Annotated in this window: 43 protein-coding genes, 1 tRNA gene and 1 pseudogene (1 of these 45 running past the window's edge); 7 read left to right on the top strand and 38 right to left on the bottom strand. The window is 37.9% G+C overall.

What is annotated here, in order from left to right; all coding sequences use genetic code 11:
- Positions 1 to 143: 143 nt before the first annotated feature.
- From IV87_RS03380 to IV87_RS03355, 6 genes are all read right to left on the bottom strand, one after another.
- On the bottom strand, positions 144 to 1,844 hold the full coding sequence (locus IV87_RS03380) for an adenine deaminase C-terminal domain-containing protein (protein ID WP_057805501.1): 1,701 nt from the start codon (positions 1,842 to 1,844) through the stop codon (positions 144 to 146).
- A gap of 36 nt (positions 1,845 to 1,880) precedes the next feature.
- A complete protein-coding gene (locus IV87_RS03375; RefSeq protein WP_236698961.1) occupies positions 1,881 to 2,900 on the bottom strand; it encodes an extracellular solute-binding protein in 1,020 nt (339 codons plus the stop codon).
- 44 nt (positions 2,901 to 2,944) lie between these two features.
- Entirely contained in the window at positions 2,945 to 3,979 is a 1,035-nt protein-coding gene (locus IV87_RS03370; RefSeq protein WP_057805499.1) for an ABC transporter ATP-binding protein, read from the bottom strand.
- A 1-nt stretch (position 3,980) separates the two neighbouring features.
- Entirely contained in the window at positions 3,981 to 4,778 is a 798-nt protein-coding gene (locus IV87_RS03365) for an ABC transporter permease (RefSeq protein WP_057805498.1), read from the bottom strand.
- Positions 4,771 to 5,607, bottom strand: a complete 837-nt coding sequence (locus IV87_RS03360; RefSeq protein WP_307724337.1) for an ABC transporter permease — start codon at positions 5,605 to 5,607, stop codon at positions 4,771 to 4,773. Before IV87_RS03360 ends, IV87_RS03365 begins: the two co-directional genes overlap by 8 nt.
- 157 nt (positions 5,608 to 5,764) lie before the next feature.
- Positions 5,765 to 6,889: an NADH-dependent flavin oxidoreductase gene (locus IV87_RS03355; RefSeq protein ID WP_057805497.1), complete on the bottom strand. Its 1,125-nt coding sequence runs from the start codon at positions 6,887 to 6,889 to the stop codon at positions 5,765 to 5,767.
- Positions 6,890 to 7,207: 318 nt separating this feature from the next.
- Between IV87_RS03355 and IV87_RS03350 the strand changes: the two genes are divergently transcribed.
- Positions 7,208 to 8,605, top strand: coding sequence for a DHA2 family efflux MFS transporter permease subunit (locus IV87_RS03350; RefSeq protein ID WP_074693808.1), 1,398 nt, complete (start codon positions 7,208 to 7,210; stop codon positions 8,603 to 8,605).
- Between the two features lie 682 nt (positions 8,606 to 9,287).
- On the opposite strand, the gene pyrE is transcribed toward IV87_RS03350, so the two are convergent.
- The 7 genes from pyrE to IV87_RS03315 are packed head-to-tail and all read right to left on the bottom strand — an operon-like array spanning position 9,288 to position 18,042.
- Positions 9,288 to 9,896 (bottom strand): orotate phosphoribosyltransferase, encoded by a 609-nt coding sequence (pyrE, locus tag IV87_RS03345; protein ID WP_057805495.1) that lies wholly within the window; start codon positions 9,894 to 9,896, stop codon positions 9,288 to 9,290.
- Between the two features lies 1 nt (position 9,897).
- Complete coding sequence (pyrF, locus tag IV87_RS03340; protein WP_057805494.1) at positions 9,898 to 10,620, bottom strand: orotidine-5'-phosphate decarboxylase; 723 nt, start codon at positions 10,618 to 10,620, stop codon at positions 9,898 to 9,900.
- On the bottom strand, positions 10,613 to 11,536 hold the full coding sequence (locus IV87_RS03335; RefSeq protein WP_057805493.1) for a dihydroorotate dehydrogenase: 924 nt from the start codon (positions 11,534 to 11,536) through the stop codon (positions 10,613 to 10,615). Before IV87_RS03335 ends, pyrF begins: the two co-directional genes overlap by 8 nt.
- Positions 11,537 to 11,554: 18 nt before the next feature.
- Complete coding sequence (gene carB, locus IV87_RS03330; protein WP_057805492.1) at positions 11,555 to 14,734, bottom strand: carbamoyl-phosphate synthase large subunit; 3,180 nt, start codon at positions 14,732 to 14,734, stop codon at positions 11,555 to 11,557.
- Complete coding sequence (locus IV87_RS03325) at positions 14,727 to 15,827, bottom strand: carbamoyl phosphate synthase small subunit (protein ID WP_057805491.1); 1,101 nt, start codon at positions 15,825 to 15,827, stop codon at positions 14,727 to 14,729. Before IV87_RS03325 ends, carB begins: the two co-directional genes overlap by 8 nt.
- Positions 15,820 to 17,103 (bottom strand): dihydroorotase, encoded by a 1,284-nt coding sequence (locus tag IV87_RS03320; RefSeq protein WP_057805490.1) that lies wholly within the window; start codon positions 17,101 to 17,103, stop codon positions 15,820 to 15,822. The genes IV87_RS03325 and IV87_RS03320 overlap by 8 nt, the downstream gene beginning before the upstream one ends.
- Positions 17,104 to 17,118: 15 nt before the next feature.
- A complete protein-coding gene (locus IV87_RS03315; protein WP_057805489.1) occupies positions 17,119 to 18,042 on the bottom strand; it encodes an aspartate carbamoyltransferase catalytic subunit in 924 nt (307 codons plus the stop codon).
- A gap of 583 nt (positions 18,043 to 18,625) precedes the next feature.
- On the opposite strand from IV87_RS03315, the gene IV87_RS03310 reads away from it, so the two are divergent.
- Positions 18,626 to 19,177: a YiiX/YebB-like N1pC/P60 family cysteine hydrolase gene (locus IV87_RS03310; RefSeq protein ID WP_057805488.1), complete on the top strand. Its 552-nt coding sequence runs from the start codon at positions 18,626 to 18,628 to the stop codon at positions 19,175 to 19,177.
- 94 nt (positions 19,178 to 19,271) lie between these two features.
- Here IV87_RS03310 and IV87_RS03305 read toward each other — a convergent pair whose 3' ends face one another.
- Positions 19,272 to 20,123, bottom strand: a complete 852-nt coding sequence (locus tag IV87_RS03305; protein WP_057805487.1) for a hypothetical protein — start codon at positions 20,121 to 20,123, stop codon at positions 19,272 to 19,274.
- 135 nt (positions 20,124 to 20,258) lie between these two features.
- A complete protein-coding gene (locus IV87_RS03300) occupies positions 20,259 to 20,672 on the bottom strand; it encodes a MarR family winged helix-turn-helix transcriptional regulator (RefSeq protein ID WP_057805486.1) in 414 nt (137 codons plus the stop codon).
- A 75-nt stretch (positions 20,673 to 20,747) separates the two neighbouring features.
- Here IV87_RS03300 and IV87_RS03295 point away from each other — a divergent pair, with 75 nt between their 5' ends.
- Together IV87_RS03295 and IV87_RS03290 are read left to right on the top strand one after the other, a co-directional pair.
- On the top strand, positions 20,748 to 21,188 hold the full coding sequence (locus tag IV87_RS03295) for a GNAT family N-acetyltransferase (RefSeq protein ID WP_057805485.1): 441 nt from the start codon (positions 20,748 to 20,750) through the stop codon (positions 21,186 to 21,188).
- A gap of 138 nt (positions 21,189 to 21,326) precedes the next feature.
- Positions 21,327 to 21,548, top strand: coding sequence for a hypothetical protein (locus IV87_RS03290; RefSeq protein ID WP_057805484.1), 222 nt, complete (start codon positions 21,327 to 21,329; stop codon positions 21,546 to 21,548).
- A 319-nt stretch (positions 21,549 to 21,867) separates the two neighbouring features.
- Here the strand turns inward: IV87_RS03290 and IV87_RS03285 are convergent, their stop codons facing one another.
- The 7 genes from IV87_RS03285 to IV87_RS03255 form a co-directional block, all read right to left on the bottom strand.
- Positions 21,868 to 22,071 (bottom strand): hypothetical protein, encoded by a 204-nt coding sequence (locus IV87_RS03285; RefSeq protein WP_057805483.1) that lies wholly within the window; start codon positions 22,069 to 22,071, stop codon positions 21,868 to 21,870.
- A gap of 107 nt (positions 22,072 to 22,178) precedes the next feature.
- The gene (locus IV87_RS03280) at positions 22,179 to 23,081 is read right to left on the bottom strand and encodes an alpha/beta hydrolase (protein WP_057805482.1); all 903 of its coding nucleotides are present in this window, start codon (positions 23,079 to 23,081) and stop codon (positions 22,179 to 22,181) included.
- Positions 23,082 to 23,223: 142 nt separating this feature from the next.
- Positions 23,224 to 23,553, bottom strand: a complete 330-nt coding sequence (locus IV87_RS03275; RefSeq protein ID WP_057805481.1) for a hypothetical protein — start codon at positions 23,551 to 23,553, stop codon at positions 23,224 to 23,226.
- 178 nt (positions 23,554 to 23,731) lie between these two features.
- Positions 23,732 to 25,372 (bottom strand): peptide ABC transporter substrate-binding protein, encoded by a 1,641-nt coding sequence (locus IV87_RS03270; RefSeq protein WP_057805480.1) that lies wholly within the window; start codon positions 25,370 to 25,372, stop codon positions 23,732 to 23,734.
- A gap of 319 nt (positions 25,373 to 25,691) precedes the next feature.
- Entirely contained in the window at positions 25,692 to 26,795 is a 1,104-nt protein-coding gene (menC, locus tag IV87_RS03265; protein WP_057805479.1) for an o-succinylbenzoate synthase, read from the bottom strand.
- A 2-nt stretch (positions 26,796 to 26,797) separates the two neighbouring features.
- Complete coding sequence (locus IV87_RS03260) at positions 26,798 to 28,057, bottom strand: MFS transporter (protein WP_057805478.1); 1,260 nt, start codon at positions 28,055 to 28,057, stop codon at positions 26,798 to 26,800.
- A gap of 14 nt (positions 28,058 to 28,071) precedes the next feature.
- Positions 28,072 to 29,421 carry a M20/M25/M40 family metallo-hydrolase gene (locus IV87_RS03255; RefSeq protein WP_057805477.1) on the bottom strand — a complete coding sequence of 450 codons (1,350 nt, stop codon included), beginning with the start codon at positions 29,419 to 29,421 and terminating at the stop codon, positions 28,072 to 28,074.
- Between the two features lie 149 nt (positions 29,422 to 29,570).
- On the opposite strand from IV87_RS03255, the gene IV87_RS03250 reads away from it, so the two are divergent.
- On the top strand, positions 29,571 to 30,434 hold the full coding sequence (locus tag IV87_RS03250; RefSeq protein WP_057805476.1) for a LysR family transcriptional regulator: 864 nt from the start codon (positions 29,571 to 29,573) through the stop codon (positions 30,432 to 30,434).
- 510 nt (positions 30,435 to 30,944) lie between these two features.
- Here IV87_RS03250 and IV87_RS03245 read toward each other — a convergent pair.
- The 9 genes from IV87_RS03245 to IV87_RS03205 all read right to left on the bottom strand — a co-directional run bounded on the left by IV87_RS03245 (position 30,945) and on the right by IV87_RS03205 (position 41,877).
- Positions 30,945 to 31,157, bottom strand: a complete 213-nt coding sequence (locus IV87_RS03245; protein WP_162259948.1) for an NAD(P)H-binding protein — start codon at positions 31,155 to 31,157, stop codon at positions 30,945 to 30,947.
- Between the two features lie 632 nt (positions 31,158 to 31,789).
- On the bottom strand, positions 31,790 to 33,355 hold the full coding sequence (locus IV87_RS03240; protein ID WP_057805474.1) for a glycosyltransferase: 1,566 nt from the start codon (positions 33,353 to 33,355) through the stop codon (positions 31,790 to 31,792).
- A 19-nt stretch (positions 33,356 to 33,374) separates the two neighbouring features.
- Positions 33,375 to 34,064: a class A sortase gene (locus IV87_RS03235; RefSeq protein WP_057805473.1), complete on the bottom strand. Its 690-nt coding sequence runs from the start codon at positions 34,062 to 34,064 to the stop codon at positions 33,375 to 33,377.
- Positions 34,057 to 34,653: a DUF5067 domain-containing protein gene (locus IV87_RS03230; protein WP_057805472.1), complete on the bottom strand. Its 597-nt coding sequence runs from the start codon at positions 34,651 to 34,653 to the stop codon at positions 34,057 to 34,059. Before IV87_RS03230 ends, IV87_RS03235 begins: the two co-directional genes overlap by 8 nt.
- 146 nt (positions 34,654 to 34,799) lie before the next feature.
- A complete protein-coding gene (locus IV87_RS03225) occupies positions 34,800 to 35,222 on the bottom strand; it encodes a hypothetical protein (RefSeq protein WP_057805471.1) in 423 nt (140 codons plus the stop codon).
- Positions 35,209 to 36,258, bottom strand: coding sequence for a WxLIP family cell surface protein (locus tag IV87_RS03220; protein WP_082623506.1), 1,050 nt, complete (start codon positions 36,256 to 36,258; stop codon positions 35,209 to 35,211). The genes IV87_RS03225 and IV87_RS03220 overlap by 14 nt, the downstream gene beginning before the upstream one ends.
- A 58-nt stretch (positions 36,259 to 36,316) precedes the next feature.
- Positions 36,317 to 37,099, bottom strand: a complete 783-nt coding sequence (locus tag IV87_RS03215) for a WxL domain-containing protein (protein WP_057805469.1) — start codon at positions 37,097 to 37,099, stop codon at positions 36,317 to 36,319.
- A gap of 119 nt (positions 37,100 to 37,218) precedes the next feature.
- Complete coding sequence (locus tag IV87_RS03210) at positions 37,219 to 40,953, bottom strand: WxL domain-containing protein (RefSeq protein WP_057805468.1); 3,735 nt, start codon at positions 40,951 to 40,953, stop codon at positions 37,219 to 37,221.
- A gap of 30 nt (positions 40,954 to 40,983) precedes the next feature.
- Positions 40,984 to 41,877 carry a peptidylprolyl isomerase gene (locus IV87_RS03205; RefSeq protein ID WP_057805467.1) on the bottom strand — a complete coding sequence of 298 codons (894 nt, stop codon included), beginning with the start codon at positions 41,875 to 41,877 and terminating at the stop codon, positions 40,984 to 40,986.
- Between the two features lie 988 nt (positions 41,878 to 42,865).
- On the opposite strand from IV87_RS03205, the pseudogene IV87_RS03200 reads away from it, so the two are divergent.
- Positions 42,866 to 44,179 (top strand): annotated as a pseudogene (locus IV87_RS03200) (IS1380 family transposase).
- Positions 44,180 to 44,609: 430 nt separating this feature from the next.
- Here IV87_RS03200 and yjeM read toward each other — a convergent pair.
- The gene (yjeM, locus tag IV87_RS03195; RefSeq protein ID WP_258390180.1) at positions 44,610 to 46,136 is read right to left on the bottom strand and encodes a glutamate/gamma-aminobutyrate family transporter YjeM; all 1,527 of its coding nucleotides are present in this window, start codon (positions 46,134 to 46,136) and stop codon (positions 44,610 to 44,612) included.
- A gap of 271 nt (positions 46,137 to 46,407) precedes the next feature.
- Between yjeM and IV87_RS03190 the strand changes: the two genes are divergently transcribed.
- The gene (locus IV87_RS03190; RefSeq protein WP_057805466.1) at positions 46,408 to 46,959 is read left to right on the top strand and encodes a hypothetical protein; all 552 of its coding nucleotides are present in this window, start codon (positions 46,408 to 46,410) and stop codon (positions 46,957 to 46,959) included.
- 79 nt (positions 46,960 to 47,038) lie between these two features.
- Here the strand turns inward: IV87_RS03190 and IV87_RS03185 are convergent, their stop codons facing one another.
- The 6 genes from IV87_RS03185 to IV87_RS03160 form a co-directional block, all read right to left on the bottom strand.
- Positions 47,039 to 48,085, bottom strand: a complete 1,047-nt coding sequence (locus IV87_RS03185; protein WP_057805465.1) for a DUF6287 domain-containing protein — start codon at positions 48,083 to 48,085, stop codon at positions 47,039 to 47,041.
- 188 nt (positions 48,086 to 48,273) lie between these two features.
- A tRNA-Arg gene (locus tag IV87_RS03180) sits at positions 48,274 to 48,345 on the bottom strand.
- An 80-nt stretch (positions 48,346 to 48,425) separates the two neighbouring features.
- Positions 48,426 to 49,244 (bottom strand): Cof-type HAD-IIB family hydrolase, encoded by an 819-nt coding sequence (locus IV87_RS03175; protein ID WP_057805464.1) that lies wholly within the window; start codon positions 49,242 to 49,244, stop codon positions 48,426 to 48,428.
- Positions 49,245 to 49,282: 38 nt separating this feature from the next.
- Positions 49,283 to 49,606: a hypothetical protein gene (locus IV87_RS03170; protein WP_057805463.1), complete on the bottom strand. Its 324-nt coding sequence runs from the start codon at positions 49,604 to 49,606 to the stop codon at positions 49,283 to 49,285.
- A 707-nt stretch (positions 49,607 to 50,313) separates the two neighbouring features.
- Positions 50,314 to 52,209, bottom strand: coding sequence for an ABC transporter ATP-binding protein (locus tag IV87_RS03165; protein WP_057805462.1), 1,896 nt, complete (start codon positions 52,207 to 52,209; stop codon positions 50,314 to 50,316).
- A protein-coding gene (locus IV87_RS03160; RefSeq protein WP_057805461.1) for an ABC transporter ATP-binding protein crosses the window boundary here: on the bottom strand, positions 52,196 to 52,741 show its 3' portion. Its footprint extends 1,191 nt past the window's final position; only the last 546 of its 1,737 coding nucleotides appear in the window; the start codon falls outside the window, past its right edge; the stop codon is at positions 52,196 to 52,198. Before IV87_RS03160 ends, IV87_RS03165 begins: the two co-directional genes overlap by 14 nt.

Raw genomic sequence — 52,741 nt, 5'->3', positions numbered from 1 at the left:
ACTACTGAGCCCATTTGCTTCCAGACTAGGTGAGCCACAAAACGAGCTTACTTTTTTCAGGTTAAGTCGTTTAACAGTATTTATTGAAGTAATTTTGATACTTTCAACCTTTAGTAAATAACTAAACTATTTGCAATTTTTACTTATTCCAAATTTGGGAACAGTGCTACTGGCCTTTGACTTTTCACATCAAACATTCCACGGTCTGATATTTTTAACTCTGGTGAAACTAATAGCGACAAGGTAGAAAATGACATAATTTCATTAGTATTATGATACCCTAGTGCTTGCATTTGTAATCGTACTTGTGCAATTTGTTTTCCTAATTCAGCTATTGGAACAGTACTAACAACACCTCCAACTGGTAATGGTGCATTAGCAACTATTTTTCCATTGGAAGCCACCACATAACCTCCTTGCTCTTCAACTAACTTATTTTGTACCCGCACTATTTCTTGAATATCTGTACCCAGTAGAAGAATATTATGATGATCATGTGCCCATGTTGCACCAACTGCACCAGCTTTACTTAATGCATTTTTGACTAACGCAAATGCCAAATTACCTGTTCTACCGTAACGTTCTTGAACGACAGCTAGGCTAAGACCTGCTGACTGCCAATCAACACGATGATTTTTAACCAAAAGCTGCATTTGCTCACGTTTAGTAAAAGTACCTTTTGGACTGATCGAAATTATATTTGCAGTAACTTCTCCATTCGGCTGATCAATAGTTAGCTGCAAATCATCGGCAGTCAATGGTCGAGCTTTTATTGTGTGTAACAGATAAGGTGGAAAATTTGATTTAACCGGACTAGCATCATTAGTTATCACTTTTTTACCAGATTTATAAACGGCGTCAATTTTAAAATCTTGAAGATTGTTTAACACAATAAAATCTGCAATGCGACCGGGAGCAATCTGTCCACGATCCCATAACCCCATTCTTCTTGCAGGGGTGTATGTTGCCATGTAAATTGCTAATTCTGGTTGCAGTCCTAACTTGATGGCTAAGCGTACAATTTGATCAAGATGTCCCTGACGCAGATCATCGGCCATTACATCATCAGTCACCAATGCAACATGTTCAAACAGCTGTTCTTTTTGAACCGTTTTTATCACTTCTGCATTTAAAGATTTCCGTTGAAGTTGAACAAACATTCCATTCATTACTTTTTCAACTAAAGATTCAGGGGTCTGTTGAGTATGATCAGATGTAATCCCGCTAAAAATGAATTTGGCCAAATCTAAACCAGTGTATTTTGGACAATGCCCTTCTAATGGCATTGTCGGTCGTGCTCGTCGACACACATCTATAATTTGTCTGATCATAGAAGTAGGATCGGCTGTTATTCCCTGAAAGTTCATTGCTTCTCCCAAACAAATAATTCGCGGATCTTTAAGTAACTCTTGCGTTTCTGCAACACCGATTACACCACCAGTTGTTTCCATCGCTGAAGTTGTTGATGGTACAGATGAAGGTAATGCATAAAAAGCATCGATTGGTATCGGTTGTGCCATAAAAGCTTTAAGGCCATCAATTCCAGCCACATTAGTAATTTCATGCGCATCTGCAATAATAGTTGTGGTTCCATACTGTGCTACAGCCTGTCCAAAAGCAGTAGGGGTTGTCATTGAACTTTCAATATGCATATGTGAATCTACTAATCCAGGAACTAAATATTTACCTTTTAGATTCAGAATCTTTTTGGGTTGTATCGTATCGATATTCTTTGTTAACCAGTAAAATTTACCATTAACTACACTAACATTAACCAAACGAAATTGCCGTGAAACACTATTATAAACCTGTGCATTCGTAATCAATAAATCAACTGTTACCACAAAAATTCCTCCTCCATACTTTACTCAATTCAAACTTTATTTATTCATTAACTTATTCCACTTAGTAATCCAAGTAGTTAAATGATCATTAACATAATTAAAGTTAATTGTCTTTGCACGTTTTGCAATTGAACCATATGTCTTATTTTTCGAATTATTAGCTGATAGCTTAACCGTCTTATTAACCGGTACATTATTTAAAGACTTTGTACTTGCAACAGCCTTTTGTGCCTTTTTCCCAAGTCGATAGTCAATATACTTATATGCAGCTGCCTTATTTTTGCTTTTTTTAAGAATTGAAACAGTATCATAGTTTGCATAAGTTCCACTTGCTGGAACAGTGTAAACGGTGTTGGAATCAGCATCTTGAATCATACTAACAGCAAAATCACCCACTACAGCAACATCAATTTCACCATTTTTAAACATATTTGCTAAATCAGAGCTTTCAGTATAGGTTTTGACAACATTTGGTTTAAGTTCCGCCATCGCTTTAAATGCAGCAGTCCCACCATCCTCAGTTACTTGAGTACCGGCATGATCGCCGGCAATATACAACATTGCTGGACCGAACGTTGTGGTAATATCAGGGATGGCAATTTTATTCTTTAACTTACTGTTCCAAAGCTGATTCCAACTAGTTATCTTGCCTACTTTTTTGGGATTATAAATTATTCCAACAGAATTAACCGTATATGGCACACTATTGGTTTGTTTAGCTAACTTTTGTTGTGCTGTAGATAGATATTTAAAATTCTTCAATTTGCTCGTATCTAGTTTTGCCCATGTCCCCTTTTTGTAACCAGATAAGGCGTTGTTTTGTGATAGTTCTATTACGTCCACGCCATTATTAGGATTATGTGCTACTTGAGTATATCGGGCAGCACTATCGCCAGATTGTGTTTTAACTGTAACCTTGGTTTTTTTGGTAAATGGTTTGGTTACATCACGAGCCATTTGTTTTGTTGAAATACCAAAAGTAGATAGAGTCAAACTACTACTTTGACTCGATTTTACTGAACATCCTGTCAATAATGCCACAACCACTAGACCCATAACTAACAAACTTCTTTTTTTCATTTGAAATTCATCCTTTGTTTTTATTTTTTTAAACCTAATAATGCAGCAGCAGGTAATTCTAGCTGAACATTTTGTCCATTGCTTAATCGTTTAGATCCTAAATAATCAACTTTCAAATTTCCGATACACGTTGACACTGTGTATCGATAAGCATTTCCCAAAAAGACACTAGATTGAATCTCACCAGAAACAATATTTGTTTTAGCGGTTGATCCTAAAACTATTTGATTTGGTCGAATACTTAATGAAGTTACACCATCAACAGTACTATTAATATCCAATTTCACATTTTTTACATAAAAACTAGTTGATGAAATCTTCTTTGTTACCGATAAAAAATTTTCATACCCAATAAAACGTGCCACAAAAACAGTTTTTGGTGCTCGATAAATCTTTTGCGGTGTATCAAATTGTTCAATCACACCTTGATTCATTACAGCAACTCGATCTGAAATAGCAAAACACTCTTCTTGATCATGGGTTACAAAAACAGTTGTTGTATGCATAAGCTGTTGTAGACGACGGATTTCCTCACGCATCGACACACGTAATTTTGCATCTAGGTTACTTAATGGTTCATCTAATAATAATAATTTGGGATTAACGACTAGGGCTCGCGCTAAAGAAACTCGTTGTTGTTGGCCACCTGATAAGGCATCAGGAAATCGTTTTTCCAGCTTTTTTAGACCGGTTGCAATCAAAATATCATTTACTCTTTTTTGAATGATTGATACCTTCTCTTTACGTTGCCGCAATCCAAAAGCAACATTATCAAAAACGTTTAAATGAGGAAAAAGTGCGTAACTTTGAAAAACCATCCCAAAATTACGTTTATGTACTGGCAATTTACTAACATCTTTACCATCAATCAACACTTGCCCATCCGTTTGGCGTAAAAGACCAGCAATAATTCTTAACGTTGTTGTTTTCCCACAACCACTTGGACCCAGGATCGAGATCAGTTCGCCATTTTTAACATGCAAATTCAGCGATTTCAAAATTTCAAGATGTTTGTCATAACTCATATTTAAATTTTTAATTTCTAATTCAGCCATTTTAACTCCTATCTTTTGACAGCGCATTTAATCCTATAAAATGTTCTACGAGAATCATGAGCATCGCAGTAAATAACATTAATAAGACTGAAACAGCAGATACGGTTGGATCATAGTTATTTTGCAAATAATTCAAAATTGAAGTTGGTAACATATTTAGATTTGGCCCGTTTAAAAATAAACTTATTGGGATGTTGTTAAATGAGTTAATGAAAGAAAGCATAAATGCTGCAACAATACTGGAACGAATACTTGGTAGTGTTATCGTTAAAAATGCATGTATTCGTGAACTACCATATATCCACGCCGCTTCTTCTACATGAACGTCCAGCATTGTCATACTTGCTGTTATCAAACGCACTACATAAGGTAAGCATAGTAAAAAGTGACCAACTAGCAAAGTGACTAACAAAGGTAGTTGAAAAAGAATCACCATCGCCTGATATAATGCAAAACCAATTACAATTTCTGGAATAAAAGTTGGGCTAAGGAACAGAACCTGAAACCATTGTTGATGGTGTATGTGATAATGAGTAAGTGCATACACTAGTGGTACACCAACTAAAAGAGCTAAAGCACTGGCCAAGATGGCAACTAAAAAACTCATTTCAAATCCTGACACAAAATCTGGTTGAGCAAAAACATTAGCAAACCATTTAAAGGTAAAACCTTGAATTGGAAAGTCAATTGTTGCCCCACTACCAAATGCAGTAACAACAATCATAAATAACGGTGCAATTAAGAAGAATAAAACCACACAACTAATTGTAATAAGAACCTTGTTGTTTGTTTTAATCATTTACAGACCTCCGATCCAATTGCTTGGCCACAAGTCGCATCATCCCTAAAACTAAAACAGTCAAAATGATCAAAATTATTGCTACCACACTAGCACTTGACCAATCACCTAAAGTCATTGCCTGCTGATAAATCAAAGTTGACATAACTAAATGTCGATTTCCACCAAGCAACTGCGGTGTTGTGTAAGCTGTCATAGCACCCGCAAAAACTAAAATACAGCCAGTTAAAATTCCAGTAGTTAACTGAGGAATCATTACCTTAAAAAAAGTTACTAATGGCCGTGATCCAAGAATCGCAGCAGCTTCTTCCACCTCAACATTAAGTTCTTGAACACTGCTGACTAGTGATGTAACCATAATCGGTAAAAATAAATAAACCGAACCAATAACAATTGCCATATCGGAATATAACAATGTAAGTGGTTGGTCAATAAAGTTTAATTTTAATAACAATGTATTAAGCACACCATTTTTACCTAAAATAATGATCCAAGTAAAATTGCGAACTACCGCATTCGTCAATATTGGAAACAAAATTACAACTGATAACAAATTGCGTACTGTGCTCCGTTGTCTTGCAATCCAAACCGACAATGGTAATCCTAATGTTAAAGTAATTATCATCGTGATAAAGGCGATTATTAAGGTTCTGATCAAAACACCTTGATTATAATGACTTTGTAGAAAAGTTATGTAATTACTTAAACCAAAATGTCCGGCAAAGGTTGGCAAAGCTATTTGAATAACTGGAAAAAACAAAAATAACAAGATAGCCAAAACACCAGGTAAAAGTAACAAGAAAGCCGAACGATTTCTAATTTTAATCATCTCCTGTTCGTATGTAGTAAATATAGAATAGCATATTTTCATGAACAATCAAAGAGCCATTATTATTAAAAGTTCGTGTTTTGGAATGATTTTTGATTTAATGTAACAAAAAAAATCACCAACTAACAAAATTCGTTAATTAGTGAATTTTTCTTATTTAGGCATTGGTAATATGAATTGTCTTTTTAAACGGACCGTTCAGGAAATCCCACAATGGTGCGGTAATTCCTAATTCATCCAAATCACTTGGCGATAATTCATAGCGGATTGAATCTTCATCGCCGGCAACCACTTTTTGAACCCAGTTTGGTTCTCTAATAAGTTCTTGTCCTAAGGCCGCAAACTCAAAATCATCCTCAATGACCTTTTCTGCATCTGCTGGTTTCGTAATTTGACCGACCACAATCATGGGAACTTTATGAGCCACCACGTTTTGAATTTTTTCAATAAGTGGCTGTGTATCAGTTTTATTATTCAAAGATGTTTGCCAAACTCGATTTAAAGAGACATGTAAATAATCAATACCACTTTCAATTAAATTGGGAATTAAGGTCAACGTATCTTCAATTCGAATGCCTGGATCTTCAATTTCTTCTGGTGAAATTCGATAACCGACGATAAATGTGGACGGCGCATACTTATCAACTACTCGTCGGATTTCTTCAACAACACCAACAGGAAAATTCATCCGTTGATCCAGCGTGCCGCCCCACTGATCACGACGGCGATTAGAATGTGGAGAAAAGAACTGTTGAATCAAATAAGTATTGGCACCATGAATTTCAACGCCATCAAAGCCAGCTTTAATCGCTCGTTTTGTTGCGTCACCAAAATCTTTAATAACCGTTTCAACTTCTTCTTCGCTTAATTCGCGTGGGGTTTCTGAATCCGGTCGTAATGCCTTCACTGCACTTGCACTAACTGGCTGTTCGCCACGCAAAATTGCGGTATTTGTCATTCGCCCAGCATCAAAAATTTGCAAAATAGCTTTAGCACCACGACTTTTCATGGCAGCTGCTAGTCGTGCCAATTGTGGTACATCTCGATCTTCATTTACGGCCAATTCGCCCTCAAAACCTTTGCCTAGTTCCGAAACATTGGCACAACCGGTGATTTCAATTCCAACACCGCCCGCACGTTTGCGATAATATTCAATTTCATCGTTGGAAACAATGCCATTTTCAAAGGCACTTCGTTCGGTCATTGGTGGCATAACAATGCGGTTCCTCACTGTTGCACCATTAGCGAAAGTATATGGTTTTAAAAATTGATAATCTGACATAGAGTCATCCCTTTTTTATAAGTTAATCAATTTTATTATAACTTTAAACACACAATTGTAGCCCTATTTTGACTCGCTTCAAATTTCATTTTCTGTTTTATATAATTTTTTTGAAAATTACCCTTGGCATTTTCAAAATTTATTCGATATAATGAAAGAGTAATCAAAACTGAAGCACGTATATTTATGTGTTTATTGTTCAACTTCCAAAAGAAGATATTCAGTGGTTTTTAAATAAGTTAACCTCCAATTCTAGCGAAAGTGCAACATACCTTATTAAGGTATATGGTGCTTCAGTTAAAATTTGGAGGTTTTTTTATGCAAGAAGTATCATCAGTTAGTTCCAAAACGAAATTATCAATCGTTGGCAGTGCCGGTTTAGCCTTTTGTGGCGTGCTGGTGGAAACCGCCATGAACGTGACTTTTCCAACTTTAATGGCACAATTTCACGAGAGTTTAAATAACGTTCAGTGGGTAACCACCGCATATTTATTAGTTGTAGCAGCAACCATGACGGTAACTGCATTCATTCAGCGCCGATTTAAATTCAAAGCAATTCTTGGTGCTGCTGGACTACTGTTTATTTTGGGAATTTTATTTTCTGGAACAGCCACATCCCTTGTCATGTTATTAGTCGGAAGAATTATTCAAGGAATTAGTACCGGTCTAGTGATGCCACTCATGTTTGCCATCATCATGCATCAAGTTCCCCTTTCTAAACAGGGACAGTATGTTGGTATGGCCGGAATGGTGGTTGCTTTTGCGCCATCTCTAGGACCGACTTATGGTGGCTTCATTACCCAGATGTATGCGTGGCCACTCATTTTCTGGTTAACTCTACCAATTGGAGTACTAAGTTGTTTACTAGCTCTATGTACAGTGCAACAAGGTCAAGCACCAGTCAAAAGTCATTTTCCATTAATACAGTTTTTACTTGTCTTTCTAGGATTGACGGGTTTAACGTTAGCCGTTAATTATGCTGGAAACGGCAGTTTGATCACGCCACTTGTCTATGGAAACTTTATCTTTGGGCTTTTATGCTTTGCCATCTTTATTGTCTTAGCGCTTCGTAACGCGCAACCATTAATTAACATCCGTATTTTCAAAAACTCATTATTTACGCGCGCGGTTTTAATTTATTTCTTGATTCAGTTCGTTCAAATTGGGCTAACTTTTGTATTACCAACTTTTGCCCAACTTTCTTTAAGACAGGGTGTGATGTTATCTGGAATGATGCTCCTGGCTGGTAGTCTACTTTCCGCCGTTATTGCACCGTTTACAGGTCGACTTCTTGATCATTATTCAGCAAAGATTCCTTTTTCCATTGGGGCGGTCTTTTTGTTAGTTGGCATCGGCCTGTTACTTATTTTTACAAACTATTTGTCAACTGTAACCATTGTCATTTTCTACGCCATTTACATGTTAGGGTTTAGCTTCTTATTCAACAATTCATTAACTTTTGGGTTGCAACAGCTAAAGCCAACTGAAATTGGTGATGGTAATGCCATTTTTAATACGCTGCAACAGTATTCTGGTTCACTAGGAACTGCCATTGCCTCAACTATTTTGGCGATGACAACACAAAACATTCCGCATTCATCAACCATTAAGCAAACTGTTGTGGGTAGTCATGATGTCTTTACGTTCTTTGCCGTTTTGTGTGTGCTGGCCACTTGTTTGATCATTTCATTACCTAAAAAGGTTAATGACCATTAGCTAAAAAATCTTCACTGTTAACGAAACAACTTTCGTAATTCAGTGGAGATTTTTATTTTATCAAACTGAAAATTTAAAGAAACAAATGCAACTTTATTTACTGCTATGAAACAGTTTAATTCCTAAAGGTTAAAAATATTAAAATTACGTCAATAACTGACGTTAAACGACTTAGCCTAAAAAAAGTCTAACTGTCGTCTTGCAGTTCACATGATCTGGACCAGGGTACGAGTTCTTGCGGTTGATTTTTGCCACAGGAATCGACATCGTATGAAGCATTGAAGTTTTCGGCACAAAAACTAACCCTTATGTGTAATTTGACACTTCAATAATGCCCAATAATACTGATATAACAACTTTTATATCGATGTATTGTGTGTTGATTGCAGAGATAAGACTTAGTCTGGAAGCAAATGGGCTCAGTAGTGTCGTTTATCTTAGCGGGTTTCGCTTAGATAAAGGTCGAGCTTAGAGACGTGCATTTCGGCTCTAAGTCGTGCCCACTACTACGCAAAGAAGAATGATTTTCGTTCCGAAAATCTTGATACTCCGTACGATGTCGATTCTTGTGGCCCAGACCGCCGCAAGAACTCGCACTACGTTCCAGCCCAAATTTGCTGGAAGACGGCATTTTAATCTAACCGACATTTTTTACAAAATAACCGTAACATTCAACCTTTGCTTATAAATGCCAATTCTTTAAAATAGCTAGTTCAGCATCACTAATTTTATTTTCAGCTTTAGCTACCTTAATTAAGGTGCTGTAATTAGTAACGGTTTGCAAAGGAATGTGTGCTTGCTTGAAATTGACATCTGCCGCCGCTAACTGATAGCTAAAGATTCCAGCCACACCGACCACCTTGGCATTATCTTTTTGAACAGCTTGCACCGCACCCAAAACACTTTTACCTGTGGAAATAAGATCATCAATGACAACGACTTTTTGTCCGGCTTTCAAAACACCTTCGATTTGTTTACCTTGTCCATGATCCTTTGGTTTGGAACGCACATAAATCAAAGGTAAATTTAACGCTTCCGCTACCCAAGCCGCGTGCGGAATTCCTGCCGTAGCGGTGCCCGCAATCACCTCAGCATCTGGATAATTGGTTTTAATTACCTCCACTAATCCTTTACAAATTAATTGACGAACTTGGGGATAAGAAATTGTCAGTCGGTTATCACAGTATATCGGGCTCTTTAATCCACTTGTCCATGTGAAAGGTTCGTTTGGTCGTAAAGCCACTGCTTTGATTTCTAATAAAGAATGGGCAACCTGTTCAGCAATTGTCATTTTAGTTTTCCTCCTTAAATTCGTTTGCAATTTGTTGATAAGCGATTTGGGGATTATCACTTTGCGTAATCGGACGCCCCACAACAATACCATTACTTCCTAACTGAGCGGCTTTTGCTGGTGTCACAACGCGCTTTTGATCATCTTGTTTAGCTTGTTGCGGTCGAATTCCTGGCGTAATACACAAAAACTTTTCACTAACCACTTCACGAATAAACGGTACCTCCAAAGCCGAACAGATGACCCCATCTAAACCAGTTTTTTGAGCTAATTGCGCATAGTTTTGCACCGATTCTTTCAAAGAAATTGCCACATGTTGTTGTGTATGTAAAATCTGTTCATCAATTGAAGTTAATTGAGTAATTGCCAATAATTTAGCGGGCTGTGCTCCAATTTCTTGCGCCCCTTGTAACAATCCTCTTTTTCCAGCAGCCAACATTTCAGCACCACCGGCCGCATGAATAGTGGTCATTTTAACACCCAGTCGGCCAATCACCCGTGCCGCACGTTCCACTGTATTAGGAATATCATGCAGTTTTAAATCTAAGAAAACATCAAAGCCCAGTTGTTGAACCTGTGTCACGATATCTGGTCCAAAGTGGTAAAACAATTCCATCCCAATTTTAATTATGGGTCGTGGTTCAACTTGTAATTGTTCCAAAATATCAATCACCTGATCAATATTGGCAACATCCAAGGCCACAATCGGTTCATATTTAATCAAAGTTAACCTCCTGCAATTCCTTCAAAGTTTTGACACCATAGTAATTCATCACAGTTGGTAATTGTGCAATAATTTTAGGACAACTCAGCGGATCATGAAAATTCGCTGCTCCCACTTCAACAGCACTAGCGCCAGCCATCATCATTTCTAAAACATCTTCTGCACTTGAAATGCCACCAACCCCAATGATAGGTAATTGGCAAACTTGATGAACTTTATGAATCATTGCCAAAGCAATTGGTTTCAAAGCTGCTCCTGACAAACCACCGGTTCCGTTTGCCAACGCTGGTTTGCGAGTCTTTAAATCAATGCTCAACCCGGTTAAAGTGTTAATCATGGTTAATCCAGCTGCACCACCGGCTTCTGCTGCCAAGGCGATGGCCGTCACATCCGTAATATTAGGAGTTAGTTTCACATACAGTGGTACGTGACTCACTGCCACACACTTGCGCGTCAGATCTTCAACTAGTTTTGGATCCGTTCCCATCGCCAGGCCCCCATTTTCAACATTGGGACACGAAATATTCAATTCAATCGCCTTAATACTAGGTGATTCGTTGAAGTTTTTGACGACTGCAATGTACTCATCTTCACTAAAACCAGCCGCACTGGCAATAATCGGCAACTCCGGAAAATGGGTGTCCAACCAAGGTAATTTTTCTGCCACAGCCTGTTTGACACCAACATTTTGTAACCCATTGGCATTTAACCACCCTGCTGTGGTAGCCGTTGTCCGTGGTTTCGGATTGCCTGCCCGCGGTTGCAAAGTAGTTGATTTAATCACTAGGCCGCCTAACAGATTCAAATCAAAGCGTTGGGCAAACTCTTGTCCGTACCAACAGGTTCCACTGGCGGGCATCACTGGATTCTTCAACTCTAACCCTGGTAAACTAACTGCTAATCTATTCTCTGACATGCGCTCATCCTCCGTTTTTTATATGGCTTGAATTAAGTAAGCTTGGCTCTGTAGCATCGTGACCACTGCTGATAAAGTATCTAATGAAGTTAAAACCAGAATTTCATGACTAATTGCCAGCGCCCGAATCTTGGTATCATCATTAACGGACTCCATGTTGTCATCCACCGTATTCACCACTAACTGAATTTTTTGTTCGGTTAACAGTCGCGCGATTTGTGGCGAATTGGCACTCAATTTTTCAACCCGTTGTTTAACTAACACGCCTCGTTCTGATAGATACTGGGCGGTTCCTTCGGTTGCAAACAAGTTAAATCCTAACTGAACTAACTGGCGAGCTAATTCTGTTGCCTGTGGTTTTTCCGCATCCCGCACCGTCATCAAAATATTTCCGTGCGCTGGCAAATGCACGCCACTTGCTTCAAAGGCCTTATACAAAGCTTTTTCAAAGGAACAATCACTTCCCATAACTTCACCGGTTGATTTCATCTCTGGTCCAAGTAAACTATCTACCTGATTTAATTTACTAAAAGAGAAAATTGGCGCCTTAACATGCACTAGTTTGGATGGGGCCTGAATACCAGTTTGATAACCTAGTTGCGCTAATTTTTCACCCATAATTACCTGGGTTGCCAACTGAGTCATCGGAATTTTTGTTGTTTTACTCAAGAATGGCACCGTTCGACTAGCACGGGGATTCACCTCAATGACATAGGCTTGTTCATGATGAATCACAAACTGCACATTCATCAAGCCAAAGCAATTCAGCGCATGTGCCAACTGAATGGTGGCTTGTTCAATCTGGTTAATCACTGCTGGTGACAAGGTTTGCGGTGGATAAACCGCCATCGAATCACCAGAATGAATGCCTGCCCGTTCAATGTGTTCCATGATTCCCGGAATCACAACCGTCTCACCGTCACAAATGGCATCCACTTCGCATTCTTTTCCAACTAAATACCGATCCAACAAAACTGGGTGTTCGTGTGAAACCTCAATGGCAGCATGCATATAATGATTTAATTCTTCATCGTTATGCACAATCTCCATTGCCCAACCACCCAGCACATAGCTAGGGCGGACTAACAGTGGGTACCCAATTTTTCTGCCAATGATAAGTGCTTCGTCATTGGTCGTTGCGGTATCTCCTAATGGTTGTGGAATCTTCAATTCTTCAATAATTTGGTTAAATTGATCACGATCTTCTGCACGGTTCACATCAGCCACAGCCGTGCCTAAAATTTTAACGCCATGGTCGGCTAGCGGTTTAGCCAGATTGATCGCGGTTTGTCCACCAAATTGAACAATCACACCAAGTGGTTTTTCTAGATCAACAACATTTAAAACATCTTCCAAAGTTAATGGTTCAAAGTAGAGTTTGTCTGAAATCGAAAAATCCGTTGAAACTGTTTCAGGATTGTTATTCATGATAATTGCACGATAACCGGCGGCCTTGAGCGTTTGCACACAGTGAACGGTGGCATAGTCAAACTCAATTCCCTGCCCGATTCGAATGGGCCCCGCACCGATAACCATGACCGTTGGTTGCTCACTAGGTTGACTTTCATTTTCTGTTTCATAGGTACTGTAAAAGTAAGGTGTGTGTGATTCAAACTCGGCGGCACAGGTATCCACCATTTTATAAACTGGCCAAATTTGATTAACCTGCCGTAATTTTCTAATTTCATCGGCAGTTTGATCCCATGCCTTACCAATAATGACATCTGTAAATCCATTTTGTTTGGCAAGCTTGAGAGTTGCTAAATTGTTAGATTGTTGCTGTAAAAAGCCTTCAATTTCTAAAATGTGACTTAATTTATCCAAGAAAAACTCGTCAATTTTAGTTAATTCATGAATTTCAGCAACTGACCATTGGCGACGTAAAGCTTCCATGACACAGAACAAAAGATCATCGCGCGCATGCACCAATCTTTCTGTTAGTTGTTGTTCAGTGAGTTTGGTTAGTGCCGGCGAACCCATTAAGTTTTCACCAATTTCAAGTGAGCGGACTGCTTTTTGCGTAGCTTCTTCAATATTGCGACCAATGGCCATTACTTCGCCAGTGGCCTTCATTTGTGTTCCTAACAATCGATCAGCATGATTGAATTTATCAAATGGCCAGCGCGGAATTTTGCAAACGACATAATCCAGTGCGGGTTCAAAAGCAGCAAAGGTGGTTTGTGTAACTGGATTTTTAATTTCATCCAGAGTTAACCCAACCGCAATTTCTGCGGCTAGTTTGGCAATTGGATATCCGGTGGCCTTAGAAGCCAGTGCTGACGAACGACTCACTCGGGGATTAACCTCAATAATGTAATACTGATAACTATGAGGATCTAAAGCTAGTTGAACATTACACCCACCCTCAATTTTCAAGGCCGAGATAAGCTTTAAAGAAACATCCCGAAGCATTTGATATTCCCGATCCGACAAGGTCTGCACGGGCGCATAGACAATTGAATCTCCTGTATGAATACCAACGGGATCGAAGTTTTCCATTGAACACACAACCATGGTGTTGTCGTTGCGATCTCGCATCACCTCAAACTCAATTTCCTTAAAGCCGGCAATACTTTGTTCAATCAAAACTTGTGTAATGGGTGATAAGTCCAACCCGTTTTCAGCAATTTTAGTCAACTCAGTCATATTTTCAGCAATGCCACCGCCCGTTCCTCCTAGTGTATAAGCGGGACGGATGATAACTGGGAACCCGATCTTTTCACTAAATGCTTGGGCCTGTTTAACGGTGGTAACGGTCTGAGACTTTGGGACTGGTTCACCGAGTTTTTGCATCAGTTCTTTAAACTGTTCACGATCCTCGGCTTGATTAATAGAGTGTAAACTTGTTCCCAACAGTTCGATATTAAAGTCCTTCAATACTCCGGCTTCGGCTAATTGTTTCGCAAGATTTAAGCCGGTTTGCCCACCGACTGTTGGTAAAATGGCATCTGGGCGCTCTTTTCTAATAACTCGACTGACAAATTCTAGGGTCAAAGGTTCAATGTACACTTGATCCGCAATTTCTGGATCAGTCATAATGGTAGCCGGATTAGAATTAACAAGCACCACTTCATAACCTTCTGCTTTTAAGGCGAGACAGGCTTGTGAACCCGAATAATCAAACTCAGCGGCCTGACTAATAATGATCGGACCAGAACCAATGACTAAAATCTTATGAATATCTTGACGCTTAGGCATGTGTGCTTATCCTCCTTTGACGTTGAAAACTTTCAATATTATCTAAGAACTCATCAAAAAGGTAACTTGCATCATGGGGACCAGGAGCGGCATCAGGATGAAACTGAACTGAAAAGGCCGGATATTTTTTATGCCGCAAGCCTTCAATGGTTTGATCATTAATTTCTTGGTGGGTGACCAATAAATCAGTTTGTTGCACAGACGCTGCATCCACCGCGTAACCATGATTCTGGGCCGTAAAATCAATCCGATTTGTCGCAATTTCGCGAACAGGATGATTAAAACCCCGATGGCCAAATTTCATCTTATAAGTATCAGCACCATTGGCAAGCGCAAAAAGTTGATGCCCCAAACAAATACCGAAGAGCGGAACCGTTTTTTCAACCGTCCGAATCATCGCGAGTGCAGTTGGCACGTCTTTAGGATCACCAGGGCCGTTACTTAACAAAACGCCGTCTGGTTGATAGTTTAAAACCTGTTGGGCGGTTGCAGTTGCCGGCAATACTGTGACATTACATTGCCGTTGCGCTAATTCGCGAAGAATACTGTGTTTCAAGCCAAAATCGATCACAACAATTCGTTTGCCTGAATTTGGATTTGGATACGCATTTTGGGTAGTACTCTGAGTCACCAAATCCGGTGAAGTTTTTTTGACGTCACTTTGTAAGAATGCTTGCGCTTGTTCTAAAGTATTAACCAACGCTGCTTTCATCGTGCCTTGAACCCTCACAATTTTGGTTAGTTCACGCGTATCAATGCCCGCGATTCCGGGAATATGATGCTGTTTTAAAAACTCATCCAAATTCATTTGACTGCGCCAGTTACTAACCTTGCGCGCGAGCTCATGGACAACCACCCCTGCTGTTCTGGGAGTCACCGACTCATCATCATCAAAATTAATGCCATAATTGCCAATTAACGGATAGGTAAACATTAAAATTTCTCCATTATAGGATTGATCGGTGATTGATTCTTGATAACCGGTCATGCCAGTGTTAAAAACTAATTCACCGATACAGTTCACTTCTCCACCAAATGCGGTTCCCTCATAAATTCCGCCATCTGCTAACACTAAATATCGTTTTTTAATCATTATCTTGTTTCCTCCGATAGGCAACCTTTCCATCAACCAGCGTTAATACTGTTGATCCAATCACGCTCTCGCCAATAAACGGCGAATTGTGCCCTTTCGATAAAAAATTGGTTTCTTTAATGGATACTTGCCGATCTAAATCAAAAACCGCAATGTCCGCTGAATCGCCGACTTTAAGTTGACCCGCATTTTGTAACTGAAACAATTTTTTAGGCGCTGTACTCATCCAATTAATTAAATTTGCCAGTGGCCAAATACCAGTTTTAACAAATTTGGTATACAACAATGCAAACGCAGTCTCTGATCCGACAATGCCATTCGGTGAGCTCAAAATTCCTAATTCTTTGTCTGTTTCTGTGTGTGGGGCGTGATCGGTTGCAATCATGTCAATTGTGCCATCCAGCAACCCGGCGACACACGCCAATCGATCTGCGGCACTACGGAGAGGTGGATTCATTTTAAATTGGGCGGCATGCTCAGCTTTAATCATGGTGTCATCCAGCAAAAGATGATGTGGGGTTACCTCGCAGGTCACATTGACACCTTGAGCCTTGGCAACTCGAATTAAATTAATACTCTCTTTAGTCGATACATGACAAACATGGTAATGAACGCCTGTACTAGCTGCCAACACCAAGTTGCGGGCAATTTGAGCAGTTTCACTCACATTATTCACACCTGGAACTTTAAATCTTTGCGCAGCCGCGCCAGCGTTAAGCACCCCACCATTAGTCAAAGTCATATCCTGTGCATGATCACACAATGGTAATTGTAATTTGGCAAGCTTTTGCATAGCATTTAACATCACATTTGCGTTTTCAATCCCGGCACCATCATCACTAAACGCAAATGCCCCTGCGTTAGCTAATTGTGCGAAATCGACTATTTCATGACCCGCACGCTTTTTGGTAACCGGTGCGTACTGTTTAATTTTTACGGGTGTCTGCTGATTCAATTCCAATTGATGTTTAAATCGTGCCGGTGTGTCAGGTGTAGGGTTTAAATTTGCCATTGCCCCGATCGTTGTAAACCCACCATGAACAGCTGCAGCTCCACCCGTACGAATGGTTTCTTTATTCGTAAATCCTGGTTCACGTAAATGCACATGCAGATCAATTAAACCTGGCGAAATGAACGCATGCTGTAAATCAATGACTTCGTCTGCTTGATTAGTTGCACCATTTAGTTCCTGAATACGACCATTTACAATTAAAATCTGGAGTGGAACCAACTTATGCTCAACAAAACCCACGCCATTTTTTAATAATAGTGTCATTGCTGTTCAGCTCCCCTACAAAAGTTTTTGATACCGTAATAGACTACTCAAAATTGCCATTCGTACGAATACGCCATTCTTCATTTGTGTAAAAATTCTGGAGTGCGGACTTTCAACCAGTTCATCATCAATTTCAACACCGCGGTTGACGGGAGCTGGATGTAAGATAATGGCATCCGGTTTTAATACTTTAATTCGATTTGAAGTAATGCCAAATTGTTTACGATAGGCCTGCTCATCAAACTGACTGTTGGAACTTCCAGAAAGTCGTTCATGTTGCACACGCAAAATGTTGATGACGTCCATTTTGGGTAAGAGTTCCGTAAAACTACCGAACTTTCCGTAACGTTCAAGTTGCGGATCAAACCATTCTTCAGGACCGGAGAAGTAAACTTCAGCTCCCAATCGAGATAACATTTCCGCATTTGATCTTGCCACCCGCGAATGGCGGATATCGCCATTGATTAAAACTTTCAGTCCTTTAAAATGTTCAAATTGTTCATAAATGGTCATCATATCAAGTAGACATTGTGAGGGATGTTGACCAGAGCCATCACCGGCGTTAGCAATTCCAATTTTCAAATTAGGAGCTTCTACTAATCCTTGATAGTAATTGTTTTGTGAGTGGCGAATCACGGCAATGTTGACGCCGATTTCTTCAATGGTTCGTAAGGTATCATACAGGCTTTCTCCCTTATTAACCGAACTAGTTGCGGCATTAAAATTTAGCACCTGCATGCCTAATTTCATTTCTGCCATCTGAAAACTGGTTTTAGTCCTGGTAGAATCTTCGAAAAATAAATTCATTGCATACGCTGGTTTTAACAAGTGAACCTGTTTACCTGCTTTAAATGCCTGTGCCTCATGAATGAAATCTAACGCATCGTCTGCTGTTAATTGATCAATCGAAACTAAATTTGCCTGTATTTGTTCTACCATGCTGTTTCTTCCTTTCGTTTCTACATAAAAAAGCACTTAGTTAACCGTTTTCTGATTAACTAAGTGCTTTAGCTTGTGTTGTAGATTCTCCGCAAGAGCTTATGCGAAGACTTTACTGCACCGTTTTGTTCTCTCAGGAAACAATTAAATGGTTCAGTGACATTATTTAATTTTAAAAAAGATCCCTTAGTCGTTAAGCCAAGGGGTCTTCCTGTTGCTTTCATCGGAATCCTTCTTGGTCTCTCGGACTAAGTTAAAGGTCTTTATGTTGTGCTTACTTTAGTCTTAAATATGGTGAATGTCAATATAAAAAATATTTTAAGCTATGTCAGATTTTAATAGATAGTGTCTCTAAGCAGATTCGGCCTCAACTTTTAACTACTTTCTGATTCCGTTTTTGAGGTTGATTTAAAACAGTGTAGATCTCTAAATTTTCTAGAATACTGTCAACTGGTACGTCTAACTGAAGAATTTCCGATTGTTTTGTTTCAAAAAAACTTTATACTGACAATACTTGAGCTTTTTTAAATTAAATCGTTATAATTGAAATTAAATTCTACGCTCATTCAAGGAGAACTCAGTCATGTTTAAAAACGCTGATTTGTTATTTTTACAAAGTATCCCCGATAATTTTTCACAAGCCATTGTTGACAGCACCGTAACTTCAAAAAAAGTAACTTACGATCACGTTGCGCTTGTTGAAGTCACAGCTGCCAATGAAGTATTTGTTCTTCACACCTTACCGTCCACCGGAAGTATTCGTGAACCTTATTTAAGGTTTAAAACTCGCGATTGGGCACAAATCGATCTCTTTCGGGCGAATCAATCCATTGATGCTGCACAGATTATTGCTCAAGCAAAACAGCTGCTTGGTCAGCCTTATAATGACAGTTACAACCCCAATGTCCATGGCTATTACTGTGCTGATTTTGTTTATACAGCCTTTGAAAATAACCAAATTTTTAAACTCATTCCAATGAACTTCACGGATCAGAAAACCGGAATCATTTTACCATTTTGGGTCGATTATTATGCACAATTAGGTGTTCCTGTACCCAATGGCAAGTTAGGCTTAAATCCTAATGAAATGGTGCAGCAAGGAGTTTTGCATCAAATCACTAATGTTGTGTTATAAAACAAAAACAGCCTAAACATCACAACTGATTACTCAATTGTTAATTTAGACTGTTTTTTATTTTAAAATTTATTAACTTAAAGTTTTCCGTCAGTTAGTTCTTAGTTGTTGCAGGTTCTCCCGCCAATAGCCATTCTAACCGTTTCTTTTCGTTAGCTTGCCATGCAGCACTGCGACCTGCACTAGCTGGTAGTGCTTTGCCAGCTTTTAACAATGCCAATTGTTCCTCATCAGAAGCCTGAGTTAACTCATTTTTATGATTCGTTTTAATGATGGTACAAAGGCGATTACCATCTGATGCTGGCTTGCCATAATCATTAAACGTCCCACAAACACGAAAAGCAGGAAGTTTCGAGTTTAAATCTTGTGGCGTGATTTCGCGATCAAAATAATCTTTAACCATTGACATAATTAAAAGATCCAAGTTTCGTTCATCAAATGAAACCATATTATTTTCATCAATTTGGAACACATCTCGATCGTAGGCAAAACTCTTAGATTGCTTAATGGCATTGCTTTTTGCCTCAAGCGCAGGAAAACCGCCTTGCAAAATATAATAGCAATTATTATCCAGATCAGTTGCTTCTGTTAATTGAACTGAGTTTTCTGAAGAACGATTACCAACACCCTCCAAAATTTCAGCACCGACAGCGGTAATTTCAAAGCGATCTTTAAATAACTCCTCCAGCCATTCTTTGGCTTGTGTCACATCTGATAAATATTTTGATTGATCATCCCAATATTGTTCATTTGAATAGTTCTCACCCAGGTTAAACTTCTTATACAGTTTGGACCATGCTTCGATAGTTTTTACGGTTGGTACAAGCGCAATTTTTGTATAATTTGATTTCTGAATATTATTGTCCAGAAAAGTGCCTGCTGCATAGTTCCCAGCAAATTTTAAATAATCAGCCCGTTTTTTCCCAAATATTTCACTATTAGCCATACCTATTTTCCTTTCTGTATCTGCAATGATTCTGATTTCACGTTACCCGAAAAATTAACCGATTACAAGTATATATTTATTTTTTCACTTTTCATAGTTGCATTTGCAACTTATTGTGCTAAACTACATTTATATTTATAAAGCATTATAAATTTTTTCTAACGTTTTACCAAGGGTAAGCTGCTCACTTGGTGAAACGTCTTTAAGCGCATTTTGAATGTATGCTTGTTCAATCCGATATAGGTGATTATAAACTTCTTTTCCCTCTTTGGTTGGGTAAAGATTTTTAAACTTTTTATTCTGAGGATCAGTCACCTTATCGATATATCCTTCTGCAATTAATTTATTCAAGGCCCTGCTTAAAGTGGTTTTATCGACTCTAACCATTGTTACTAACGCAACTTGTGAAAGGCCTTCATTTTCGACAATTCTCATTAAATAAACAAACAAATTGTTATCCAAACCCAATTGACTGACTTGTTGATTAACACTAGTTGTTGATTGTCGTGAAATAGATCCAATCAATCTGTATAGTTTTGTACTATCCATTCATTTGCTCCTTAAAGTTGTTTAGTTGTATCTTCAACTATATTATACCTATTAATTAAAGAAAGAGGAATGTTTATGTGGCAGATCAAAAAAATTGATGAATTATCAAGTTTAGAACTATACCATCTTCTAAAACTTCGTATTGACACATTTGTCGTGGAACAAACTCGTATTTATCACGAATTGGATGATAACGACTTAATTGCTTACCACCTTTATTACCAAGACAAAACCAATTCTGATGTTCTAGCTTACGCACGTATTTTTGAAGTGGATGATCATGTTACCTTTGGCAGAGTAGTGATCACAAAGAAACTACGTGGTACTGGCATGGGTAAACAGCTCATCGAACGCATCCTTTCATTGTGTCAGGAAAAATGGCCAAACAAAGAAATTATCATTGAAGCTCAGGCTCAAGTGGCGGGTTTTTACGAAAAATTTGGTTTCAAAAAAAGCAGTGAACCATTTATTTTTGAAAGCACTCCTCACGTTGAAATGAAATATCGTGTCAATTAACTGCAAGAATTTTTCATGTAACAACCTCTTTAATTATTGAATTAGATCACAGTGTAAGGGTTTACTTTTTAAGCTTTTTATAATAGAATTTATCTGTATAAGATTTAAAATTCTAGCATAATTTAAGGAGAGAAAAATATGATTGCAGTTAATTCACCACAGAAACAAGACGATATTACCAAGCTTTTGACAGAATATGATGGCGAGTTTAAATACGAATTTGTTAAGAAAACTGGTATGAAACTCGAATTCAAAGTTACTCCTGATAATGATTTAGATGCTGCTGCAAAAACAGCAAAGGGTCTAATCAAGGGTGAAAAATGGGGTTCCGTTTTATTCTTCCAAGTTGTTGCTGAATAATATTTCTTAAATCGTTAATTAAGAAAAACTAGCTGCTAAGAAGTGCAGTTAGTTTTTTTTACCATTTTATTGCTTAAACTTTTTTCGATACTTACGAATAAATACAGCCAACTCTTTGACATCTGTAAGAGATACTTTCCAATTTTCATAGCATGGTCAATTGTATTCAATTTTATTGAGAAAATTTTTCCAATATCGATATATGAAAGCTTTTTCAATCCTAGTGAGTTCCAATCCCGGATCTCAAAATACTACTGGGCGTCCTTTATCTCCTGCTCTTCCAATAACTCCCACATAAATACTAATAATCTCATTTTATTTAATAGTCTTCAGATTCATCTTTTAACCAATTTTCAATCTTTTTTCGCGTATCTAGTTTCTCCTCAGATAGCCCTTTTATCGAATTAAGCAAGTCCTGATTAGCCCTTTGCTCTTCTGTTAATTTTAGATCAAATGGCATGTCACCTTCCGCCAGTGTTTTATCCATATTAATTTGTATTTTCTTTTTCTTTTTTACACTCATTTGAATCCTCCCCATCTTTTTGATTATAATATCTTCAGTTAACATCAACATTTGAAATTTTTCAGTTATAAACTAACTCTGACAATCAAACTGAGCCTAAAAACTATTTACTTCATCAAAGTACGCAAAAACTCTGCCTGCGCATGATTAGCGTTTGCTGCTACTGTGTCACGTTGATTCAATTGAAATACGTGTTCGCGTGGTTCTTTTTCATCACCATAAACTTTAAATTCGTGTGGAACACCCTTATCAATTAAAAACTGGTCAAAACGAACTCCCTCATCATGTAGAAAATCGTGATTAGCTGTCATGACAAAAACTGGTGGAAATTTTGAGGTAATGAATTTTTCAGTGTGTAATTGTTGATCATAGCGTTGCATCACTTCAGGCGTGTAATAGGCACTCATCAAGCTATTTTCAGGAATTGCTCCTGAGCGTTCAATGAAATAAAAGCCACTATTTAAACAACCACCACGAATTTTTAGTTTCTCACTACTTACCAAACCAAGTGCCGTGCGATACGCTTCGTTTGAATAAGCTGTTAAATACTGTTCAGCTAATGTTCCTCCCGCACTATCACCAATCACAAATACATTATCGACATCTAAATGATATTCTTCACCATGCTCTGAAATCCATTGACCAACTAATGCCGTATCTTTTAAAGCACCCGGAAATGGCGTTTTAGGAGCTAGTCGATAATTGAAATTCACCACGCCAAAACCAGCTCTTGCCCAGCCAAGACAATAATGTTGATATAGTTCTTTAGAACCATAAACGTTACCACCGCCATGAATATCAATGATTACCGGAACCTTTTGTGTGATTTCTTTTGGTGTATACACATCCAATAGGTTTTCAGCTCCGGCTGGCCCATAGCTCAAATTATCATAACGTGTGACATCTGCAAACTGGGTTGGTAACCCAGCATCTCTTTTCTCATCAGAAACTCGCCACTGATCCGTTGTCTCTTTAATAGCTTTTAGAATTGCTTGCTTTGATTCTGTCATCCTAATGCTTCCCTTCAAAAACTTTGTCCAGATACTTTATTTTAGCACCAAAATCAGAAAACGCTTTCTACAAGTAAAAAAAGCACCTCAATTTTAGAGAAATGATTAGATCTCTCTAAAATCAAAGTACTTTTTGGAAACTTTATTTAGTCTCAGAAACACCTTTTTCGACTGCATCGATTAAAGTGTCCATTTTGGTGGGCTCTTCTTCACAATCAAAAATAGCACCATGATAAATCTGGCGAATTGGATCCTTGATGTCCATATAACGACTATCAAATTTTTTCACAGTATATTTTCCGTCTGGCTCCATCAAAAAAATGGCACATCCATCGGCTTCTTTGTACCCATCACGTGTGAACGTCACAGGAAATGTACACTCTCTAAACTGGTATTTAATACCATCAGTGCGAGGGTGAGTCCTCATATTAATTTCAGACAAAAGGTTTTCAACAATGCCATCTAAAGTCATAATTCTTAAACTCCCTTTTCTCAGTAACAGAATATTCCTTTTAAAGTCTAGCACAGCCATGTGATAATAACTAACCAATTTTCACACTAACCCAAATTAACACAAAAAATCTTCAAATCCTAATGATAAACAGTCCTTATTATCATCAAGCTTTGAAGATTTTTTGTTTTCTAACTAATTATTTAACCACATAGGCCTTCTTCAAATAAGTTCCGCCATCAGTTGTTGAAACTGCATCCTTTACCTTAGGATTATGCAGATAGGTTGAAGCCCCTTGATCAATCACGGCCACACCCTGTTGTTTCATCAAAACTTTTTCGGCTTTCACATAATCGTCATACCGTGCCTGACTATTGGTTGCATCCGTTGTAATCGCAGCTTTCATATACTTGTCAAAAGTTTTATTACTGAATGACCCAAAGTTATAAGGATTACCAGTTTGTTCGAGTTGCAAAACATCCATCAAATCAAGAAAGTCAGGACTCCAGCCAGTCAACGCCATATCAAAACCAGTGTGACTCGACATCTTTGTAATTGCCGATTTCTTTGGCAAAGTACTTTCTTTTACGTCCGCTCCCTTTAGAGTTTGATTGATCTCACTTTGCATATATTCGGCAACCTGCGAGTTAGATCCTTCATCCCAACACATCAAATTGATCGTTAGCTTTGTTTTACCCAACTGTTTCATTCCTTTTGCCCAATATTTTTTAGCTAGAGTTTTATTTTGAGTTACTGAGTTGGCAACTGCCGCATCAGTTGTAAAATCAGCCCCCGTTTTTGGATTCTCAGTTAATTTAGCGGGCACAAACCCTTTTGGTGTGATTGAACCATCGGCTAACACCTTGCTAGTCACCTGCTTACGATTCAAAACAAGGGAGATGGCCTTGCGAATATTGATATTTTGCATAGCTTTATTCTTAAAATTGTAAACGGCATAAGTCATTGAATTTGCCGTTGAGGAATAGAAATCTTTATTGTTCTTTTCTTGTGTGGCTTGTTCACCTGACAACGAGATATCATCCAACTTCTTAACTTGATACAGATTAAGCGCTGTGCTGGAATTTTGTACCACCTGCATATTAACAGTGGTCAAATGCACCGTCTTTTTATCCCAATAGTTTGTATTTTTCTTTAGTTTCCAAGTTAAATTGCTACCCGTCCAACCTTTTTGAACAAATGGCCCGTTATAAACGGTTTTATCACTTGATGTGCCATAAGATTTACCATACTTTTCAACCACTTTTTTATCCTGTGGGAAAAATGCAGGTAAAGCCGTCATTTGTTTTAGATAAGGTGCCGGTTTCGCTAAAGTAACTTTAAAAGTTGTTTTGTTCACAGCCTTAACACCTAACGTTTTGACACTCTTTTTCCCATTCATGATTGCATTTGCATTTTTAATTGGTGCAAATAAAAACGCATTGGGTGCCTTCGTAGTCGGATTAACACTTCTTCGCCAGCCATAAACAAAGTTCTGGGCTGTTACCGGATCTCCATTACTCCACTTCATCCCCTTATGAATTGTGAACGTATAGGTCATTCCATCCTTGCTAACGATTGTTTTACTAGCTGCTTCGGGCATTAACTTACCCGTTTTGTTGGGGTGATAAAGTCCTTCGTTGGTGTTTTCCAATTGAGCAAGTGAAGTTGAATCATCCGCAAGTGATGGATCCATCGTTTCTACCTCAGTATTGGCCATTAGATTGTAAGTTTGCTTAGTTGCATAGTCGTGAGTCCCCGCACTGGCACTCTTACTTCCACATCCTGCCAACACGGTGGCTGCAATTAGAAACAAAACTGAAACTTTCCATTTTTTATTCATAAAATCTGCTCCCTTTTTCGTAATTAGATAAAAAAATACCCGCCACACTTCTTACGAAGCACAGCGGGTAACTCAATTATCCTTTTTTATCGAGACGCCAAAAAATTATTAGCTAAGGATTGAAGTCACAGAACTGTGCGCTTTAATTAATAAGCTAATAATGACTAAATTACTTAAAATAGCTTTAACAAAACTTGTCATGTGACTTCATCCCTTTCGACTTGATGAGGTTAATTATAAGAGTTGATTATTAAAAGTCAACACTTTTTTTAATTTATTTTTAATGTGAAACAAAATGATTCTTAATTCAGTGGTGACATTAAACCCTTGCCGATTTAATTGTAAACCGATCCAAATTTCCTCGGTTAATATCGTATCCGAGTCCTTCTTTTGCGGAAACATCAACAAATGTTCCGTCTAATGCAATTGTGGGTTCGATAATGTCGTCTGCATAATAACGTTTTGAAGCAGCAATATCATTCGGTAATGTATATCCTGATAAAGTGGCAATTGCAATGTTACCTGCTCGCGCAATTCCTGAATCCAACATGCCACCACACCAACATTCAATACCATTTTCTTGCGCATAGGTTTGAATTTGTTTTGCGATGGTTAAGCCACCCAATCGGGCAACCTTAATATTGATAATTCTTCCACTCTTCAATTGCACCATTTTACGAGCATCATCTAAAGAAGTCACACTTTCATCCAAACAAATACTTGTTTTTAATTGTGCTTGCAGCGTAGCATGATCCACTAAATCTCCCGGTTCAAGCGGTTGTTCAATCATAATTAAATTCAGATCATCAAGCTTTTTTAACATTTTCACATCAGCTAACCGGTAAGCAGAATTAGCATCGGCCATCAACATCGTATCTGGAAACTTTTCTCTAACCGCAGCAATATATTCATAATCTTTGCCTGGTTTAATTTTCATTTTGATACGTCGATAACCATCCTGAAGATAACCTTCAACAACTTTTACCAATTGCTCTGGAGAATCCTGCACACCAATGCTAACTCCAGTTTCTACTTTATCTCGTTTACCACCTAACGCTTGTGCTAAAGTTTGATGATGTTGTTTGGCGTAAATATCCCAAAGTGCACAGTTAATCGCGGCTTTTGACATGTTGTTTCTACGAATATCAATAACCAAATCATACAAATCATCTGGATGCGTGAGTTCCTTATTCATTATTCTTGGTAAAAGTTGCTTGATTATTAACTCCCAGCTACCATCCCGAAATTCTTCATTATAAAATGGCTGATCAAACGCAGATGACTCACCATAGCCTACTGTGCCATCTTGATCATGTAGCTCCAAAATAATACATTTTTTACTAGTCATTCTAGTAAAACTAGTTTCAAACGGTGTTTTAAGTGGAATATCCACTTTTCTAATAAAAGCACTTACTATTTTCATGTCTAATCTTCACTTTCTTGGCTTGCAACAACATTTTCTTTATATCTTTCAATATTTTTTTCGTTAAATGTCAGTGATGTGATAAAAGCAACTCCTGCTGCAACTACTAAAAACAGAAAGGCTGCACTATAAGATCCACCAAATAGTTGTACCAAGAAGCCAATCAAAATAGGCGCAATAAACCCAGCCAATTGGCCACCAAAATTCACAATTCCAATCGAAGAACCATAAGCATTTTTTGTCATTAGTCTAGCAAAGAACGCAAAACTGCTACTAAACGCAATTGATTTAAAGAAATAAGTAATCACTTCAAACGTGATCACAGCACCGACAGATGTCGCTTTATACATACCAAACATAAAAACGGTTGCCAGTAAACTTGTCAGGGCAATTAACCATTTCTCTTTACCATCAAACCATTTGATCATGATAAAGCCACTGGCAATAGCACCGATTCCAGCTGCAATTGACGGTAAGGGAACCATCCAAGCCACTCCTGCCAAGTTAATGTGTCTAGCCTGTAATAAGTACGTTGGCATCCATGTATCCAGCCCCTTTGTAACTGAACTAAGTCCGAAAACGACAATGAAAAACTGCCAAATCATTTTATTGGTCAATACTTGTGACCAACTAACTTTTGTGTGTTTAGAATCGGTAGTTTTCGCCTTTTTTTGTTTGGGTTTCATAACGAAAAAATAAACAATTACAAACACGATTCCAATAATTCCTAATAAATGAAACGCGCTTCGCCAACCAACTGAAGCAATAATTGGGGCAATGATGACCGGCGCAATTGCAGCACCCACATAATTAGATGAAATCATGCCCGACGTGGCTTGTGAACGACTTTTATAGGAGAACTCTTCGGCTACCTGTTTCAAACTTGCTGACGGAAAGGCACCTTCTCCCAAACCAAATAGAATTCGGATGACAATAAGCGAGCCTAGCGACCAAGCAAATCCTGTAAACACAGTAAAAATTGACCACATGGTAATTGCCACAATCACCGTATTTCTTGTTCCAAATTTATCCGTTAACCAGCCACCAGGGATTTGCATCAAGGAATAACTGAAGAAAAACGCACTCGCAACAACTCCCAAAGTTGTGGTACTTAAGTTAAAGTCTTTGCCAATGTATGACAAAGCAATATTAATAGCCGATCTATCCAAAAAACAAACAATATAGGCGATATAAATTAAAATAAACGTTGCTTTTGGTTTCTTTGTTTCCGTCTGAACATTTGAAAGTGCACTATTTTCCATAGACCTTACCTCTTTTATTTAAATAAACTATTTACTAATTCATATGAAATTTTGATTCCATCAATAAAATCCTTTTTAGTCATATTTTCATTTGGCGCATGATTATGTTGATCATAATTGGCATATGGGATTGTAACCACCGGAACTTTAAGTACTTCCGTCCATACATAATTGGGTACCGTTCCAGCCATGACCGGTTCAATGACCACTGATCCAGTTGCTTTTTTAATGATCGCAGCAAAAGTGTCAATCAGTGACTTAGATAAGTCCGAGGTACTAGGTGGAATTGCGCCTAAACAGTTAATTGAAACTTCGCCACTTTGAATTTCAGCTGCTAAGACTGTTTCCAGTCCTTTGCGAATTATTTCAATATTTTGGTTACCCACTAACCGACAATCAATCTTAACGTTAGCTTGATGTGGAATAACCGTCTTCAATCCTTTGCCAGTATAGCCACCATTAATTCCCGCAATATTAAACGTCGGTTGATACATTAATCGTTGATAAAACTCCATTTTGTCTGGGATCGTTTTCAAACCCATTTGAGAACTGATCTGCTCTTTATCAAAAGGTAGTGCTTCTAATAAATCTGTTTTAATTTCTTTTCCTTGAGGCACACCCTGGTAAAAATTAGGAATCAAAACGCGCTGTTCGTCAAAATCATATAATTTTCTTAAAACGGCAACCAATTTAATGGCTGCACTAGTCATAATGTTGCCAGCATTACCAGAATGATTATCATTTTCACCCGTTTTCGTGATTAATTCGAAACCAAAAAGACCCCGATTACCAAGTCTAACCACATGTTCGTCATTTTGATTAATGGAACCATCTACGACCACCGCTAACTCCACTTGCTTCAATAGTGTCTCATGCAAACTTGAGACCGTTGTTTTTAAATTGACGCTCCCACGTTCCTCTTCACCTTCTACTAAAAAAGCCACATTGAATGGTAACGTTCCATGTAATTGAATATATGTATAGATGCCTAAAATTTGGGCCATCAACTGACCTTTATTGTCACCCACACCACGACCAAAATATCTTGCATTCTTCAATGTTAGTTTAAAAGGATCAGTTTCCCATAGGTCGCGCGTACCACCGGGCATTGTATCGTAATGTCCATAGAACAAAACAGTATGATTACTTGTCCCGTTAATTTGGGCAACGAGCGATGGTAGTCCGGCCGTCTTAACGAGTGTAACCTTGGCGTTTAACAATTTTTCAAAAGTAGTTTTTAAGAAATCGATACATGCCGTCATATCATCGTCCGCATTACTGACCGACCTAATCTCAACAAACTGGGTTAACAATTGTTCAAATTTTGAATAATGTGCTTTTATATATTCTGCCTCTTGTGCCATTTTTGCTTTCTCCTTTCAAATATTGCTTTTAAATTAGAACCTATCATTTTTTCTAACTTAATGTTAATAATACTATTGCTTTTTGCCATAAAAATGAAATACAATAATTCACATGCAGTATACCTAAAAAGCTATAGGAGATGAAAACCATGCGTTTACTACAATTAAGATACTTTGTTGAGGTCGCGTCTACCGAGAATATTTCTAGTTCTGCACGCAAATTACGCGTTGCCCAACCCTCACTCAGCAAAACATTAAAGCAACTCGAACAAGAACTTGGCGTGACATTGTTTATTCGTAATGGTCATTCACTAAAATTAAGTTCTCAAGGGACCGTTTTTTCAAAACAAGTAAACCAAGTTCTCAATCAACTTGATGCGGCAGTTAATGCGGTTAAAACGATCAGTTCTGCCAGTAATAACGCGGTAACTTTACGTTTTGAGACGTCATCTCCTATGATTCCAACATTAATTCAGACTATTAAAGCTCAAGTACCGGGCGTGACAGTTAACCTTGTTCAACACGGCCTGGAAAATAATCGCTTGGAGCATTATGATTTTGAGTTTAGTACACATCCGATCAGCGGTAACACAAATAAGCTGCTAACTGACGAAGAGATTTACGTCGCTGTTAGCAGCCATTCCAAACTTAGTAAAAGAGAACACTTAACACCTGATGATCTTTTAAATGAAAATCTTATTTTATCTGAAAAAAGTCCTCTACGAACTTATTTAGAATCTTACTTACTTGACCATAATTTTAAAACAGTTGTCCCTAAATTTGTAACAAGTGATCGGGATACTTTTCATGGTCTAATTGCACAAGATATTGGATATGGATTTGTCCCTGAAAGATCTTGGTTAACCGTTGATTTATCTGCTATTTCTTTACACAAACTCTATCCCGATTCACCACACAGAAAAATTTACTTGAGCTTTCAGCCCTCGATGGATCTCAATCCTGTTCATGTAAAGGTGGAACGCGCAATTGAGGCCTATTTCAAGGAACTATAATGTTACAAAATTTTTAAAGTAACTAAAGGTTGAAACTATAAAAGTACATCTCGTTGCCTGATACAAAGCGTTCTTGGTAACAAAATTAGATAATAATACTGGTTGGGATAGAACAAAGTGTGAGTTCTTACGGCAGTCTTGGCCAGAAGGACTGACATTGTACAGAATATCAAGATTTCTAGAATGAAAGTCTTTCTCCTACACGTAGTAGTTGGCATAACAAGCATAAACTATGATATCTATTTTTTCACAAACGGCTTTATACATTAGATTTTCAAAACTTTTTAGTCAAAAAAAGTTTCTCCTGGATAAAAGCTATCTAGTAGAAGCCTTTAGTTTATTTTCACTTTTTTAAACTCACTTCCAACTGGTTTTATCACCGTCAGTATTGGATTTGTTTAACACAATTCTCTCGTTAATATGCGTCTGTGAATTGGTAATAACTTGAAACGCAAAATCAGCAACACTTTTTTACGAAGCTTGTACCCCTGTTCGCCTAATTATGTGATTTCATACACAATCTTTATCAGTTAACCATGCTGGACAAATTTCAATATATTGCAGACCAGATTCTGCAACTTGTTTTGCGGTAGATCTAAATTCGGGCAGATACGCATCAATGGCCTGTTCGTTCCATTCACCGTATTTTCCTAGTATCCCACCGAAACGTTCTTGTTGAGCCTGTTTCATCGTTTTAATCAAATTCTGAATTTGATCGACCAAATTGATTCCTCTAAAATCAGAAAAAACTAATCCCACCGACTGCATCACCATTTTCCAAGTGATCGGTGTTTAGGACATCTTCTTTTATCAGCCGAACATATTTATTATTAGCATAATTATTTAAGCGTTGTGCTTTTCATAAAAACGAAACTAATTTGTCATCCGTTGCTTTTAAAAGTCTTTCGGTAAATAATCGCGCCATTTTCCCGTGAGCACCTAAAATCATAACTTTACTCATTTGCTAATCCCCACGTTTATTATTATAATTAATAAAGTTTTCCGCAAAATTCAGGAAACCCACTGGAATTCCCATAATCTAATGGTTTAACGTTTTCCAATATTCTCATATCTTCATTCAAGGTTTCAAAGTTAATTTCATCATTTGCTCTCATGTGATCTGGATTAACAGTCCTGGGCAACCCCATCATCCCAAATTGCTAGTTGCGGAACAATAACGTGATACTTATCTGCCTTTTCTTCAATCTCTTTATCCTGTAACGCCAACCCATGAGCACTTGGAGAGAAGGGCTTAACGACAATATCATTATCCCTAGAATACTTAATTAACTCTAACGGCGTTGACGCAATACGAGATAAATTTTGTTTTAAAAGTTAGCTTTGTCGCAATATTTTTAATCAATCACAGTGTCCTGATTATCTAAAAAAGCTATTACCTGTTGATAATCCCGCCAAACTATTTCGCCACTATACTTTTTTCGTAAGCGATACGCACCATCACTCATATGGCCTAACAACTGCGGTTGCGATAATAGCCGTTTCATTTGTACCGTTAACTCATTCACATCATTTGGTTTTACTAGTACACCGTTACTACCATTACTAATCATGTCACTTGGCCCGTACTTAATGTCATAAGCCAAAACGGGAACTCCGTGGCTTAAAGCCTCCTGCATACTTAAATTAAAGCTTTCGGAATGGCTGGTCATCACAAACAACCCTGATCGATCGTACATTTTCTTTAGATTATGTCTAAATCCAGCAAATCGAATTGCATTTTGTGCACCAGCTGCGATAATCTGTTCATTCATTTGTTTTAAATAGTCTCTTGATACTTCCCCATTTGCACCACCATAAATCACCAACCTAGCTTGCGGTACTTGCTTCCATACCGAAATAAATGCTGCAATCGCATCACTAATTCCCTTCTCTGGTGAAATTCGGCTCACAATAATAACCTGATATAAATCACGCCGCTGCAATTCAATTGGACTTGGTAAATTCAAATTGAAGCCAACCGGAACAACAAACACAGGTTTTGTATCCGGATAGCTTTTTTGAATATCCTTTTTTTGCGCTTCTGTAGACACTAGGAAGGCATCAATATTACCTGGATGCTGTAACAGCCTATCATAGTAGGCTAGAGCCGGTTTGAAACGCTCTTTTTTCCCTGCCTGCTCCGCAATTTTGTTGACTTCAGTTGCCATTGTTTCCTCATAACCTACATGTGCATTGTGAATCACCGAGATACGTTTGCCTGCCAAATTCATATCGCGAAAAGTAACTGGGTCAAATTCCCGGTCAAGAAAAAATGTACTAATTTCTTCAGCATCGAGTTTTTGTAAAAAATCATTCTTTAAGTCATTAAATGAATCGAATGTTTCGCCACTCGCTAATTTAATCTTTTCCGTATCTAATTTTTCATAATTTCGATATTTGATTGTTATTGCCTCTTTACCAGCAGGAGTATAATAAGTTTCTAATTTAATATTACCCACTAAATCAAGCCAACTACGGCGAGCAAAAAATCCGCGTTCGTCATACGAATCGGTATGATCAATCTTGCCTGACTGATTGGTCCAAAGGACTTGCTGTACTTGACCAGTCAACTGAATATAACGTATTTGACAAACTACATGACGATTTTTAACACAATTAACCGCGGCAAGATCCTGTTCAAACCCTACTAACTCAGACTCTGTCCCTTTTGGCCTAACACTTGCAACTGTGAGTGCGTGAACATTAACCAGTCGACTTTGTTGATAATAATCAAACATATTACACAAATCTTGTTTATCTAATCCGTACACCGCAGCCTTTTTATGCGTATCTCGCGAATAATTGAATGAAATAATCTGGGCTGGAATTTGATTTTTCTTAAAAAGTTTCAGACGATTAATTTGAGCTTGTTCAATTCCTGTCAAAAGATTATCAATTCCTCGACCAATGAAGTAATTCATTTAATTTATGCCCCTTTTCCTAATTTTGATTTATCTGACTCCTAAGAGCTTTATCTAATTTAGAAAGCCGTACCTTTTGAACCAGTTTTCCTTGCACTAATAATCGCCCTGTCCCCGTGTCATCACAAGTTACTAAAGTCAGAAGATTTTGCCCTTTTTGATTATTTAAGACAGCTAACTGATTAGCTGAAATGTACTTTCGTAACCAGATTTGATAAATATAAACGTCTGTCATATCCGACACGTAAACCTTTTCTCCAACACTTGTTCGTACCAAAGGACCAAACAAAATATGATCATTATTAGCCATATGATGACCAGCTAACGCATAATTTGCTTCTCCCATCTTTTCTGTAGCCTTCAATGTCCCAGCTGAAAATGCCAAATTACGTGACTCTACTCCCCGAGAAATCGGCAAATTCATTTTTACATTTGGGATTACTATCTTCCCCACTATTGGAAGATTACCCTTTTTCAGGCTTAACTTACTAAGTTGCGTCAGCGACAATGGTTTAACTGCTTTAAAATTATAGTTAGCTTCATTATCAGCTTGTCTTTTCGTCTTGGCAATTTTACTACGGCTAATTGTTATCTTTTGACGGGTAACTAGCCAGTTCGACAATGAATCGTGACTCAAATAGACACCACAAAACCCAATTGCAATCAATAAAACTACCGTCAATAATGCTTTTCTAATTTTCCTATTCATTAGCCTTCACCATGCTTAACTGCCAAGGATTAATTTTTTGCGTATGCCCATTAGCCAAAACTTGCATAGTAACTGGTCTTTTCATACTCTCCAGCCGATACGTCTGAATCACTGTCACTGTTTGATTAGGTAATAACATAATCTCCTGATTTTCCAAGTAGTTAGCAGAAACTCCTCTCAATCGCCCTGTTGCTAAGTCGCTTCCAGCTAAAATAGTTGTTGTATTGTATGTGGTCAATTGATGAAAACGAATTTTTTGATTAAAAACGTACATAGGAAGCGCGCCAGTGTCGCTGTTGTTCTTCATACGATAGTGTACTACTAAAGTTGGCAAATGGAGAAAATCGGTCGCAGTTTGATAGCTTATTTGATCAATCGAGATCTCTGAAAGATCCAAAGATTTCTGTTTGGTCTTTTTTTGTGAAAGTTTATTAATCACAACCGTTTTATCGGATTGAACTGAATCATTAATCCACCAATTATAGATAAGCTTTCCAGAGGTCGCAAAAACCAGCATCAATAAAATAATTGCCAAAATTAAATTTAATTTATCCCATTTTGTCTGCGGTCGACTCGGCTTTTGGGTCATCACTAAACTCCCTTTCTGCTCGCTATTTCTTTATGTATAAAAAAGCGAATGTTCCTCAAAGCTAGCTAAAGACAGCCATCTCAGAGTCAACACTCGCTTTTTTAATATTTATATGTTTATCCCTTAATCAGGATCAAACAAGCTCTCTATTGAGTCATCACAAACTTACCAATTACAGGAATTGATAAGGCTGAACTACCGGCCAAGCCAATCAAGACAACAATCAGCGGTACAGAAGCACCACTTGTTTGAGGGAGAGTTGTTGTTCCTTTTCCCTCGGACGAAACTGTCACAGACGATTTCAATTTTGTAGCTTGCGGCTTAGTTTCTGTTGTCACACTAGGAGTAGCTTTCTTTTGTTTGACAGTTACTGCCGTACCTGTTGGGTAACCTACCGGCAAATTAGGATTCTCGGGGTTTAGGTTTTTAAAACTAATTGCCGCACTCGTGTTTCCATTTTGCGTGGTTGTTGCCGCAGACACGGGCGTTACCACACCCAGAAGTAGGGCTAGAAGCCCGATGGTTCCTAGAACTAACTTCCAGCGGTGATTTATTTTATTTAGAATCATCCGCCTTATCCTCCTTCTTTCGTCGTTTCAATAATAACCAAATTAACACTATTAATAAGATAACGACAAAGGCAATGATTACGTAGATCCACCAAGGAATCTGAAGTGTGCCTAAATTATAACGAGCAGCTTGGACTGCCGAAATATGGAAATCTTTATTAAACTTCCAAGTTTTCTTGTGTGCAAATTGCCCATCAGTTGATGTGTAAGTCATATGCAGCGTATAGTTTCCTGGTGCAATTGCCGAGCTTCCCCAAGGAACTGGTAAATTAAAGTTTGTGTTCGGTGCAAAAGCTGCAGTTTGAACCACCAAGTGCTTCAACACTCGATTTTGTCCTTGACGAGTAATCGTTGTGTTAATATGACCCTTGGTTAGTAAACTTGCCCGATAATTTTGCACGTTTACAGTTACCACTCTTTGACCAAGTCGAACCCCAGCTTTAACTGTATTCAACTTCAGATCTGGCTTAACTTGCTTACCATTTGTCACCATACAAGCTACTGCAAAGGCATACTTACTCTGCAACCCTTTTTTTACCTTTTTTGTAACAGGTTCAACATGCAGTGCACCTAAAAGGGTTCCATTTAATTTCTTATCAGGCATAGTTAATCGCGCAGTTACTAAAACAGCCCTTTTAGACGGAATGGTGATCTTTCTGTCCGCCGGTGCAATTTTAATCAACTTGTCGAGACGATAACGCATGCTAGAATCCACCGTTTTCGGAATTTTTCCGTAGTCAATAACCGCATTCGAATTAGTGATCGCAGTTGTAGCTTTCAGTTTTACTGTAACTGCTTTTGAACTTATATTACTTATTTTTAATTTTAAATCAGTACTTTTCCCAGCACCGAGTTTAAGATCATAGTAACTAACGCCCTTACTAATTTGATTCTTATTGACAACCGGTGTAACTCCAATCGGGACAGCTTGGACATCTGAAGTACCGGCTGCTTTTGTAACAGAAACTCCCGACATTATCAAGATTCCAAATATTGCTGCGATGGTTCCTAGCCAACGCCATAGTTGTTTCGACATATATAATCAGCACACTTTCTAGATTAGTCTCTTAAACTTAACTTATTTACATGATAACTTATGCTGGAGTGTCATTCAAAGTCCAAGTAATTGTAGAAGTTGAGTTTCCTGGTCTTGCAGAATCCTGAATAACCTTCAAGTTAACATTTGCATTTTCCCAGACTTGTTGTTGTGTACCTTTACCAGTACCTTCAGCAGCATTCTCAACTGCGGTGTCTCCGCCACCAGCAGTCAATGAGACTGCACTAGGAACTGTAATATCTGCTGTTCCCCATGTGAGGTTTCCATCAGCATCGGTTGCTAATTTTTGTGTTTTACCACTAGCAAATGTCATTACTGCGCCATCTAATGTATCTGCGCCGTCATTTTGGAACTTGGCTAATTGAGCTGTTACGTTCCAGCCGGCACCTGTACCACGTTCATCAGTTACTTGCGTATAAACGGCTCCACTGACATCGGTTGTTGCTGGATCCTTTTCATGTGTTGCACTATCTTTTTCAGCACCACTGGTTGCATTGTCTGCATTACCAACCAATGCATAGGTGTGATCACCAACTGTGGTATCTGATAACTCATGGTCACCAAAGTTCAGTGTATTTGGAACGGCATCCAATGAAAGCGGGCCAGGATTACCAGTTGAGTTACCTGGATCTGGTGTAGATGGATCACTTGGATCCAAAGGATTTGTACCATCACTCTTACCATGGAATGAGATATATGCATGTGTTTGACCCGACTGAGTTGCTGTAGCTGTTGTAGTTCCAGCTGCAAACACTGGTACTGCCATTGAAACCCCAAGAATTGCTGTTGATAGTAATGTTGCTGCTTTAATTTTGTTCATAATTAATTCCTCCAATTTTCCCTTAATTTTTTAAACGGCAAATACGATACCCCCTTACCACTTCGTCCTAATTAAAGGCCCCACCTCCTTAAATGTTAGTTGCCTAACTAACAGTATTTCTATGCTGGACCATCAGTTAAAGTCCATGTGACATCTGATTTATAACCTGTATCAGGTTTGATCGATTCTGATCCGCTTGGTATTTTCAACTTTATACCCTCTGTGGAAAATGCATCTTGATAAGTACCACTAGTTGAGTTTGTTGCAGTCATTAAGTCTTGACTGCCACCACCAAGGTTTAGAATCGTTTTACCTGAAGTCATATTAATACCAGTTGTGGTCCAACTCTTTCCTGTTGAATCTAATTTTTGAGCAAGTCCATTAAAGATTAGCTCGGCGCCATCAATTGTACTGTTGTCAGCTGTTGATAACGCGGTTCCTTCCACAGTAACTTTCCAGTTTTGGTTACCTGATCTGTGGTCTGTTACTTGAGTAAACACTTTATTTTTATTTGATCCCGTTGCATTTGCAACACTCGTCAAAGTATTAGTAGGTAATCCAGTCGAAGGATCTGTATATTGTGCGATACTAGAATCATTTTGGTCTGTTGAAGTATTAAAATTATACTCATTGTCCTTGGTGTAATCTATTTCTTGATCACCAAAATTTAAATTAGCTGGCACGTTATCTAGCGTGAGCAACCCCTTTGAACCTGTTCCTGGATTATTTGTACCGCCCGGAAGAGATGGATCATCTGGATCAATTGGATCTGTTGTGCTCGCCAAAGCAGTATAGTAGTAAGTAACGTTGCCACCACTCGTTCCTAATTTGTTGTCCGAATTCATGTAGTCTGTGGCACTACCATCAGAATTCCCAGAAAAGCCCTTATCTGTACTGTAATAAAGTTTATAAGGATCTTTATTAGGTGTATATCCAGTCGGTGTCGTTAACTCTTGAATTTGAATAGTATACACCTGTCCGGGCGTGATTTTTGCGTTCGTTTTAGTTGCCATATTAGTCAACAAATCTTGTCCACTTGTTGGTAATGTGGCAGTTTCATAACTTCCAAGCGATGTCGTACCAGACATCACAGTCACCCTGTACACGCCACCCGAAATTGGCTGCCCAGTTGTTACATCTACAACTTTTACATATTGACGTACCAACGTGACAACTAGCCCACCATTACCGTCTACTTTTATCAATGTATCGCCGGTAGTAACTGACTTGTATCCCGTTGAATAAGCAACCGTATAAGGCGCATTATTTGTATAGCCTGCTGTACTTGCATCCGTAGTTAATGTATAAGATGCTGAAGATGACCCGCTTGGTAAAGTAGCTGTAGGTGTCACCGCAACACCGCCATTATCTGTTGTATAAGTCTTTGATTTCGATCCATTTGAGAGTGTGAAATTAATACCCTGAATCGGATTGCCACTAGTATCTACGGCTTTTATTTGCGTGCTCGATTGATCCGCAAATTGTAATTTACCTGACTTCACTGTGAGTATGCCATCTGGAGTCGCCGATGTACTATAAGTCGACCCATCTGAAGACACTCCCGTTACGCCAGCCTTAAGCGAATACTTAAAATAATAAGTATTCTTATTCAGCGCATAACCTGTTGGTGCAGTTTTTTCAACTAACTTGTACGTGTGCACTTTTGTGATACTTGCATCAGAATTAGTAGACGTGTTTACACCAGGTGGCACAATGGAAGTAGCTCCTGACGAATCAGTTGCAACTGTATCACCAGTAGCACTAGTTCCGGTGTATCCCGAATCTGGAGTTGTATCCGTAAGTGTAAATGCACTGTTTGCTAATCCAGCTGACGAATCTTTGTCAATTTTATTTATATGGATTGTTTCATATATTGTAATTCGCAGAATTTCCCCACTAGTAACGGTATTACCTGCACTATCAACGATTGAAAGTGCTGTTCCTGGTTGAGTATAAGTACCCACCTTATAAAGGGATACAGTACCATCTGAATTGAATTGAAATCTATAACGATCACTCAATGGAATGTAATCATTTGATAAACCAGCCGCTGTTAATGCCCCGTTAAGGTTAATTCCTGAGTAGGTATTTGTAGCAACAGATGTCCATTCTGTGTCGGCCATCCCATCTGTTCCTGTAACACCAAATGATCCAGCTACTCCTGTGTTGGCTGTAAAACCTGAAGCATATGAAATTGTTGATGTATTAACTGTTCCTTCAAACTTAAAACCAACATTTGGAATACCTTCTCCCGTAGCACCATTGATAACTTGAACTTTTGGCGCAGCATACAGCCTAATTGTGAGCGTTCGACCATCACTGCTAATACTTGCAGGCGTATTATCAATTTGATGTGACGCCGTGTTGAAGTTTGCATCAAGATAAGCTTTAGTTGCTGCATTCACGCCACTAGTTTGAAGGACCATCTTACGATCGGTTCCAAACGTAAGTCCAATTGAATTCAAATTTAGTGGAGGCAGGTATGCAACCGATCCATCTATGACCGTGAAAGTATCGTTCGGAGACCCAGTATAGTAATTGGTGTATCCTGAGGTATTTCCATTTGAACTTGAAGTTGGATCAAAAGTTGTAGTACCACTGTCATTGGTTGTTAAAACTGTTGAAAAATTATTTGCTTTTGAAGTAGAGGACCCATCTTGAACATGATACCCTAGCACAAGTTTTGCGCCAGATACAGGGGTAGTCCCATCTGGACCCACAACCTTTACCGTATAACTTGACGCAGAAACTGCTGTAGCATCCATCAGTGCATAAAAACTAGCCGATTGTTTTGCAATGACCGTACTTGGATCTTGAACCAATTTATTAACTGCCGCATTAGTTGAAAATGGTTTGTTGGCCGTCCCAACACTATTGGTAATTTCACTTGTTGTCCGTGCTTGCTTAGTATCGGCTTCATTCACTTCTTGTTCCGCGACCTGATTAGTTTCTGTCAGGGTTGTGTCAATATTGCCAGTATTCAGTGGATGGTTTCCCTCAATCGTTGTGGCAACTTGCCCATCTGTATTTCCCGTTTCCGTATCATCCGTTGTTTGAGTCGTATCAGTATTTGTATTTTCCGTGGATGTTTGTTCCTTTGACGAACTTACATTTTGGCTCGAATTTTGACTTGAGCTAGAGCCAGAATTTTTAACAACACTAGAAGAACTAGAGTTGGTGTTAGAACTTGAGTTGGAACTGGAACTGGAACTGGAACTGGATCCGGAACTAGAAGCTTTACTGGATTCAATTGCGGTTGCTCCAACAGAGAATGAAAATGATGTGCCGGCAATACCGTTGGCCTTTGGAGTCAAAGTCACCATGGCTTGACTTGCACTAGTTGTAACCGCGAACACTCCGTACAGTGGACCAAAAGACACCTCGCTAGAGCTTGAATTCGTGGTTGAACTCGAATTTTTGGCTGAATCCAACCATTTAAAGCTAACGTTTTGACTGTTCTCGTTATACTTAATCACCATTTTGCTGGTAGTTAAGCTTGTTACAATGCTATTATTTTCATTAACATTTTTAGATACTGAAACGTTTTCATTTTCTACTTGTGCCAACAGGCTTTTTGTTTGATTCTCGTCAAACTTCAAACTGCCCGGTAAATGAACACTTACCCCATTCTTTTGGTTACTTAAATTGTTTAATTGAAATTTCAAAGTCGAATTGGGTTTTGCTTTATTATTAGTCAACCCCGAGATTTCTGTTAAACTAACCGCCGCACCATTCGTGTCGGCATCGACATTTTCTAACTGTGAAAGCGAAGTAAAGTTTCCAAGAAGCAAGCACAGTGTAGCAAGAATCTGAATTCCTCTAGACCAAAGCTTTTTTTTCTTTTTAGCGTCCATACTTAATCCCCCTTCCTAAGACCAGTTAAATCAATATCCAGCCAGTGCGTCTTTTAAATCACTATCTTTAATCTTTATATCATTTTCCTTAAACAGTTTGCTCAACACTTTTTTCATAACCTTACTATCTTGCTGATCTGCAGCTAAAATCTGAGCCTTAAGTTCGGTTTTGTGATCTTGCCATTTTCCCTTACCTGGATTTTTAATCATCTTGATGATTTCATAACCTGAACTCGTTTTCACTGGGCTTTTATAAATTTCACCAGTTTTTAGCGTAAACGCCGCTTTCGTAAAAGCCGCATCAAGTGACGTATTTGTGTTATCGAATGCCGGCAATTTTCCACCGTTATTTAAATTAGATGTATCGGTAGAATATTCTTTGGCAAGTTTAGCAAAATCGGCGTTGTTTGCCTGACTTTTCTTAAGAATTTTTTTAGCTTCGCTCTCGGTTTTAACGGTAATTTCAGCCACCTGAACCTTGGGCTCAAATACTTTAAATTGTTTTTTTAAATCTTTATTTGTTATTTTGACACTGGCCTTCACAGCCTTTTTCATTAATAAATTTTCGCGAAGCTGTTGCTTAAACTGCTTCTTAGTATAAGAGTTTTGTTTTAAAATACTGCTAAAGTTATCACCATATTGATTCTCGTATGTTGTGTAAACCTTATTGACATCTGACTTGCTAACTTTTTTGCCATATTCATTTTCAAGTGATTTTGTCACAATTAATTTTTGTAAAACTGTTTTAGCACTGCTATCCTGTTTTAGCGCTTTATAATATTGGGACTGTGAGATATCACTACCTTTCATTGAGACAACCGTTTTATCCTTACTATTACCATTTCCACATCCTGTTAGTCCAGCCGCTATAATAATGGTACCAAACGTTATTGCAATGATTTTTTTTAGACTGCTCATTTTCATAATTTTCATTCCTCACCTAATTCATTCAAAAAATTCTAATTATTATTTTATATAATTTCTAACCACTAACAGAACTATGTATTCCAAATATAAAAAATATAGTCGTTTTTGTTCTAAAGCTTATTATGCTATCCACCATTTATAATACATTGATTTATACAAAAAAGAAAGCTTTTTGGTAAGAGTAAACGTTTTATTTTTTAATATATATATATAACGAAACACTTTAATGGCTTATTCTAAATTTACTTATTGATTAGTAAGGATACCATTTTCTGGGATTCTTAAGATAAGGATACTTTTGTTTACATTTGTAAATAAGAAAAATTAGTACATTATTATAACGTCCAATTCAATGATCATTTTGATCCATCAGGTAGAAGAAAATTGCTTAATTCAATTATCAACCTCTCATACTATCGTACGCACAATTCCATCCACAGCTGATTTAAGTATTTATACTCGTAATAGTGCTTCGACAATCTTGCCTTAGTCTCAAGGTACTGGCTGATACTGTGCATGGCGACAAATTATCACCATGTCAGGCGTAATAAACAATATAAAAACTTTGAATTTATAATGTTCGCTTTTGTAGCAAATCAATTTTTACTAGTTATCTTTTGTAAGATTACATCACCGTTTAACCTTAGAAAATCATTCTGTTACTCCTTTCACCATGGCAAGGGTCAATTTTCAATCTACTAATTTATTTAAGGTTACCTGCTTATTGATAATCTCATTGTATTTTAATTAAGGATGGATTTTATTTAAGACAGGAAGTTTTTGAGCAATACTCCAACATAATAAAACATAATAAACCTGAAATATTCATAGTAAAGGAACCAACGTTAGTGAATCACCACGGCCACTGAACGTTGGTTCCTTTTTCTTTTGCACCTTTTGGGTGCATAAAATTTATATACAAAAGGAGCCCCTTTTTTGATATAGTTATTATCGCTAAAAAACAACCATCAGAAGGAGAGCTCCCATGCCAACTTTACAGGAAAAACAAGTTCATTTCAATTCCAAATTACATATTTCTCACACTGGTGGTGAACTTTCCAGTGATGCAGGGTTAGTACTCATCAAAGAAATCATGCACAAACTCGATTTCTCAAATCTTGCCCAAGAACTAGTTTCATTTAAAGATCAACGACACTATTACCAACACAGTAATATCAGTCTAATGGAACAGCTATTATTGCAGAAAATTGCTGGCTACGCCACTGATAATGTCGCTACCAGTTTGTGTTTCGATCCTATTTTTAAATTGCTGCTTGATAAAACTACCTTGGCTTCACAGGCTTCTATTTCACGGTTTTGGCAACGTTTTGATGAAACAACTATCACTTCTTTACAGGTGTTAAACCAAACTTTACTTGATCGAGGACGCCTGACCACCAATCAAACGGAGCTAATCATCGATGTTGATTTAACACATTCTGATACCTTCGGTAATCAAGAAAACAGTGATTTCAATGCTCATTATCAAACTAACGGATTTCACCCGTTGGTTGCCTTTGATGGTCAAAATGAAGCTTTTTTAGCAGCCCAATTGCGACCGGGTAATGTTTATACAAGCAAGGAGATTCGACTATTTTTAGAACCTCTATTACAACACTATCAGAATAGTCTGCCTTGTACTGAAATCTTGGTACGTGGAGATAGTGGCTTTGCCACGCCAGAGCTCTATGATACTTGTGAAGAACACAAAGCGTTTTATCTGGTTCGTTTAAAAGCCAACCGGCGTTTGCGTGATTTGGCTGAAAGCTAGGTGCGAATTGATGATGAACAACAATGGGGTCAATCTGAAACCCACTACTATTCGGCCTGGTATCAGGCTGCTTCCTGGTCGCAGCCACGTCAAATTTATATTAAATCGATCCGTGAAGCGGATGAACTACTCTTTAATCATGAATATTTGCTCACTAACTTAACCAAATTAACACCAGAAACTGCCTTCGAATTATATCAACACCGTGGTCAAATGGAAAATGATATCAAAGAAGCCAAGGAAGGGTTCTTTTTTGACAAAACAAACAGTACAGGTTTTATTGAAAATCATGCGCGGATGATGCTAAGTGTTCTTGCTTATAATTTAGTGAGTCTCTTCAAACGGGTATGCTTACCACCGAAGCACGTCAGTGTGCGTGTTGGGACGCTTCGTCTTTGGTTGTTTAAAATTGCGGGAAAACTGGTTCGAAGTGGTCGAAAATTGCACTTGAAATTAAGTAGTTCGCATGTTTACCAAAAACTATTCTATCAGGTGTTAGCCAAGATTCAACAATTACATTGGAGGTAGCTAGCGAATCGTACCAATTTAATCACAGTTTTTAAAATAACTCTTCGTGAGTTTATTTGAAGTACGCAAATTTAGTTTCGTACGCCAATTTCAATTTGAATACGTGTTATTTTTTCATTATAGAAGCTCTAAATTTAGGCCCATTAAAAAAACAGCCTCGCAAGGGCTGTTTTTTTGATATATAATCATTATATTTCGATCTATGAATATTTCAGGATAAAACCTGAAATGTCTAAATTATTTATTTAGAAAACCTCCTAATTTGAAGTCCTTAGATTCATGCACGCTAAATGATCATTTGCCTTGGTCCAAAACAATGCAAATTACACTATAAATAACAATAGACAGCTATCAGACCAAGTAACTTTGGTTGACAACTGTCTATTTGAGATATTTTTAATTAAATTTTCTATCCGGTACTTACATTGAACTAATCAATATCATCAATATCCGGAACATCAATCTTTTGCTTCTTCACAGATACTTCGTAAAAAATCCAAGCAACCAGTGCAAAGAAGATGGGTCCAATCACTGTCCAAAACGCAGTGTAATAATCGTGAATTGATAAGGGTTCAATCACTGTAAAAATGATTCCTAATAGAATGACTAACCATGTGATAACCGTGATTGTCCACGTCATTACCTTATTTTTAAAGAAAACAAACGGACGCTCTAAATCAGTTCGCTTTTTAAAGAATGGGAAAGCTCCAACTAAAAACAAGTATGGAACAGCGGAAGAAATATTCTCCATGTCCTGTAAAACCGTGTAGAAAGATTGTGCATTACTTCCGCCAAAAGAAACTGCAAAAACAATAACGGCCACGATAATAGCCTGTAACCACATCGAGTAGGCAGGAACCCCAAATTTGTTTAATTTGGTCATTTTTTTAGGCCAAAATTTGGCTGGCGATCCCATAATAAAGGATTTCAATGGCGAATAAACTAACACAAAGAAAGCCCCCATATCAGATAAGAATTCTTCAATTCCAATAATTCTGGCAAACCAATTGCCTAGATTAACACTAGCTGCTCCTGACAAGTGTAACGTTTTACCAATTGACACACCTAAATTATTCATCAATACGTATAACACATTACCTAAATCACTCGTTTTATTGCCCAAAACGGTATGCCAATTAGCACTTACACCCCACAAGAAAATTCCCAGCGAATAAGCCACTAACATGATAATTGTTGAGATAATCATAGCGCGTGGAAATGTTTTTGATGAATCTTTTACATTATCCACAACACCACCCATGGTTTCCATCCCACCATAAGCAAAAATAGCATACACAATAAACGACATGATGGCGATTGGTGAACCAAATTGACCGTTTGGTGAATGAATAATTGAACGCGCAGTAAATGGTTCTGCCAAATGGCCACTGTGAACTGCCAATAAGACAAGGCTAATTAGTAAAAATAGTGCCGTGATGGTTAACGTAATAATTCCACCAAACGCTGCAAAACGCGCAATTTGATTAATACCATGCGTCGAGAAAAAAGTAACGGCAAGCATGAATACGATCGCAATCAGACCAATCGTCTCAACACTATTCAATCCCAAAAAATGCCAAGATTGGGTTGTGTCATGTCCTGTAAACATTGTGGCAAACGGAATCCAAATTTTTGATGACTCTGAAACTAACCAAACAATCCAGCCTGACAACCAAATAAAAGTGCCAATAAACGCTAATTCTTCTCCAATTGACCCCGCTAGCCAAGAATAAATGCCCCCATGCGCTTCTTTGAAACTGGCACCATATTCAGCAAACATCATAACACTTGGAAGGAAAAATAGGATTGCTCCCAATACATACCACAGAATAGCCCCATAACCCATTTGATCATAGGCCACCGTCGTATTCGAAATTCCATAAATGGAAGTAAACACCATAAGAATCAAGCCAACTAACCCAATTTTATGTTGTTTTGTGTTTTCTAGTTCTTCCAAAATAAATCCTTCTCTCTAAAATAGAAATACTTGCCTATTTTAGCACTTTTTGTAAGTTAAATATGCATTTTTTTAAATATCAATCAATATTTTAAGACCTTATTCACTATTTTATGAATAAATACACAAAATCGTTAAAATAAACTTATTTTACAATTAATAAATTCATTTCAGCTCACTTTTTAATAATACGTAGTATATCGACACTATTGAGTCAAAATCGTTTATAATCAAGATATAAATTCTGATTGAAGGGGGTGCAATCTTACTTATGAACCGCAGAAATTCTCATCTCAGTAAACATGGTAAAAAATCGATTCGAAGAATACTATTTTGGGTAGCAATTGCAATACTTTTTATCGCAACAACCGCATTTGTTTACATTCGACATGCGCAATCAGAACCACCAGCTAATAATTTGACCTTGAGTGCTGCCAGTTCACGCAAAGAAAAGAAGGCCGAATCAGCCTCAATTGCCAAGTTTGAATCCAGTCTTAGTGCCAAGGATAGATCCAATGCTCAGTCGTCTTCAATCTTTCGGGCACGAAGCTCAATCAGCAAAGCTCGCGCATCTCTTGCCCGCGAAAAGTCCTCCAATAGTAAGGTGGCATCTTCTCTAAAACGAGCACGGGCTAAATCAGCTAGAGACGCAAGCTCACTTGCAAAAGTTGCCAAGCAGAATTCAACTGATGCCGAAAAAATATTCAGTGCATCGACCAAAACAAGCGCTAGTTCACAAAAGAAAACTAGTTCAAGCAGTGAATCTAGTAGCAGCTCCAGTCATTCAAAAAGTTCAGCAAGTCAAACTAGCTCTAGTGATTAATAAAACTATAAAAAAATCTCATTCAATAAACCGAATTTGCTAGTTTATTGAATGAGATTTTTTAAACTACATAGCATTTTTACTGCTTATAATAAGCCTGTGTTCCGGTTCCACCTTGACCACCGCCAAGAATCAAACGATCGCGTGTGTAATCCGAATCATCAGAATTTGAAAGCTTAACATTCTTAGGGATAATTGTTAACGGATCAAAACTAGATCCAAGGACTTTTGCGTGAAATGTTCCTATTCCACCTTGAATATATCCATTCGTAATTTTACCAGCTGTAATTACGTCTGGATAGCCATTATGTTCTGCTCCACTTAAAACCGCACCCTTACTCCAAGCTACATTACTATCTGCAGGTGCATTCATTATTTTGTTTGTAACCACAATAGTTTTACCATCATGATTATTCTTCCAAGTTCCAACTAAACTTGAAAAATTATTCTTTGATATTTGCGAAAGATTAAGTCCGGTTTTTACTGTTTTAGCTTTCACGACGGGGACTTTAGTGGAAGTTTGTGCAAAAACCTCCGTATATGAATTATTACTCGTCCAAATAACAATCAAATTTTGAGAATTTTTACCAACATTATCATTTGTTTGGTACTGACTTGTTGTTCCTTTTGGATAAAATTTAACCGTCCAATTGACCGCAACATTTTCATCAGACAAGCCGGCCGTTAAAATGTTATCTTTAGTCTTGAACACCAAAGCATGTTCGCCGTCCGTATCCGTTAAAGTTTGTTTTTGCACTTTGGTTGACCCATTAACCATGGATTCGTTAAAAACACTAAGGGTGTCTGTTCCACCTTTGACAAAAGTTTTTCCGGTTTTATGAGCAAGTTCCGTCCACGTTCCCTGCAGACCACTATAATCGCCTTGTTTGATCTGTTCAAAATTCATAGTAGTTGTTTCAGAAGAATTTTTCTTAACACTCGACGAACTTTGAACAACTTTCTTACTTCTATTTGAACTTTTCTTTTTACTTGAGTTCGATTTTGATCGCCTCGTTGTTGTTACTGTTTTTGAAGACGATTGTTTTTGGTTTTGATTTTTGCAGGCAGTTAACATTACCATTGCCATGATTGCAAAAATTAAATTCATAACTTTTTTTCTATTCATTCTTTTATCACTCCATTTATCAAATTATGTATTTGGATAAATTTATTGTACTAAAAGAATACGACAAATTATGTCACTGCCAGTCTTACATTCAATAGAAAAATTAGTTAAATTACTGTAGTAACTAGTAATGCACAAAAAAAGCACTAGCTCATCTTTGCCAATGCCTTTTACGATTATTTTTCTTATGCGTCAGGGGGGAATCGAACCCCCATCATGAGGACCGAAATCTCATGTGCTATCCATTACACTACCGACGCCTTCATTACAATTCTAATGAACTTAAGCCAAAATTTCAACCTAAAGTTTTAAGCATCGGTTTTTGAAGTAACGTTAATGATCAAATTCGATCTTCTAAAACTTTATCAATCATGTCTAAGACACCACTATGATTGTTATCCAGTGGCGTGATTAATGAAGTCACTGCTTTAGCTTCCGGTGCCGCATTTTTCATAGCATAACCATACTTAGCATCCTGTAACATCGCCGCATCATTTTGATTATCACCAAAGGCCATCGTTTCAGTCATTGAAACATTCCAAATTCGTTGTAACTGTTCCAAACCATATGCCTTAGTTACATGTGGTTTAATAATATCAATGCCACTATATCCACTCATCACTTCAGCTAGTTGATCCCCAAATTCTGCTACTAACTCGGCATGTTTGTCACGGACATCCGCAATTCCCGGCCAATTAACATCAACTTTATAAATTTGATCATTAACCTCAGTCAGTGGTGCTTTGTGTTGTAACATTTCATAGAAATACTGCGTCCGGCCCCATGTCTCAGTTTGTTGAGTCACGTTTGTGTACGCACCCTTTTGTCCCGATAAGACAATCACACCATTCGCTAAAACGGGCTTGCGTGCCATACTATCCACCACTGACTGCCATAGCTCTGGTTCAATTGGACTAGAATCCAATACACGCCCATTCTCGACAACCAATCCGCCGTCTTCTATCACATAAGTAAGATCACCCTCAATACCAGCCATCACCTTGATACAATGCTGATACTGATTGCCACTCGAAACCACAAAATGAATACCTCGTTGATTCATTTCATTTAATTGTTCTTGAAAACGGTGACGATCAAATTCATGCTGATCGTCCAAAAAGGTACCATCAATATCGCTAGCAATTAATTTTATGGTCATTTGAAACTCCTTAACTTAAAATTTTAGGTTTTGATCAATTAACGCTGATTAATCACACGACGAATTTCTGTGTCTAAGTAAATCAACATTTTATTGGCATCTTGGCGAAAATCAGCATCAAACGACGCATTTTGCGATTTAATTTCACCGATTGGTTTTTGAATAACATCAAAGATGGTAATCGTATCGTCGTGTAACTTGCAGGAGTAATAGTTCCCTTCTAGTTGCTCATCTAACAAAGACTGGGCATTATCTTGAATGGCTTCAAAAACAACCTGCTTTTCATCACTTGTGTGACCAAGTTCTTCCAATTCTGCAATCTTAACTTTTACTTCTGTCATGTTTTGAGGGATTTGAATCATTTTAATTTACGCTTCTTTCTTATTTCTTCTAAATCTAAAGGTTGAAACTATAAAACACATCTCGTTGTCTGATACAAAAGTGATCATGGTAACAAAATTAGATTAAATTACCGTCTTCCAGCAAATTTGGGCTGGAACGTAGTGGGCGCGACTTGAAGCCGCAAACCACGTCTTCAAGCTCAGCCTTTATCTAAGCGAAACCCGCTAAGATAAATGTCACTACTGAGCCCATTTGCTTCCAGACTAAGTCTAATCTTTGTAATCAACACACCAATATAACAACTTTGATATTAGTGTTGCTGCACATTATTAATGCTTAAAACGTTCTTAGTCCGGAGGCGATTGGTCTCAGGGGTGAAATTATCCTTAGTAATTTATTACTTAGGATAAGGCCGAGTTTGAAGACAAGTGTTCTTCTTGGCTTCAAATCGTGCCCACCCCGTTCCAGACCAGATGAGCCGCAGGACGGCATTTAAACTACTCTTCATGAACTAAACCACTAACGACAGTTACTGAAGTAATTTTGATACTTTCAACCTTTAATTTCTTCTATATAAAAATACCCCTTCATTTTATCATGATCGAGGTATTAAATACGATTTTTTGATTTGCTAGATAAATAAAAGTACCACAGTAATTTCAGTTATTGCTATTAAACAGTTTAATTCACTATAGGTAGCTTAATTGTCATTTTGCAATCTTAACATTTATTCTAAGATAGTTTTTCCAGTATACAGTTCGTAATACTCGCCCTTTTCTTGCATTAAGGCTTCATGATTTCCTTCTTCAATAATACGACCATCTTCAATTACCAAAATATCATCAGAATTATGAATTGTTGATAATCTGTGAGCAATCACAAATGTAGTTCGACCACGCATCAAGTTATCCATGCCGGATTGAACCAACGTTTCCGTTCGTGTATCAATACTTGAAGTTGCTTCATCCATAATCATAGTTGGTGGATCAGCCACGGCAGCTCGCGCAATTGACAACAATTGACGCTGTCCTTGTGACAAGTCCGAACCAGAACCATCAATCACCGTATCATAGCCCTTGGGCAAATTACGAATAAAACTATCTGCATTGGCCAATTTAGCGGCAGCCACGACTTCTTCATCCGTTGCATTTAACCGACCGTAGCGGATATTATCTCGAATCGAGGCCGTAAACAAATTCGTGTCCTGTAAAACAATTCCCATTGATAAACGCAGACTTGCTTTTTGAATTTGCCTAATATCAATTCCATCATAGGTAATCTTGCCACTAGAGATGTCGTAAAAACGATTCAACATATTGGTGATGGTCGTTTTCCCAGCTCCAGTTGCCCCAACAAACGCCATTTTTTCACCCGGTTTAGCTTCCAACGAAATATGATGAAGAACCGTTTTTTTGCCATCATAACTAAAGTTCACATCATTAAACACAATGTGTCCTTTGACTGGTGTAAGTTTTTGGCTACCATCACTTTCAATTGTTTTCCATGCCCATCGGTCTGTGCGTTCACTCGTTTCAACTAAGTGATGTTGAGTGTCCTCTGAAACGTACACCAAACTGGTATTCCCAGAATCTTTTTCAACTGGTTCATCAAACAACTGAAACATTCGTTGTGCTCCCGCAAGACCCATAATAATTGAGTTTAGTTGCATAGTAATTTGAGCAATTGGTTGACTAAACGAACGACTCAACTGTAAGAAGGCCGCAATTTCACCAAGTGTAATTGGCGTCACATGATTTACGGCAAAATAACCGCCAACCACCGCAATTAAAACATACAAAATATTACCGACATTTCCCATAATAGGGAATAACATCGTTGAAAGGCCATTTGCCATACTAGCATCTTTTCGCAAATCTTCATTTCGAAGATCAAAACCGGCTTTGGACTGTTTTTCATGTGAAAATACTTTAACGACTTTTTGGCCATTTAGCATTTCTTCAATGTAGCCATCAATATTTCCTAAAGACTTCTGTTGCAACCGAAAATACTGACTGCTTTTTGAACTGAGGGTCCGGACCACAAAGATGCTTAGGGCAAATATCACTAAACTAATGAGTGTCAAGAATGGACTTAACGCAATCATGGCGGTCAGTGTAAACACAATATTGAAAATGGCATTTATAAACATAGGAAAACTTTGTTCTACCATTTGACGTAAAGTATCAACATCGTTCGTATACCGACTCATGATGTCTCCATAGTCGTTTGAATCAAAGTAACTCAATGGCAGTTTTTGCATATGAGTAAACATGTCATCTCGAACACGTTTTTGTAATTTCTGTCCAGTCATAATCATGATCTGCGAGTAAGCCAAAGTTCCTAATACACCCAATAAATAAATCGCACCCATTAAAATAACAACGTGCAATAGCGGTGTGAAATTAGGATTAGTTGCTTTGGTTAGCGGTGTGATATAGTCATCAATTAAGCGTTGAATAAAAACAGTTCCAATCACAGCCGCCCCTGCAGATACAATCACAGAGAAAAACGCAATAAACAACGCAAAGTGACTTTTTTGCAAAATGTATTTTAATAATCGCCATAAAATACGCCAAACTGAACCATTTATTTTGGCTCTACCTGCTACTCTAGTTCTTTGCATGCGAATCTCCTCCTTTGATTTGTGAATTATAAATATCTTGATAAAGTGAATCCGACTTTAATAGTTCATTATGAGTGCCAACTGCCTCAATTTTACCGTCATTCAAAACGACAATTCGATCCGCACTTTGTACTGATGAAATTCGTTGCGCAATGATCAACTTGGTCATATGCGGTAATTCATCTCGAAAAGCCTTTTGAATCAAACTATCCGTGTGGGTATCTACAGCACTGGTAGAATCGTCCAAAATCAAAATTTTTGGTCGTTTTAACAGTGCTCGTGCAATCGTTAAACGTTGTTTTTGTCCACCGGAAACATTGCTACCACCTTGTTCAATATACGTATCATAACCATCAGGTAAACTACGAATAAAATCATCCGCTTGAGCTAACTTAGCGGCGTGTACAAGCTGTTCATCCGTTGCATGCTCATCACCCCAACGTAAATTTTCCGCAATTGTACCCGAAAACAAGACATTTTGTTGTAGCACCATCGACACATTGTCGCGTAACGTTCGAATGTCGTAATAGCA

Origin of the sequence: Pediococcus ethanolidurans (genome assembly GCF_001437405.1) — a bacterium.
GTDB classification, from domain to species: Bacteria; Bacillota; Bacilli; order Lactobacillales; family Lactobacillaceae; genus Pediococcus; species Pediococcus ethanolidurans.
This window is presented reverse-complemented; position numbering and strand designations above follow the sequence as displayed.

Bases quoted from the DNA above. Each gene is read 5' to 3' on its own strand.
- IV87_RS03240 (WP_057805474.1), bottom strand. From the start codon at position 33,355: ATGAATTACTTCATTGGTCGAGGAATTGATAATCTTTTGACAGGAATT.
- IV87_RS03230 (WP_057805472.1), bottom strand. From the start codon at position 34,653: ATGACCCAAAAGCCGAGTCGACCGCAGACAAAATGGGATAAATTAAAT.
- IV87_RS03285 (WP_057805483.1), bottom strand. From the start codon at position 22,071: ATGAGTGTAAAAAAGAAAAAGAAAATACAAATTAATATGGATAAAACA.
- IV87_RS03355 (WP_057805497.1), bottom strand. From the start codon at position 6,889: ATGTCAGATTATCAATTTTTAAAACCATATACTTTCGCTAATGGTGCA.
- IV87_RS03315 (WP_057805489.1), bottom strand. From the start codon at position 18,042: ATGGTAGAACAAATACAGGCAAATTTAGTTTCGATTGATCAATTAACA.
- IV87_RS03225 (WP_057805471.1), bottom strand. From the start codon at position 35,222: ATGATTCTAAATAAAATAAATCACCGCTGGAAGTTAGTTCTAGGAACC.
- IV87_RS03310 (WP_057805488.1), top strand. From the start codon at position 18,626: ATGTTTAAAAACGCTGATTTGTTATTTTTACAAAGTATCCCCGATAAT.
- IV87_RS03290 (WP_057805484.1), top strand. From the start codon at position 21,327: ATGATTGCAGTTAATTCACCACAGAAACAAGACGATATTACCAAGCTT.
- IV87_RS03370 (WP_057805499.1), bottom strand. From the start codon at position 3,979: ATGGCTGAATTAGAAATTAAAAATTTAAATATGAGTTATGACAAACAT.
- IV87_RS03235 (WP_057805473.1), bottom strand. From the start codon at position 34,064: ATGAATAGGAAAATTAGAAAAGCATTATTGACGGTAGTTTTATTGATT.
- menC (WP_057805479.1), bottom strand. From the start codon at position 26,795: ATGAAAATAGTAAGTGCTTTTATTAGAAAAGTGGATATTCCACTTAAA.
- IV87_RS03270 (WP_057805480.1), bottom strand. From the start codon at position 25,372: ATGAATAAAAAATGGAAAGTTTCAGTTTTGTTTCTAATTGCAGCCACC.
- IV87_RS03185 (WP_057805465.1), bottom strand. From the start codon at position 48,085: ATGAATAGAAAAAAAGTTATGAATTTAATTTTTGCAATCATGGCAATG.
- IV87_RS03250 (WP_057805476.1), top strand. From the start codon at position 29,571: ATGCGTTTACTACAATTAAGATACTTTGTTGAGGTCGCGTCTACCGAG.
- IV87_RS03365 (WP_057805498.1), bottom strand. From the start codon at position 4,778: ATGATTAAAACAAACAACAAGGTTCTTATTACAATTAGTTGTGTGGTT.
- IV87_RS03260 (WP_057805478.1), bottom strand. From the start codon at position 28,057: ATGGAAAATAGTGCACTTTCAAATGTTCAGACGGAAACAAAGAAACCA.
- IV87_RS03215 (WP_057805469.1), bottom strand. From the start codon at position 37,099: ATGAACAAAATTAAAGCAGCAACATTACTATCAACAGCAATTCTTGGG.
- IV87_RS03335 (WP_057805493.1), bottom strand. From the start codon at position 11,536: ATGTCAGAGAATAGATTAGCAGTTAGTTTACCAGGGTTAGAGTTGAAG.
- IV87_RS03275 (WP_057805481.1), bottom strand. From the start codon at position 23,553: ATGACTTTAGATGGCATTGTTGAAAACCTTTTGTCTGAAATTAATATG.
- IV87_RS03300 (WP_057805486.1), bottom strand. From the start codon at position 20,672: ATGGATAGTACAAAACTATACAGATTGATTGGATCTATTTCACGACAA.
- IV87_RS03360 (WP_307724337.1), bottom strand. From the start codon at position 5,607: ATGATTAAAATTAGAAATCGTTCGGCTTTCTTGTTACTTTTACCTGGT.
- IV87_RS03350 (WP_074693808.1), top strand. From the start codon at position 7,208: ATGCAAGAAGTATCATCAGTTAGTTCCAAAACGAAATTATCAATCGTT.
- IV87_RS03295 (WP_057805485.1), top strand. From the start codon at position 20,748: ATGTGGCAGATCAAAAAAATTGATGAATTATCAAGTTTAGAACTATAC.
- IV87_RS03375 (WP_236698961.1), bottom strand. From the start codon at position 2,900: ATGGGTCTAGTGGTTGTGGCATTATTGACAGGATGTTCAGTAAAATCG.
- IV87_RS03320 (WP_057805490.1), bottom strand. From the start codon at position 17,103: ATGACACTATTATTAAAAAATGGCGTGGGTTTTGTTGAGCATAAGTTG.
- IV87_RS03210 (WP_057805468.1), bottom strand. From the start codon at position 40,953: ATGGACGCTAAAAAGAAAAAAAAGCTTTGGTCTAGAGGAATTCAGATT.
- IV87_RS03165 (WP_057805462.1), bottom strand. From the start codon at position 52,209: ATGCAAAGAACTAGAGTAGCAGGTAGAGCCAAAATAAATGGTTCAGTT.
- IV87_RS03190 (WP_057805466.1), top strand. From the start codon at position 46,408: ATGAACCGCAGAAATTCTCATCTCAGTAAACATGGTAAAAAATCGATT.
- IV87_RS03205 (WP_057805467.1), bottom strand. From the start codon at position 41,877: ATGAAAATGAGCAGTCTAAAAAAAATCATTGCAATAACGTTTGGTACC.
- IV87_RS03220 (WP_082623506.1), bottom strand. From the start codon at position 36,258: ATGTCGAAACAACTATGGCGTTGGCTAGGAACCATCGCAGCAATATTT.
- IV87_RS03280 (WP_057805482.1), bottom strand. From the start codon at position 23,081: ATGACAGAATCAAAGCAAGCAATTCTAAAAGCTATTAAAGAGACAACG.
- IV87_RS03170 (WP_057805463.1), bottom strand. From the start codon at position 49,606: ATGATTCAAATCCCTCAAAACATGACAGAAGTAAAAGTTAAGATTGCA.
- IV87_RS03255 (WP_057805477.1), bottom strand. From the start codon at position 29,421: ATGGCACAAGAGGCAGAATATATAAAAGCACATTATTCAAAATTTGAA.
- IV87_RS03305 (WP_057805487.1), bottom strand. From the start codon at position 20,123: ATGGCTAATAGTGAAATATTTGGGAAAAAACGGGCTGATTATTTAAAA.
- IV87_RS03175 (WP_057805464.1), bottom strand. From the start codon at position 49,244: ATGACCATAAAATTAATTGCTAGCGATATTGATGGTACCTTTTTGGAC.
- carB (WP_057805492.1), bottom strand. From the start codon at position 14,734: ATGCCTAAGCGTCAAGATATTCATAAGATTTTAGTCATTGGTTCTGGT.
- IV87_RS03325 (WP_057805491.1), bottom strand. From the start codon at position 15,827: ATGATTAAAAAACGATATTTAGTGTTAGCAGATGGCGGAATTTATGAG.
- pyrE (WP_057805495.1), bottom strand. From the start codon at position 9,896: ATGACAATTGCTGAACAGGTTGCCCATTCTTTATTAGAAATCAAAGCA.